Genomic DNA, 56,457 nt, shown 5'->3' on the forward strand with positions numbered 1-56,457 from the left:
GGGATATATCCCGCCTTTTTGTTGCCTGTCATGTGCCACGCCAAGAGGCAGGCGGCCCCCATCACCGCCTCACCGCGGGATCCCCAGTCCCCTTGCCGCCATCCCCCCACTGGCATTGATCGGTCCTCGCTGCCGCCCCTCCCCTCAGATCTTGGCCACTCGCCTGGCCTCCGGCTCACGGCAAGCCTGCCCCAAAAGAGGTGGCGTTGCCCACAAATGAGTCAAAGGAGAACACTCAGACGAAGAAGGGGGACGATGAAAATAATGGCGGGGGAAAACAACTGTATATTTATACAAGTTGGTCGCTGTTTGAAAATATTATTTTCAAGGCTCATTCGAAGGCGAAAGACTTTATCATCCTCCACTCGCGCAGACATTATCGGCCGCCCTCAGGGGCCGCCAGCAATAATGCCAGGGTGGATCTGAGCCTAATAAACAAGGCGAATGGTGATATGCGGGATTAAAACATCCCGCTCAAGGACGCAACAGTGCCAAACGACAGGTTGCGTCCGGCAATATCAGGAGGTCTGTGGGGGCGTTTGCGCCAGCTTGTGCTGCTCGAGCAAATTCTCCACCGGCGGGGGGACCTGCAGGTAGAAGCCTTGCAGCGTCAGCGCCTCCATCACCCGGCTCACGCTGGCCATGCCAAGGGGCTTGCCTGGGGCGAGCTTGGTCATCAGCACCAGTTGCGGCGTGCCGAAGGTCTGCATCAGGGGGGCCGGAACCCGGGAAAAATCATCCCTTTTTTCAACAAAGAGATAGGTGTCTGCTTTTTTGCGACTTTTATAGACTGCACACAACATGGAAATTGATATAATCCATTGAGTTTATTGCCTCGGAAGTGGGCAAACTATAACATCAGGCCATCAATAACAATAACGGATTACCGTCTCTGTCTCGGGGAAAGTCATGGTTGAGCGCGATAACGAATTGAAAGGGACTACCTTCACTATTTCTGTGTTGCATATCAACGATGCCGCGCCGGACAAGATACGCCAGTTATTGGCCACCAAGGTGGCATTGGCGCCCCAGTTTTTCAATTGCGCCCCCCTGGTGCTCAATGTGGAAAAACTCGAGCAACAACCGGATTTTGACGAACTCAAGGCGCTGGTCGAGTCGGAAGACTTTGTACTGGTTGGCATTACAGGGGCCAAGAGCGAGGCCATGAAGATAGCCGCCAAGGCCGCAGGCCTGGCCGTCATGGCCTCGGGCCGCAGCCGCAAGGGGGATCCCCTGCCTGAGGCTGTGACCAAGCCCACCGCCAACGACCTGCCCGTCGTCGATCTGCCACTGCCCAGCACTGTGCCCGCCCCCCTGCTTGCCAGCAAGGTTCATGTGGGCCCGGTTCGGTCCGGCCAGCAGATCTATGCGGCGGGAACCTCGCTGGTGGTGCTCGGTTCAGTGAGTCCAGGCGCCGAAGTCCTGGCCGATGACAGCATTCATATCTACGGGGCCCTGCGGGGCCGGGCAATAGCCGGGGCGCGCGGTAATACCGATGCCCGTATCTATTGCCAACAATTACAGGCCGAGCTCATCTCCATCGCGGGCACCTTCCAGCTCAGCGATGCGTTGCCAGCAGGCCAGACTGAGCAGCCGGTGCATATCCGGCTGGATCAAGAACAACTCCGAATAGACCGAATCAAATAGAGTTACAAGGAAGCGAGAATGGCGCGAATCATAGTCGTTACGTCCGGCAAGGGTGGCGTTGGCAAGACCACCACCAGCGCGGCATTGAGTACAGGGCTGGCCCAGCGTGGCCACAAAACGGTGGTCATCGATTTCGATATCGGCCTGCGTAATCTCGACCTCATCATGGGTTGTGAGCGCCGTGTGGTCTATGACTTCGTCAACGTCATCAATGGCGAGGCGAACCTCAATCAGGCCCTGATCAAAGACAAGCGCAGCGAGAATCTCTTTATCCTGCCCGCCTCCCAGACCAGAGACAAAGATGCCCTCACCAAGGAAGGCGTGGAGAAGATACTGGATCAGCTGGGCGAGATGGGTTTTGAGTACATCGTCTGCGACTCCCCCGCCGGGATAGAGTCAGGTGCTCTGATGGCACTCTATTTTGCCGATGAAGCCATCGTCACCACCAACCCGGAAGTCTCCTCGGTACGCGACTCGGACCGGATCCTCGGGATCCTGGCCTCCAAGTCTCGCCGGGCCGAGCGCGGTGAAGATCCCATCAAGGAGCATCTGCTGCTCACCCGCTACTGCCCGACCCGGGTCAGCCGTGGTGACATGCTGAGTGTGCAAGATGTGCAGGAGATCCTTGCCATCCCGCTGCTCGGGGTCATCCCGGAATCCCAGGCGGTGCTGCGCGCCTCCAACTCGGGAGAACCCGTCATCCTGGACAAAGAGTCCGATGCGGGCAAGGCCTATGAAGATGCCGTTTCCCGTCTGATGGGAGACGCCACCGAATTCCGTTTCCTGCAAGAAGAAAAGAAGGGCTTCTTTAGCCGTCTGTTCGGGAGTTAAGCATGTCTATTTTTGATTATTTTCGTTCTACCAAGAAGCAGGCGACGGCCCAGACGGCCAAGGAGCGCCTGCAGATCATCGTTGCCCACGAGCGCTCTTCCAGAGGGGGGCCGGATTACCTGCCCCAGCTCAAGCAAGATATCCTCGACGTGATCCGCAAGTACGTGCAGATAGATCCTGAGAAGATCACGGTACAGCTGGATAAGAAGAGTGATGAGCTGTCGGTACTCGAGCTCAATATCACCTTCGCCGATGACAAGAAGGGATAAGCCAGGCGCCCTATGCGTGACCCCTTCCCTCAATGAGACCGGATCCCGACCCAGGATCCGGTTCTTTTTTATCGCTTAATCACCCTTTGCCGCTCGGCGAACCCCTGAGGAGTGTCCTGCACACGCAGGGGGCTCAGACCAGCTCGTGTGCCTGCTTGCCCTGCAGCATCAGAGGATCCAGCGTCACCTCCGCCTTGCCATTGCTCACCCACAGCTGACCATCTGAGATGGTGCAGGTGAGCTGCATGGTGCGCTCTATCATGGCCGCAAGGGGCAGGGTCTGACTGTCGCTGAGCTCTATGATGCTGAGGTTGTCATGCTGACTGAGTTTGCCCTGATTCTGCTTCCACCAGACGCTGGTACCCCGGCCGCCGTAGAGATAGAGCACCACTTGGCGCGAGCGGTTACAGGCCTTCTTGAGACGGCGCTCATCGGGCTGGCCAAGCTCAATCCAGAGTTCAATCTCATCGGAGTAACTCTTGCGCCACAGTTCGGGCTCATCGTCCGCCGACAGCCCCTTGGTGAATTCGAGCCGCTCGGCCGCATGCCAGGCAAAGGCCGCGAGACGGATCATCATGCGCTCGTCGGTTTCGGAAGGGTGACGAGCCAGGGTGAGGGAGAAATCCTGATAGAGCCCCCTGTCCATGTCAGAGAGGGAGAGCTGGGCCTTGAATACGGTTGCCTTGAGAGCCATGAGGGACCTTATGGGATGCAAAATACGAGACGCTATTACACTGGCCGCCAGTGTAATCAAATTTTCTCCCGGGTTCGACCTCCATGCTCATCGCCCCAGCCTCCAGCGCGCATCTCGAGCCCTGCATCCGGCCCCAGAGACAACAATGCCAGTCAGAAGACTGGCATTGTTAACGCGCTATGGCGTGGGGAGGCATGGTAGCCATGCGCTTCACTTCTCGGCGGACTGCACCCCGAATGCGTTGAGCAGCACGCAACAGGTCACAGCCACCGCCACGAAGCCACTCAGGAAGATGAAGGGCATGACGCCATAGCCCAATATTGTCCAGATGGTTTGTTCAAGAAAGCTCATGATGTGTCCTTTGTCCTGTGACGCCCATCTCTGGCGCGAATGTCCATGGCGGCGCTGGCCGCACTCTGACTACTTTCGTTCCTATTTGAGCCTAATACGCCGCCCTCGCCTATGCCACCAAAGGAATATATAGGGGGTAAGATTGCGCTAGATCAATCTTTGGGGGCAAAAAGTGCAGGGATCTGCCGCTCCACCCCCGGATCAGCGGCCAGGTGATCGACTCCCCTCCCCTTGCTCCCCTCCGGAACGGCATCAAACCGGCAACGCCTAGTCAACACGCCCATAAAAAGAGGCGACCCAGGGTCGCCTCTTTGTTCATCATGGGGTCACTGACCCCTGAGCCGGTGGATAGCTCCCGTTGATCTGGGGTTCCTCAATAGAAACGCTGCCCCTCGGCCGCCATCGCCTTGAGTCGGCTGCAGGGTGCGAAACGCTCCCCATGGCGCTGTTGGTAGTGTTCGAGGCGAGCGACCAGCTCGGCAATCCCCAGGCTATCCATGTAGCGGAAAGGGCCACCGAGGAAGGGAGGGAAGCCGATGCCAAAGATGGCGCCAATGTCACCATCCCGCGCCGAGGCTATCACGCCGCTATCCAGGGCCATGGCCGCCTCGTTGAGCATCAGCAGCACGCAGCGCTCCACCAGTTCTGTCTTGGCAAGCTTGGCCTGAGGTTTGACCCCGAGCAGCTCGTAGACGCTCTCATCGACCTGCTTCTTGCTCCCTTTGCCCGTGAGTCGACTCAGCAAGTCCGGTTTGCCATAGCGGTAGAAACCCTTGCCATTCTTGCGACCCTTGCGGTCATCCTTGAGCAGCTTGTCAAAGGCCGCTGGCGCCTGGAAGCGCTCGCCCCCCAGTTCCCGTTCGAGGATGGGGGAGATCTTGGCCCCCACATCGATGCCCACCTCGTCGAGCAGATTGATGGGGCCGACCGGGAAACCGAAGTCGAGCAGGGCGCCATCGAGCACCTCGACCGGTTCCCCTTCCAGTACCAGGCGCGCCGCCTCGTTCATGTAGGGGGCCAGGATCCGGTTCACATAAAAACCGGCCTCATCCTTGACCACGATGGGAGTCTTGCCCTGGGCCCGGGCAAAGGCGATGGTGGTGGCCACCGTCTCGGCGCTGGTGCCTGCATGGGGGATGATCTCGGCGAGCGGCATCTTGTCGACCGGGCTGAAGTAGTGCAGGCCCACTATCTGGCCCGGCCGCGCAGCCCCTTCGGCAATCTGGTGGATGGGCAGGGAGGAGGTGTTGGAGGCGAAGATGGTCTGCTCGCCGCATTCGCGTTCCACCTCCTGCACCATCTGGTGTTTGAGGGCCAAGTCCTCGAACACGGCCTCCACCACCATGTCGACCCGCGAGAAGCCGGAGAAATCCAGGGAGCCGGACAGCAGGCTCATCTGCTTCTCCAGTTCGCTGCGCAATATATGGCGGCGCTTGAGCTTCTTGTTAAGCAGGTCATAGCTGTAGCGCATGGCGTTGCTGATCCCCGCCTGCGCCACATCCTTGATCCGCACCGGCACCCCGGCCTTGGTGGCGGTGACGTAGGCAATGCCGCCCCCCATCAGCCCACCGCCCAGCACGGCGGCATGGCCTATCTTGCGTGGCGCGGCTCCCTGATAGTTCACCTCCTTCTTCATCTGGGTCGTGGCGAAGAAGAGCGAGCGCAGGGCGGCGGATTCCGGGGTCATCACCAGTTCACCGAAGCAGCGCGACTCGGCAGCCAGGCCAGCCTGGATCCCCTCCTCCATGCCGATGCGCACCACTTCCAGGATGCGTTCCGGGGCCGGGTAGTTGCCACGGGTCTTGGCCCTGATCCCTTTGTGAGCCTGGCTGAACAGCACATTGCGGCCCAGCTTGTTGGTCTCGAGCAGTTTGCCTTGCACGTCTCGCTGCAACACATGGCGCGGCTTGCCCTTGCGCGCCAAGGCAATGGCCGCCTCCATCAATATGGAGAGCGATACCACCTCATCCACCAGCCCCATCTTGCCCGCCTGCTTGGCACGCACCTGCTTGCCAGTCAGCATCAGGTCGAGGGCCTTGGCCACGCCGATGAGGCGAGGCAGACGCTGGGTACCGCCGGATCCCGGCAGCAGGCCGAGTTGCACCTCGGGCACCCCGAGCACCGTCTTGCCATGGTCGCTCGCGACCCGGCCGTGACAGGCCAGTGCCAGCTCCAGCCCGCCTCCCAGGCAGGGGCCATGGATGGCGGCGATCACCGGGATGTCGAGATTCTCGATCTCCGCGAAGATGATCTGCCCTTCTCGGGACAGGGTCTGGGCATCTGCGGCGCTGGTACAGGCATCCAGCATGCTGATGTCGGCCCCGGCGATGAAGGAGTCCTTCTTGCCGGAGGCGATCACCAGACCGATCAGATCCTTGTTGGCTCGCACCCCCTCCAGCACGGCGCGGATCTCCTCGACGAAGGCGGCCTTGAGGGTGTTCATGCTCTCCCCCGGCACGTCCATGGTGAGGATGCCGATGCCGTCTTTACGAATATTCAGGGAAAAAGTTTGCTCGCTCATCATTCCACCTCCAACACCATGGCCACACCCAGTCCACCCGCCGCGCAGGCGGTGTTGAGTCCCAATCCACCGCCGCGGCGGCGCAGCTCATGGAGCGTCTGGGTGATCATGCGTGCGCCGGTCGCGGCGAAGGGATGGCCATAGGCCAATGAGCCCCCCAGCACGTTGAACTTGTCCATGTCGATCTCGCCAATGGCGCTGTCACGGCCCAGCTTGTCCCGGGCAAAATCACGGCTGGCAAACATCTTGACGTTGGCCAGGGTCTGGGCGGCAAATGCCTCGTGCATGTCGATCAGAGTGAGATCGCTGAGGGTGATGCCCGCCCTGTCCAGGGCGATGGGGGTCGCGTAGGAGGGCCCCATCAACATGTCCTGCCAGACATCGATGGCGGAGAAGGCGAAGCTGCGAATAAAGCCAAGGGGTTCCAGGCCAAGCTCCTTGGCACGTCCTTCACGCATCAGCAGCACGGCGGCGGCGCCATCGGTGAGCGGGGTGGCATTGGCGGCGGTGACGGAGCCATGCACCCGGTCAAACACCGGCTTGAGCTTGGCGTAGCTTGCCAGGTCAGAGCTTTCGCGAATGTTGTTGTCGCGCTCGAGGGCCGCCTTGTAAGGCGCCACATGGGCGGCAAACACCTCCTGGGCCAGCTTGCCCTCGGCCCAGGCCTGGGCGGCCAGGCTGTGGGAGCGGTGCGCCAGGGCGTCTTGCGCCTCACGGCTGATGCCATGACTCTTGGCCATCTGCTCGGCGGTCTGGCCCATGGAGAGGCCGGTCGAGTATTCGGCCACCGCCGGGGGCACCGGCAGCAAGTCTTTCGGCCCGAGTCGGCGCAGGATGGCAAATTTTTGCGCGAAGGTGCGCGCCTTGTTGAGATCGACCAGGGCGCGAGCCAGCCGCTTGCTGACCCCGATGGGCAACACAGAAGAGGAGTCGGCGCCGCCGGCGATGGCGATGTCGACCGTGCCGGCCATGATGGATTCGGTGACATTGGCCACCGCCTGGAAGCTGGTGGCGCAGGCGCGCGACACGCTATAGGCGTCAGTGCTGACGCTCATGCCGGTGCCCAGCACTATCTCGCGGGCTATGTTGGGCGCTTCGGGCATCTGTACCACCTGGCCGAACACCAGTTGATCGATGAGGGCGGGGTCTAGATTGGTGCGGGCGAGCAGCTCGCTCACCACCAGTTTGCCCAGATCCACCGCCGGCACCCCATGAAAGGCGGTGGCCTGCTTGGCGAAGGGAGTACGCAGACCCGCCACGACGGCAATCCGTTCGCCCTGGCGAGTGGTCAGTTGTAAAGGCTGTTTCATCCTGGCTCCTTGGGTTAATCAGGTAGAGGTCAGACCTCATTGCGCCACATCTTAACAATCCGCTCACAAGTTTCATACGGCTGATTGAAACTAAATCTGCACCGGGAGGGACTCGGTTCTCGCACCCTGAGGGTATCTGGAGTATAAAAAGATCAACTTCTATTAAAACAATAGGTTTATCTCATGGCTCTGGCCGAATTTCGACAAGTACGCGACCATATTGCCAGCCAGATCCTGGGGCAGGGCGAACTCATCGACGGCCTGCTCATCGCCCTGTTATGTGAAGGCCATGTGTTGATAGAGGGGGCGCCGGGTCTGGCCAAGACCCGGGCGGTCAAGGTATTGGCGACCGCCATCGAGGGACGTTTCGCCCGCATTCAGTTCACCCCGGATCTGCTGCCAGCCGATCTCACCGGCAGCGAGGTGTTTCACCCTCAGGATGCCAGTTTCCAGTTCCAACCCGGCCCCCTGTTCAATCATCTGGTGTTGGCGGACGAGATCAACCGGGCGCCGGCCAAGGTGCAATCCGCCCTGCTCGAAGCCATGGCCGAGCACCAGATCACCGTCGGCAAGAAGAGCTGGCGCCTGCCTGGCCTGTTCATGGTGGCGGCGACCCAGAACCCCATCGAGCAGGAGGGGACCTACCCCCTGCCCGAGGCCCAGCTCGATCGCTTCTTGCTCAAGCTCAATGTCGATTACCCCAGCCCGGCGCTGGAGCTCGCCATACTGCAGCTCAATGAGCGGGGCGAGACCTTGCCCCCCTCCCCCTGCCTCATCGGCCCCGATACCTTGCAACGTGCGCGCGATGCCGTGCTGGATGTCATGATGCAGCCCAGGCTCGCCAACTACCTGGTGCAGCTGGTGTGCGCGACCCGCCCCGGCAGTGGCATAGCCCCCGAGCTGAGCAATCTGATTGATTTTGGCGCCAGCCCCAGAGCCAGCCTGGGCCTGGCCCGCGCCGCCCGCGCCCGCGCCTGGCTGGCCGGGCGGGACTATGTGGTGCCAGAAGATATCCAGCAGTTGGCCCCGGCGGTGCTGCGCCATCGCCTGTTGCCAAGCTACCAGGCTCAGGCCGAAGGAATCGATGCCGAAGAGATAGTCCGCCGCCTGCTGGATTGGGTGCCATGTCCCTGAGCCACGGCGCCTCCCCCCTGGCAGATCCGCCCCTCGGCAGCTGGCCGCCCGAGTTGCAACTGCCCCTCGCAAGCCTGCTCGCCACCCGGTTGCTGGCCCAGACACCGCAGCCAATGAGGCGAAAGGGCCCTGCCCAACGCGGCGCCCAGCGTCGTCAACCCGGCCTGAACTTTCGTGAGCTGCGTCCCTACCAGGCCGGGGATGAGGTGCGCCACATCGACTGGCGGGTCACCGCCAGGCTAGGTCGCCCCGTCACCCGCCTCTATGAAGAGGAGCAGGAACAACACCATTGGTTGTTGCTCAACCTCTCCCCTGCCCTCTATTTCGGTTCGAGAGAGCGGCTCAAGGCCCAGCTGGCCTGCGAGCTTGCTGCAGCTCTACTCTGGCGAGGGGAACCTCATCCCCAGACATTGCATATCCACGGCGCAACTCCCCAGACCCTCGCCTGCAAGGGCTCCCCTCTGCCGCTGTTGCCAGCCATCTGCCTGCACTATCAGGCAGGGCTTGGGCGCCGCCCCTTGCCAACCACCCTGGCGCAGGCGCTGGAGCGGCTACGCCCCCGTCTGCCCCATGGGGCGCGTCTGACCATCATCAGCGACCACCTTCCCCCGCCCCCTGGGCAAGAACTGCAACTCCGACTCATCGCCCGGCGCCACGATATCCATTACTGGCAGATCCGCGATCCTCTGGAAGCCGAGCTGGGTGGCACTGAACGACTGCCGGTGATGAGCCCCCTCGGCCCAGGCTGGCTCGATGGCAGCAATCCTCAGTTCGTGCGCCGCTATCGGCACCAGGCGCAGCAACAGCTGGCCCTGAGTCAGGCCCGGCTGCTGCCCCTGGTACAGCGGCTGACCCTGCTCGACAGCGGCCTGAGCCTGCAAGCCCAGTGGCCATCCCTATGACCATGGATGCCGCGCCCCCCTTCACAGCATCGATCACGCAACAGATAGCCCAGCAGATCAGGGACATTCATCCAGGCCCTCCCCTGGAGGCAGGCTGGCTGGACCCGCGCCTCGGCGCTCTGCTCCTGCTGACCCTGACCCTGTTGCTGATCGCCGCCCTCGCCTGGCTTGGACGCAGGCTCTGGCGGTACTGGGACTGGCGCCAGGCCCTCGCAGCGCCGCCAGCCAGCGATCGGCGTCTCTGGCTCGGCCAGTTGCACGACAGGTTGCGCCAGGAGGGGCTGCGCCGCTGGCCAGCAAGTCGCAGCTTGCAAGGGGCAGAGTGGCTCGCCTGGCTCGACAGCCAGGGATCGACCGATTTTCAACGCTGGCAGCACCATTGGGATGAGTGGCTCTATGGCCACCGCCAGCCGAGTCACGCCCAGTGTCAGGCGCTCCATGCCGACTATCTGCGTCTGGGTCGCCAGCTGCTGCTCGGCCGACTCGTGCACCCGAGGGGGACCCCATGATCCTAGCCTGGCCCTGGTTTGCCCTCGCCCTGGCGCTGCCCCTGCTGGTTCGCTCCCTGCCCCCCTTGCATCGATCCCGGTTGCACCATGACGGCTTTGCGCTGCAAGGGCCCCAGGGCGGCTTGCCACGCTGGTATGGCGCCCTGCTGTGGGGGGCGCTGGTATTGGCCCTGTGCCGACCTCAGCTGATGGGGGAGCCCATCGTCCAGTATCAGGGCAGTCGGGATCTGCTGCTGGCGGTGGATCTCTCCGACAGCATGCGCACCCCGGACATGTTTGATGGCAGTCAGCAGCAAGACAGGCTGAGCGCGGTGCGCAAGCTGATAAGGCAGCTGATCCTGACCAGGCAGGGTGACAGGATCGCCCTCATCGTCTTTGCCGACCACGCCTACCTGCTCAGCCCCCTGACAGAGGAGACCCAAGCGCTGCTGACTCTGGCCAATGAGCTGGATTTTGATCTGGTCGGACGCACCACGGCGCTCGGCGAGGCCATCGCCCTCGCCAACGCGCACAAGGAGCCTGATCGCGATGCGACGCTGTTGTTGATCACCGATGGCCGCAACACCGCGGGCAGTGCCGATCCCCTGGCCCAGGCGCGCCAGGCCGTCGCTGCCGGACTCAAGATCTATACGCTGGGGGTGGGGGCGGATCCCGACAGTCAGGCGCTGGCCCCGGCTCAGCCCGATCCCAGTACAGAGCTTGACGAGCCCCTGCTCACCGAGTTGGCCACCCTGGGGCAGGGTCGCTACTTCCGCGCGCGCACCCAGGACGATCTCATCGCCATGGATCTGAGCCTCGAACAGCTGGAACCCGCTGCCAGGGCAAGTCACAGCTATCGCCCGCTGACCGAGCTCTATCCATGGCCACTGGCCCTGTTCACGCTGCTGCTTCTGCTGCCGATGTTGTGGTCAGGCGTGCAGGGGAGGTCAAGATGAAGGACAAGACGGTGCTCCGCAGATCAGCCCCTCCGAGTGGGGGCCCTCATCCATGGAACTAGTCCTGCTGCGCCCTTGGTGGTTGCTGGCCTTGATACCCTGGCTCTGGCTTGGCTGGCGCCTGCGCCGTCACTCTCCGCAGCTCAGCCCCCTGATGCGGCGCTATCTGTTGCCAGACTCCAAACCTGCCGTGCCCTGGCGCTGGTGGGCGATGCTGCCCGCCATCCTGGCCCTGAGCGGCCCGGCGCTGGAGCGGGGCCGGGCCGCCCAGGCCGCCCCCCCTCTGGACATCTGGCTGCTGAGCCTGTCGCGCTCCATGGAGGCCCAGGATCTGGCACCGGATCGCGCCACTCGGGTGCGCCTGCTGCTGCAAGATATGCTGGCCCAGCGCCAGGGGCAGCGTATCGCCCTGATCCTGTTTGCCGCCGATGCCTATCTCGCCATGCCGGCCACCCGGGATCACGAGGCCATCGCTCGCCTGTTGCCGGACTTGCGCCCCAGTATCATGCCGCTGCAAGGGGCCAATCCAGAGCGAGCCCTGGCCCTGGGGTTGGCGCAGATCCCCCCTGGTCAGAGCGCCCGCCTGCTGCTGGTAACCGATGCCCTGACCCAGGCCCAGGCCCGGCGGATTGCCGACCACTGGCCCTGCCAGAGTCGCTGGCAGTGCCTGCGTCAGGCGGGCGCCCCCCGGCTCGACATACTGCTCGCGGCGACGGCGCAGCCCGTCACACTCTCCCCCGAGCTGGCTCAAGCATTGGGCAAGGGCAGCCTGCCCGCCCCTGACAGCACACTGATGGCTGATCTAGCCAGTCGCCTCGGCGGTCAGCTGTACCCCCTGGGCAGTCGCCCGCCTCAGTTCGCTCCCCTGCCCACCAGCCTGGCCCCAGATCCCGCACATCGGCAGGATCTGGGGCCCTGGCTGCTGTTGCCCCTGTTGCTGCTCGCGCTGCTGGCCAGACGCGGCGCCCTCTGGCTGGCGCTGCTGCTCTGTTTGCCGCTCCAGCCACCCGTGCAGGCGGCCGACCCTCAACCTGATCAGGCCGAGGCACAGGCCGCATATCAGGCGGGGGATTACCGCACAGCTGCCATGGCGCTGCGCGACCCCATCTGGCGTGGCAATGCCTGGTATCGCCTTGGTGATTTCGAGCAGGCCCTGGCGGCCTATGGCACACAACAGAGCCCGACCGCCCACTACAATCGCGGCAATGCCCTGGTGCAACTGGGTCGCTTGGAAGAGGCCAAACTCGCCTACCAGGCCTGCCTCTCCCTCGACTCGGGCCATCACGATGCCCGCTACAACCTGGCGCTGCTCGAGCGCAGTGTCCCACCGCCCCAAGCCAGTCCGAACAGGGCCCCTGACGAGTCAAAGAGCCAGCCGGACGCCCCCGCCGAACCGGCCCCCCCCGTGATCCTGCTCAAGGAGCGACTGCGCAAAGAGGCCCTGCGCCGAGGCCTGCAGACGTTGCCGGTGTCACAGTGGTGAACCCGTTGCGCAGGCTAATTGCGTCCAAGAGCAGGCTCTGTCGTGCCCTGCTCTCTCTTCCCTTCGTTCTGGCACCGGTGCAAGGGACAACCGAGGCGGACGTGCAGTCGGCGCCGCCCGCGGCCTCATCGACTGTGCCAGACACACAGGGAGACAAGCTCGGCCCCTCTGCCGCGCCCAGAGTCGAACTGCTGCCTCAGGAGGGCGCCGAGGATTGGTTGTTGCTGATAGATGCGCCTGGGCACTGGCCCCTCGATGCCCTGAACATCCAGCCCTTGCTGCGCCAGCTCGCCGTGGGCCGGATCTCCCGGCAAGAGAGCATGAGCGAGTCCGGGCCGCAGACCCGCTGGCAGATCCCCTTGCACGGGCGCGCCGATAGCCTGCCCGCCCTCAAGCTGGGCCCCTGGCACATTGCCCCCCTTGCCTTTCCGGGCAAGTCCCTCAACCAGACCAGTGCGGCTGACCCTGAGCCCAGGGTGGTACTGCGTGCCAACATTGATCATCAGGGTCCCCTCTACCCGGGGCAGCCCTTCATCTATGAGCTCAGACTCTGGTTGCCGGATCAGATAGTGGATCCCAGCCTCAACGAACCCGAGCACCCGGATCTCACCATTCGACGTCTGGGGGATGATGAGTGGCACCCCTCTGCCCGGCCCGGCGAGAGCGGCGTGCTGACCCGCCGCTGGCTATTGCAGGCCAGGAGCCCGGGCCAGTTCACCCTGATGGCGCCCAGGCTTCAGGCGAGTTACCAGCTTGATGACCATGCAGAGCCCGTCTCCGGTCGCGCTGCCCCCGCCATCATACAAGTAGACAAGGCCCCCCTGCCGCTGGTGGCCAGGCGCCTCACCCTCAGCCAGCAATTTACACCGGCGCAGAGCGTCGCCCTCGGCGAGCCCATCATCCGTACCCTGCGTTTGCGCCTCGAAGATGGAGATGGCAACCGCGTGGCGATCCCCGCACCGCAGGTGGCGGGGCTCAAGGTACTGGGGGATGGGGGAGATCGCCATGAACGCTTTCTTGCCAACGGTCGCTTGCTCTTTGAGCAGGAGTGGCGCCAGGCGCTGCGCGCCCAGACGCCCGGCGTCTACCTGCTGCCCGAGATCCAGCTGCCCTGGTTCAACACCCAGACCGGGCGGGAGGAGCGGCTGACGTTGGCGGCCACCCCCTTGAGTTTTACGCCATCCCCTGCCGACCAGCCGGATACTCTGCCACCCAGGCCCACCCGCCTTGGCCCCTTCTCTCTGCTCGGCTGGACGCTGCTCGCCTTGCTGCTGACTGGCAGTCTGCGCCGTCAGACTCGATGGCGCGCGTTTTATGCCCTGCAGATCGCCTTTTGCCAAGCAGACCCTGACGCGAGTCGCCATGCTCTGTTGCATTGGGCGAGACTGCGCTGGCCCCTTCCCAGGCACCCTGCTATCACCTGGTTACGGGATATTCCGCTGGATCCTGCGCTGGCAGCACGGCTCTATACCCTGGAGGCTGCCTGTTTTGGTACACTCACTCACTTTGATGGCGCAGCGCTCGCCCTTGGCCTTTGTGCCTATGAGACGCCAGGGGTCGCCACTTTACTCAGGCGAGTCGCTTGGCTGAACGACACACATCACCACAAGGAGGCGCACTGATGGCGATATCGCTATTTCGCAAGAAAGTGGGAAAGGAACCGACGCCATCCCCGGTCAATGAGGGTATGGCGGATAAACAGACAAAATACGAAGCCCTGGTCAATGCCCTGCATGGGGATATCTACCGCTATGCCTATTGGCTGTGTCGGGACCCTCATGTCGCGGAAGATCTGGTGCAGGAGACCTATCTGCGCGCCTGGCGGGCAATCGACAGCCTGGTCGATGACAAGGCCGCCAAGGCGTGGCTCATCACCATCTTGAGGCGGGAGAATGCACGCCGCTTTGAGCGCAAACAGTTCGATCTCATCGATCTGGATGAGTTCCCCCAAAGCGATAATGGGGCACTGCACAGCGAACAGGAAATGGAGCACGAATGGCTCCACCGCCACATTGCCCGCTTGCCTGAGGAGTATCAGGAGCCCTTGTTGCTGCAAGTGGTAGGCGGTTTTAGCGGCGAAGAGATTGCCCAACAGCTGGGCCTGAACAAGAACACCGTCATGACCCGACTGTTTCGAGCACGCAATCAGATCCGAGAGGCCATGGAGTCATCCGCACAATCAAGAGGGCACAGCAATGGATGAGCTTGAGTTTCGTCGTCAGGCTGTCGTCGATCCTCACGACACCCGGGAAGAGTTTGCCGACATGGCCAATGCTTCTCCCGCCAATCGCAAATGGCTCGAGGAGATGAAGCAGTTCGACCGTCAACTCGGCAAGGCGATGGAGGTGGAGGTCCCCGCCGGTTTGGCAGAACGCCTGCTGCTCAGGCAAGCCATGCTGGCCGACCCCATCCCCGACGCGCCCGTTGTGACACTGCCACGGCGCAAGACGTCGGGCTGGAAACCGCTGGCCATCGCCGCCTCCGTTGCCTTCCTGGTCGGGGTCAGTACCCGCTGGTTGCCTTGGCCCCTCACTCAGACGAGCGAGGCATCCCTGGCCCAGGTGGCCCTGGCCCACGTTTATGGTGAGGAACCCTTTATCCAGGGGGTCGATGAACAGGTGTCGCTGCAAACCATCAACGCCAAGATGGAGAAGTATGGGGCGACCCTGATGAACATGCAGGGCATGGCAAGGATCACCTATGTCAACCACTGCGCCTTCTATCAGGGCCCTGCCCTGCACATGGTGCTACAAGGCAAGATGGGACCTGTCACCCTCTTCCTGGTGCCCAAGCATGTGCCACTGCAGCTCGAGCACAACTTCGATGATGGCCAGCTCAAGGGCGAAATCATCAAACTCAAGGGCGCCAACCTGGTATTGATTGGCGAGATGGGCGAGTCGCTGGAACCCATATCCCAGCAGATTGAGTCCCGCCTGCACTGGTCCATTTAGAGGCTGGGTTACCACCATTAACACACGCAGAGTACGATGTACTCTGCGTGTTTTTTTCCATTTTCCCCCCTTGTTCCTCCCCTGTTCGGCACCATTGACCACCAAGATGCCAAAATATTTATCTGGCACCCCCAAGCTTAATCGCCGTTTAAAACAACAATAAGGCCTTTATTTGCTCATTTTGGCGCCAACAACAAACAAATCGTTAACACAATAGATACTTTTATGTATTCTGCTCTCACTGGTCTGATTTCTTACCTCCTACCAGATCCATAGAATCACACCAGCAACTATTGGGAAGATGCGAACATAACAACAGATCTTGTCAGCTTTTGCGGCGATTGCGCCGGGATTGCATGGCAAAAAATCTGCCAAAAAATAGAGAGAACTCCATGACTACTGCCTTTTTCAAGAAAAGCCTGATTGCCGCCGCCCTCACACTGGCCAGCACCCAAACCTTTGCAGCTGCCTTCCAGCTCAATGAACACTCAGCCTCCGGCCTGGGTCGTGCTTTTGCCGGTGAAGCCGCCATTGCCGACAACGCCGCCGTACTGGCCCGCAACCCGGCTGCGATGACCCGCTTTGACAAGATGGCGGTCTCTGTCGCTGGCACCTATATCCACCCGGATGTGGATGTCGACGGCAATATCTATGTCGGTCCAGTAAAGGGATCCAACTCCAGCGAGAGCAATATCGCCCCGGATGCGTTCGTGCCGGCCGCCTATTTCATCCAGCCCATCAATGAACAGTGGGCCTGGGGTCTGGCGATGTTCTCCAACTACGGCCTCTCTACCGAGTACTCGGATGACTTCTCCGGTGGCGCAGTGGCGGGTAACACCGAGTTGATGACCATCAACATCAACCCCAACATCGCCTACCGCATCGACTCCAACTGGAGCGTTGGTGCCGGTTTGAATCTGGTCTATGCCGAAGCTGAATTGAACCGCCGTGCCGGTGCCCTGGCCCCCGTCGTCAGTCAACAGCTCGGCGGCGCTCCTGTCAGTCCCAGTACCAAACTCGCCCACATGAAGGGTGATGACTGGGGTTGGGGCTGGAACGTCGGCACCATGTATGAGTACAACGAGAACAACCGCTTCGCTCTGACCTACCGCTCCCAGGTCGACATCACCTTCGAAGGTGATTACGAAGGCACCTCCTCCGGTTTCCAGACCGTTGATGGAAAACTGGGGCTGGACATGCCTGCGCAGGCAGAATTTGCCGGTTACCACCGTCTGAACCAGCAATTTGCCGTGCACTACTCGGTCAACTGGACCGACTGGAGCTCCTTCGAAGAGCTGAACGCCACCAGCGACAGCTGTGTCAGCACCGACGGTGCCGGGGTCTGCCTCTACAAGCCAGAGAAGTTCAAGGACTCGGTACGTTATGCACTCGGCGGCACCTGGTATGTCAACCCGGCTTGGGAAGCGCGCATCGGTTTCGCCTACGACAACACCCCCATCGAGGCCGAATACCGCAGCCTGAGTATTCCTGACTCGGATCGTATCTGGTACAGCGCTGGCGCTACTTACCACATCGATACTGACATGAGCATCGACTTCGGCATGGCCTATATCGATGGCAAGTCCGTCGATGTCAACGAAGGTCTGACCGGCCATGACAGCCCCCTGCGCTGGCAGGGCACCTCCCACGGCAACGCCTTCCTGGCCTCTGCCCAGTTCAACATGATGTTCTGATAACCGAGCATCGAAAAGAGCGCCCTGGGGCGCTCTTTTTTTTGCCACTCTGCCAGTTCGGCGTACATCTGTAGCAAACAGCTGTACGCTTTTCCTTTTTTATCAGCCTGTTATCCGTTCGTTCTCAGGATTTCCTCCTCTTTTTAGCGCGGCACCATACGCCGGATTGCAATGGTGGTCGTACCATATAAAATCCCGTCTCCATTTTATATACAATAAAAAATGCTGATATGAGCGTAAGAAGCACTGTAGTTCGTCCGTCCACTCCCAGTCTGCTCGCCCTGCTGCTTTGCCCCACCCTGGTGCAAGCCGCCGGTTTCCAGCTCGCCGAGCAATCTGCCACCGGCATGGGGCGCGCCTTCGCCGGTGAGGCCGCCATTGCAGACAATGCCAGCGTGCTGTCGCGCAATGCCGCGGCCATGACCCGCTTCGAGCAGATGGCCTTCTCGGGCGGCGTCGTCTATGTCCGTCCCGATGTGAACATAGAAGGAGAGACCCGGGTACCGACCGCCCACGGCCCGGTCACCCTGGATGCCAGCGCCCATGACATCGCCGATGCCGCCTGGGTGCCCAATCTGTCGCTCATCATTCCCCTCAATGAAGAGTGGCGGCTGGGTCTGTCTGCCAACGCCTACTTCGGCTTGGGGGTCGAGATGCCCACACCCTACAACGCCGGACACTTCGGCAATGTCTCCGACATTCGCACTGTGGATCTGGGGTTGGCCCTGGCTTATCGCCTCAATCAGCATTGGTCCCTTGGTGCTGGCCTCAATGCCATTCAGGGCGAAGGCGAAGTGGGGGGCACCTTCCCCGCCAATGAGATGATCGCCAAGCACCTCAAGGGGGATGGTTGGGCCCTGGGCTGGAACCTGGGCGCACTCTATGAGTATTCGCCACAGACCCGGGTCGGCCTCTCCTATCGCCATGATGTGACCCTCACCCTCGAGGGCGATGCCATGGGCATCGATGAACAGGGGCGGCCCTTCGAGGACAAGGGCAAGCTGGATCTCGCCTTGCCAGCCAGTGCCGAGCTGGCGCTGTTCCATCAGCTCACCCCGGCGCTGGCCGTCCATTCAAGCATCAACTGGACCAACTGGAGCCGCTTTACCCAGCTCGAGGCCGAGCTGGATCATCACGGCACCATGCACATCAAGGATGAGCAGTGGCAGGATAGCTGGCGCTATGCCCTGGGCCTGACCTATCAGCTGACCCCGGACTGGCAGCTGAGATCCGGTCTCGCCTATGACAAGAGCCCGGTGCCCGCCGAACGTCGCACCATCTCAATCCCGGACTCGGATCGTGTCTGGTATAGCCTGGGCACAGGCTATCGCTTCAGCCCGGCGCTGAGCCTGGATCTGGGACTGACCTTTATCGATGGCAAGCAGGCGGCAGTCAGTGAGTCCATGGAGCTCAAACCGGGCATAGCCGCCACCACCTCCACCTTCGAGGGCAGCTCCGAAGGGGACGCCTGGCTGGCCGGCCTGCAGCTCAACTATCTGTTCTGATCGCCACGGCCGACGAGTGAATGATCATGACTCATGGCTCCCGGAAGGGAGCCTCTTTCTCCTTGGGCGACAGGAGAGACGTGACGCAGCCACGCAGGATTTACGCCGCCCCCTCCCCCCTCAAGAGATCGAGCCGAGCACGCCCTTGCCGGGCAATCGCCAGATACTGACCTGTCGCCGCGAGCCCCAGGCGTTATTACCCTTGCTTGTCCCCGGCAAGCTGGCATAGTCCGCCGCTTCGCCATACTATCAAGCCAACATTCATCACGGAGAGTTCCATGTATTCCTACGTGGCCAGGCAGCCGATCCTCGACAGCAAACTGCGGACCCATGCCTATGAGCTGCTGTTTCGCGATAGCCTGGACAACGTCTTCCCGCTCATCTCCTCCCAGCAAGCCACCTCGCGCCTGGTGGTCGAGCAATTTTTGCAGCAGAACATTGACCAGCTGCTCGGCGGGCGGCCCTGTTTTATCAATTTCTCCCACGACTCCCTGCTGGACGGATTGGCGGAGTGTCTGCCCCCCGAACAGGTGGTGATCGAGATCCTCGAAGATGCGATGCCCGATGATGCCCTGCTGGCCAAGGTCAAACAGCTCAACCAGCTCGGCTACCGGCTGGCCCTTGACGATTTCAGCATGTCCTCGGATTGGGAGCGTTTCCTGCCCTGGATCCAGATCATCAAGTTTGACCTGCGTCTGAGCAGCCTGTCCCAGATAGACGACTTTATCCGCCGCCATCAGCACCTGGCCCTCACCTACCTGGCCGAGAAGGTAGAGAGCAAGCAGGAGTTCGAACAGACCCAGGCGCTGGGCATCAGTCTGTTTCAGGGTTTCTTCTTCAGTCGCCCCGAAATGGTCAAGCGCGCCACCATGCAGCCGACCCAGATGGTGGTGATCCAGCTGCTCAACGAGGTCAATCAACCCGAGCCCAATCTCGACAAGATAGAGCAACTGCTTGGCCAGGATGTCTCCCTCTCCCTCAAGCTGCTGCGTTACGTCAACAACCTCAAGGGGCGCAGCAAGCCCATCGCCTCCTTCCGCCAGGCAGCCATCTATCTGGGTCATGCCCAGCTCAAGCGCTTCGTGACCCTGATAGCGGCCAGCAGTGCCGGTCAGGGCAAGAGTGCCGAGCTCTATCAGATGTCGCTCATCCGGGCCCGCTTCTGCGAGCTGCTGGCCCTGGCCCATGCCCCGGCCACCCAGAGTCAGCAAGCCTTTATGGCGGGGCTATTCTCCTTGCTGGATGTGTTGATGGAGCAATCCATGGGGACCCTGCTCGGCAGCGTGCCCATCACCGACGAGATCCGCCAGGCCCTGCTGGCCCGCGAGGGCCAGCTCGGCTTCTATCTGGCGTTTTGTGAAGATTATGAGAATGCAAACTGGCCCAGGGTGCAGATGCGCACCGCACGCCTGGGCCTCAATGAAGAGAAGGTCAGCCAGCTCTATCTGAGCGCCACTGCCTGGGTAAACGAACAGCTGAGCGCCATGAACAAGGACTAGACAAGCTCCAGTGCCAGGGCAGTGGCTTCGCCGCCGCCAATGCACAGGGATGCCATGCCCCGCTTCAGTCCCCGTGCTCGCAAGGCATGGAGCAGGGTCACCAGCACCCGGGCGCCACTCGCCCCCAGGGGGTGACCCAGGGCGCAGGCGCCGCCATTGACGTTGAGTCGCTCGGCCCCGATGCCGCATCCTTGCATCGCCAGCATGCTCACCATGGCAAAGGCCTCGTTCACCTCATAGAGATCCACCTCATCACTGCGCCAGCCAAGCTGAGCCAGCAGACGATTGATGGCGCTCACCGGCGCCGAAACGAACTCGGCAGGTAGACCCGCATGACTCAAATAACCCCGGATCCGGGCCAGCGGCACCAAGCCTTGGGCCAGTGCCGTCTCTTCACGCATCAGCAGCAGCGCCGCGGCCCCATCCGAGATGGAGCTGCTGTTGGCCGCCGTGATGGTGCCATCTGGCTTGAACGCAGGCCTAAGGCTGGGGATCTTGTCCGGACGCGCCTTGCCGGGTTGCTCATCCTCGGCCAGCAGCAGTTTGCCTGCCTGATAGACCTCGGCCAGCTCGGCGGCAAAATCTCCCTCCCGCTGGGCGCGCAAGGCCCGTTCCAGGGAGCCCATGGCAAAGGCATCCATATCGGCGCGGCTCATGGCGGCCCGATCTGCACTCGCCTGGGCATGGACCCCCATCAACTGGCCGTCATAGGCATCCTGCAAACCGTCGAGGAAGAGGCTGTCCTGCACTTGTTGATGGCCCATTCGAAAACCGCTGCGCGCCTTGTCGAGCAGGTAAGGGGCACGGCTCATGCTCTCCATCCCCCCCGCCAATATCATCTCCCCCTGCCCCAGGCGCAGGCTGTCGGCAGCCAGCATCACCGCCTTCATGCCCGAGCCACACACCTTGTTGACCGTGGTGCAAGGCACACTCACCGGCAGACCCGCACCAAGGGCTGCCTGACGTGCCGGAGCCTGCCCCATGCCCGCCGCCAGCACATTGCCCATCAACACCTCGTCTATCCTACTTGCGTTGACACCCGCCGCCTTCAGGGTGGCCGCCAGGGCGCAGGCACCGAGCTCGGCGGCACTCAAGGTGGAAAGGGCTCCCTGGAAGGCCCCCATGGGGGTGCGTTTGGCGGCAACTATGACGATATCCATCTCAATGACTCTCCCGATGACTTTTTCACCAACGTGAAGCGCGGCCCCTTGCAAGACACACACTCCATCTCGATGACTCTCCCGATGACATTTCACCAACTTGATGTTGAAGCGCGGCCCCTTGAAAGACACACACTCCATCTCGCTGACTCTGCTCATTACATATCGGTAACATAAGGGGATGTCCCTTGGAGGACAAGCACTTGCGAGCAAGCAGCGCTTTGGGTAAGGTGCCAACCAAGATTGACAGCCAGGACGATACCAGGATGCCCCCCAAGGATGAGGCCCGCAGCTACAGCATCAGCGAGCTGGCCAAAGAGTTTGATGTCACCACCCGCAGCATCCGCTTTTATGAGGATCAGGGCCTGTTGACTCCGACCCGTCAGGGTCAGACCCGCATTTACAGCCGTCAGGACAAGGTGCGCCTCAAGCTGACCCTGCGTGGCAAACGCCTGGGTTTCAGCCTGGCCGACATTCGCGAGCTGTTCGATCTCTATGACGCCGACAAGAGCAGCCGCACCCAGCTGCGCAGCATGCTCTCCCTGATCGAGGAGAAGCGCCAGACCCTGGGCCAGCAGCTGGAGGACATCAAGATGGTGCTGCTGGAACTGGACGCCGCCAAGCAACGCTGCCAGCACGCCTTGCAGCAGCTTGGCTGCGAAGAGCGTGAAGGGGCCAACGGATAAGAAGGCAAAGAGTCGTGGCTCAGGGCGCGTCACAGCTGGCACCACCCCGCGCGCCATTGGCTCGGACGGTATCGCCAGCCTCAGGACAGCAGAGATAAAAAAGAGGGGCCACAATGGCCCCTCTTGCTGTCAATGGCTCCCAAACAGGGGATCCGTCAGGTCAATCGCCCTGATCCTATTTCTGCCAGCGGGCAGCATCATAATCCGGACTGAATCTGTCCACTATGATGGCGCAAGCCGCATCGCCGGTGATGTTGAGGGCGGTACGGATCATGTCAAACAGACGATCCAGCGCAAACAACAGCGGCAGACCCTCGATGGGGATGCCCGCGGCAAGCAGCACGGCCACCACCAGGAAGCTCGGACCCGGCACCCCTGCCTGACCGATGGCCCCCAGGGTGGAGGTCAGTATGATGGCAACCCAGGCTCCCAGAGAGAGATCGATGTTGAACACCTGAGCGAAGAAGATGGCGACCAGACCGTAATAGATGGCGTTGCCGCTCATGTTGATGGTCGCGCCCAGGGGCAGCACGAAGGCGGCCGTGCTGTTGCTCACCTTGAGCTCTTTCTCGCACACTTCCATGGTGACTGGCAGCGTCGCCATGGAGGATGCGGTAGAGAAGGCAACCACCTGGGCCTTCTTCATGGCCGACAGGTACTTGAGCACAGGGGTGTTGGAGAAGACGGCGATCAGCAGCGGGTAGATGATGAAACCGAACACCAGGATGGCGGCCACGTACACCACAAACAGGTTGAATACCAGTGAGAGGACGTCAAAGCCATAGGTGCCGATGGCATCGGCCATCAGACCGAATACCCCCAGTGGTGCTATCAGCATCACCTTGTTGATCATCCATACGAAGGCATCGACCAGGGTATTGAGGCCATCGATCAGCGGCTTGACCCGCGCCTGCGGCTGCTTGGCCAGCGCAATGCCGAGGAACATGCAGAATACCAGGATCTGCAGAATGTTCGCCTCGTTGAGGGACTGGAAGACGTTGGTCGGTATCATGCCAAGCAAGGTGGCAACCGCATCCGGCAGCTCACCCTTGTCGGCATAGTCGCCGGAGAAGAGTGATTTCATCGAGCTGAGATCGACCCCGGTCCCCGGTTGGAACACTTGTCCCATCATCAGCGCCAGGAAAACGGCCAGGGCAGAGGTACCGAGGAAGAATACCAGGGTCGTGCCCCCGATCTTGCCCGCCGCCGGGCTGGCGCCCAGATTGGCGGCCCCCGAGATGATGGCCACGGCCACCAGAGGGATCACCAGCATCTTGATGAGCTGGATAAAGAGGCTGCCAAGGGGGGCAAAGACGGAGGCTTGCTCGCCCATGAGCAATCCGACCAGCGTGCCCAGCAGCATGGCAACCACAACCTGGAAGCCAATGTTCTTAATGAGTCCTTTAGTTAACACAAAATGTTCCTTAAACGAATAAATGTCACACTTTCCTAGTGCAATTCACCAAACAGGGGAATGAACTGCTGCTCATTCCCCTGCCGGGCGGTTTTATCTCATATTTATCTGCTGTTTTAAATCGCTAATTTATGACGAAGATTTATTGATAAGTTTGCAACAAAGTTAAGATTCAAAAGGAACAAGTTAAAAAATCACGATTTTACTATGCCCACAGACTATTATCTGTGCTAGCTTGACTCGGTAACCGCATATACAGGGATAGAAAGATGCTGAAAGTAAACGAGTATTTTGACGGAAATGTAAAATCCATCGGCTTCGAGCAAAACGGTGAGCAATCCACAGTTGGTGTCATGGCAGCCGGCGATTACCTGTTCAATACCGCCGCCCCCGAGCGCATGACGGTGATCAAGGGGAGTCTGACCATACAGTTGGCCGGTGCCAGCGACTGGCAGACCTATGGCCAGGGGGAAGCTTTCGAGGTACCAGGCCACTCCTCCTTCTCCCTCAAGGTGAGCACACCGAGCGCTTATCTGTGTGAATTTTTAAGTTAAATCAATATATTGAAGATTAAGGGGCTGAGGCCCCTTTTTTCATGACGACATCGCAGCCAGAGGGGCCCTTCTCTTTGTCCCCTCCCTTGGTTAAGCTGTGAGGCCGTTATCAGGATTCAATCGACCGTCATGAGCATCCAGATCCGCCCCATCACACCCGAAGATTGGCCCCAGATCATGGCCATCCAGGCCGAGTGTTACCGCCAACTGGCTCCGGAGCCTCTTAGCGTCATGCGCAACAAGGCCGAACTCGCCCCCCAATGTTGCTGGGTTGGCGAAATAAAGGGGGCCGTGCTCGGCTATCTGCTCTGCCACCCCTGGCACGCACATCAGCCGCCCCCTCTCTCGGTCCCCATGGCGGCACTGACTGGCGATGAAGAGTTCTACCTGCACGATCTCGCCGTCTCAACCAGAGCGCGCGGTCTGGGGCTGGGCCAGGCCTTGCTGGATCAGGCGTTGCACCATGCCAGCCACTCGGGTTACGCCAGGCTCGGACTGGTGGCGGTGCAGGATGCCCCCGCTTTCTGGCTGCGCCAGGGCTTTGCCCCGGCTCAGTCTCGCAAGTCCCTGGCTGAATACGGTGATGGTGCTCTCTATATGGAGCGGCTGCTGGACCAGGCCTGCCAACCCACCCTGGCCTGATGCGACCATAAAGCCGGATAAGCAAAAACAAGAAGGGCGCCCTGAGGCGCCCTTCTGTTATTTATCCCGACGGGATTCAGCCCTTGAACTTGCTGAATACCAGGGAAGCGTTGGTACCGCCAAAGCCGAAGCTGTTGGACATGACGGTATTGAGATCCGCCGTTTCGTACTCACGCACTATGGGCAGGCCCACGGCCTTCTCGTCCAGGGTCTCGATGTTGATGCTGGGGGCGATGAAGCCATGCTGCATCATCAACAGGGAGTAGACGGCCTCGTGCACACCGGCGGCGCCCAGGGCATGGCCCGTCATGGCCTTGGTGGCGGAGAGCTTGGGCGCTGTGCTGCCAAACAGGGTCTGGATGGCTTCCAGCTCCTTGGTATCACCGACCGGGGTGGAAGTACCGTGGGTGTTGATGTAGTCCACGGTGCCGACCTCCTGCATCGCCATCTTCATGCAACGCACCGCGCCTTCACCGCTCGGGGCGACCATGTCGTAGCCGTCGGAGGTGGCGCCGTAACCGGTGATCTCGGCGTAGATGTGGGCACCACGGGCCAGAGCGTGTTCCAGCTCCTCGACCACCAGGATGCCGCCACCACCGGAGATGACGAAACCATCGCGGTCCGCATCATAGGTACGGGATGCCTTTTCCGGGTTGTCATTGTACTTGGTGGAGAGGGCGCCCATGGCATCAAACTGGATGGTGGAGGACCAGTCCAGCTCCTCGCCGCCGCCGGCGAAGATGATGTCCTGCTTGCCAAGCTGGATCAGTTCCAGCGCGTGGCCGATGCAGTGAGCAGAGGTGGCACAGGCGGAGCTGATGGTGTAGTTGACACCCTTGATCTTGAAGGGGGTCGCCAGGCAGGCAGAGGTGGTGGAGGACATGGTGCGCGGCACCATGTAGGGACCCACGCGCTTGACCCCTTTCTCCCGGGCAATGTCAGCAGACTCGGAGGTGTTCTTGCCGGAGGCGCCGCCGGAGCCGACCACGATACCGGTACGCTCGTTGGAGACCTGATCGTCCGGCAGACCGGCATCCGCGATGGCCTGCTGCATGGAGAGATAAGCATAGGCTGCGGCGTCACCCATGAAGCGCATGACCTTGCGGTCGATCAGCTCAGAGGGATCGAGTTTGATGTTACCCCAGACACGGCTGCGCAGGTTGTATTGTTCAAACTGCTCGGAATAGGTGATGCCAGATTTACCTGCTTTCAGGGAGGCCAGCACTTCTTCCTTGTTGTTGCCGATACTGGAGATGACGCCGATACCGGTGATCACTGCTCTTCTCATTAATTCATCTCGTCTGGAAAAACTGGCGCCAAGTCTACCCGCTTTCGGCTGCCAAACTGGTCTGCTTTCACGTAGAATGCCCGCGATCAAGTGACGCGAGCAGAGGAAAACGTGAGTCAAACATCCTTACATCATGCCCAATTAGACTGGAATGAAGCGGGAACTCCGATTTCCAGTGACTTCGGCGATGTCTACTTTTCCAATGATAACGGTCTAAGTGAAAGCCGCTACGTCTTTTTACTGCAAAATGGCCTGCCGGCACGATTCTGCCATCACGACAGTGACAGTTTTGTGGTGGGTGAAACAGGTTTTGGCACCGGCCTTAACTTCCTCGCCACAATGGCCGCCTTTCTGGAACATGGCCCCCAAGCCGGCAACGGCTCGCGTCTGCACTTTATCAGCGTCGAAAAATTCCCTTTGACCAGGGACGATCTGGCCCAGGCCCTCGCCGTCTGGCCCGAGCTGGCCACCTTCAGCGCCGACTTGGTCGCCCAGTGGCCGCTGGCGGTCGAGGGGTGCCATCGCCTGCTGTTTGCAGGGGGACGGGTGCGCCTCGATCTCTGGCTCGGCGACATCAAAGACGCCCTGCCCCAGTGGCCCTGCCCCGCCGATGGCCTCATCGATGCCTGGTATCTGGATGGCTTCTCGCCGGCCAAGAATCCCGAGATGTGGACCCAGGCGCTGTTTGACGATCTGGCCCGCCTCGCCCGACCCAGTGCCAGCGTCGCCACCTTTACCTGCGCCGGCTTCGTGCGCCGCGGTCTGATTGACGCCGGTTTTCACATCAACAAGGTCAGGGGCCATGGCAACAAGCGCACCATGCTGGCCGGTTATCGCCAGGACAAACAAGATGCCCCGAGCCTGGCCCCGTGCTACGCCCGTCCCGCGGGGCGCCCCGGCGAGGTGCTCATCATCGGAGGGGGCATCGCCTCGGCCATGACGGCACTGTCGCTCGTGGAGCGGGGCCGACGCGTCACCTTGTTGTGTGAAGATGACAAGCCTGCGACCGGCGCCTCCGGCAACCGGCAGGGGGCCCTGTATCCGCTGCTGGGCGGCGAACACGATGCCCTGTCACGCTTCTATGCCCTCGCCTTCGGCTTTGCCCGCCAGCGACTGTTGCAGCTGGCCAAACGGCACCCCATCGCCTTCGAGCTGTGCGGCGTGGTGCAGCTGGGCTTTGATGAGAAGTCGGCGCAAAAACTGGACAAGATGGCGCAAGGTCCCTTCCCCACCGAGCTGATGCGCCCCTTGACCGACGCCGAGGTGGCGCAAGCCTGCGGCCTGCCCATGGGCCTTGGTGGCGTCAGCTATCCGTTGGGGGGCTGGCTCTGTCCGGCTGATTTGACCCGTGCCGCCCTCGATGAGGCGCAGGCCAGCGGCCTGCTCCAGCTGGCATATGGCACCCCCATCACCACTGTCGACGAGCACAGCGATGGCTGGCACGTGACCGCGGCCGATGGCCGCCAGTGGCAGGCCCCCAATCTGGTGGTGGCAGCCGGTCATCAACTGCCCGCCCTGCTCCCCTTTGCGGAACTTCCCCTCTACCCGGTGCGCGGTCAGGTGAGCCATGTGCCGACCAACCCGGTGTTGCAGCAGCTCAAGACGGTACTCTGCTATGACGGCTATCTCACCCCTGGCCATGCTGGTTATCACTGCATCGGTGCCAGCTATGGCCGTAACCAGAGCGGCCTGGCCTTCAGCGCCGCCGAGCAGGTTCACAACAAGGCCCGGCTGCACGCCTGCCTGCCGAGTCAGCAGTGGCCAGACGAGGTGGATGTCAGCGGCAATGAGGCCCGGGTCGGGGTGCGCAGCGCCAGCCGGGATCACTTGCCGGTGGTGGGCGCCGTTGCCCGGGTCCAGGCCCTGAGCGAGCTGGAGTCGCTGGCGCTCAAGGCGCGCCCCGAACACCCGCTACCGACCTACCCGGGCCTGTTTGTGCTGGGGGCGCTGGGGTCGCGCGGGCTCTGTTCGGCGCCGCTGTGCGGTGAACTGCTCGCCAGCGAGATCTGCGGCGATCCCCTGCCCTTGGCCACGGATCTGCTGGCCGCCCTGCATCCCGCACGCTACTGGGTGCGCAAATGGCTCAAGGGCAAGCCCGTGCGCTAAGCCCGGTCACAGGCTAAAAGAGAGATAAAGCAAGACGCCGCCAGGGGATCACTCCACTGGCGGCGTCTGCTATCTGGCCTGGTCATCCTCTCATGAGGAAGCGGGGCTATCGTCACGCGCTCAGGGATTGAAGGGCCAGCTCAGCCCCAGTTTGCGACCATGATCGGTCTGCTCGGCGAGCCGGGCGAAGCGGGACTTGGCCTCGGCCAGCAGCGCCTGCCCCTGCAGATCCCCCTGATGGCGCAAGGCTGCGCAATCGTTGCTGCGCGGCAACTGCGACAATTTGAAACCGATGGCACTGGCGGTTTCTTGCACTATGTCCTTGTGACGACTCTCGTAGTCGAGCATGGCGCCGACCATGATGTTCCAGTTTTGCTGCTCGCGCACACTGGCCCGGGACTTGTTGACCCACTCGGGCACCATCACCTTGATGCGCGTCCTCACCGTGACGCCGTTGAGGTTGCAGCGCCCGGCCAGGGGATAGGCCAGCATGGACCAGTCGAGCTGATAGCTGGCCATGCCGAGCCCTTGCTGGCCCACGCTACCCTTGGGGCCGATGCTGGACGCCTGCGCCAGGGCAGCCTGCATGGTGGCGCCCTTGACCTTGTAAAACTGGAAGTCGACCCGGATGTCCGGCTCTATCTTGACCCCGGTATAATGGGCCTGGGTGGCCCCCACCGCGGCGCTCCACAGCAGACTCAGTCCCCAAACCAGGTTGCACAACTTGCCCATGGTGATCTACGCCGCCTCATCGTTGCCATCTGGTGTATGAATATGATGAATAATCAATATATTAATTAACTGGCGCCCTGCGCAAGTCTCATCATGATAGCTGTCGTTCATCTTCGCAACTTGCCGCCCTCTCGATCTCCACATTGCATCATAAAAAATATGTGCGGCATGACCCGCTTTCATCATGTCACGGGTAAAGAGCCGGTCTAGCACCATGATTTGCTGACCTTAATCAACATCACAGACAAGTTTGCTGGTTACATTAGCCTCCACCGAACGAATCCCCACCACAGTGCCGTGCCGCAGGCGTTCAGGGCCGCACTTAGCCTCCATTGACCAACAGGAACCTGGATATGGTTGAACTTATTATTGGCACCCTGGTGACCCTCCTCGTGGGTCGCTGCATCTTCAAGGGCTACTCGGCCACCGGCATACTGCTCAGTGGCGGCTTGCTGCTGCTGGCCATCACGGCCCTGCTCGGCAAACCTGTGCTGCCTGCCAGCGTGCCCAGCACAGGCAACGTGATCACCGACATCTTCGAATATGTCCGTTTCCTGCTCAATAGCCGGGGCGGTGGTCTGGGCATGCTGATCATGGTGCTGTGCGGCTTCGCCGGTTACATGAGCCACATAGGTGCCAACACCATGCTGGTCAAGATCGCGAGCAGACCTCTGGGGGTCATCAAATCCCCTTATGTGCTGCTGGTCGCGGCTTATCTGGTCGCCTGCGCCATGTCCCTGGCGGTGAGTTCGGCCACGGGCCTCGGCGTATTGCTGATGGCGACCCTGTTCCCGCTCATGGTCAACATGGGCATCTCCCGGGGCGCTGCCGCCGCCGTGTGCGCCTCCCCCGCCGCCATCATTCTCTCCCCCACCTCGGGAGATGTAGTGATCGCCGCCCAGGCCGCCAACATGGAGCTGCTCGACTTTGCCTTCAAGCTGACCCTGCCCATTTCGCTGATCGCCATCGCCTGCATGGCGGTCGCCCACTTCTTCTGGCAGCGTTACCTGGATAAGCGATCCGGTGAGGTGAACGAGAAAGTGGCGGCCAGCGATCTCATCACCGACGCCCCCGCCTTCTACGCCATACTGCCGTTTGCCCCCATCATAGGGGTGCTGATCTTCGATGGTAAGCTGGGCCCTCAACTCGACATCGTCACCATCATCGTCATGTGCCTGACCCTGGCCGCGCTGCTGGAGTTGGCTCGCCATCGGGATGGCAAGGGGCTGCTCGATGGCCTGCAGATCTGCTGGCGCCACATGGCCGATGCCTTTGCCGGCGTGGTCATGCTGCTGGTCGGCGCCGGGGTCTTTGCCCAGGGGCTGATGACCATCGGCTTCATCGATACTCTGCTGGCTCATGCCCAGGATCTCGGCACCGGCGGCACTGTCATGATGCTCTCCCTGGTGGTGATCACCACCCTGGCGGCCTTCACCACAGGCTCGGGCAACGCCCCCTTCTACGCCTTCGTGGAGCTGATCCCCAATCTGGCCACCAGTCTTGGCATCAACCCCGCCTATCTGGTCATCCCCATGCTGCAAGCCTCCAACCTGGGTCGCACCATATCCCCGGTGTCGGGGGTAGTGGTTGCCTGTGCGGGCATGGGCAATCTCTCGCCATTCGAGGTGGTCAAGCGCACCTCGGTGCCGGTCGCCGTCGGCCTGGCCGTGGTGCTGATTGCCACTCAGATCATGGTACCCGCCTAAGCTTTCCGCCCGGCCCATTCGAGGGCCGGGCTGGCATCCCCTCCCGCACCTAAGGTAGACTCTCCCCCTTCTTTTTCCCCAAAGGAGGACCGATATGAGTACGACGGTTCAACTTGCCCATTTCAGTGACTGTCACTCCCACTTCGATGGTGCCCAAGTACGTTTCAGCCCACCGGGGCAGGCCCAGTGGCTATGCCAGAGCGGCGGCTATGCCCGTTTGCTGACCCGAGTCAACCAGCTGCGCCGCGAGGCGGCAGCCGCAGGCACTCCCTGTCTGTTGCTCCATGGCGGTGATACCTTCCAGGGCTCACTCTATTTCAACCGCTTCAAGGGTCGCGCCAATGCTGACTTGCTGAGCCTGCTCGCCCCCGATGCCATGGTGCTTGGCAATCATGAGTTCGATCTCGGCAACGGCCCTCTGGTGGAGTTTCTCCGTCAGCTTGATTTCCCCGTGCTCGCCGCCAACCTCGATAGCAGTCAGGAGCCTGCCGACTGCCCGCTCCCGCTGCGGGGCCTGCCGCATCTCCATGATGCCAGCCAGCCCTGGCTGGTACGCGAGCTGGCCGGCGTCCCCTTCGCCCTGCTCGGCATCACGCTTCCCCAGATGGCGGCCATCGCCAACCCGGACGAACATACCCGCTTTCATGGGGTGACTGAGACCTTGACCCGGCACCTTGGCGCGATCCGTGGTCAGGGCATACGCCACATCATCTTGCTCAGTCACCTGGGTCTGGAGCAGGACAAGCTGCTGGCGGCACGCTTCCCCGAGATAAGCCTCATCATTGGCGGTCACACCCACAGCTTGCTTGGGGATCTCGCGGCGCTGGGACTGCCGAGCGAGGGGGATTATCCGCTGATGGTCAATGGCGTGGCCCTGCTCCACGCAGGTCACAGTGCCCAGAGCCTGGGAGTCTGTGAACTCAGCTTCGACGGCCAGGGCCGGGTCATCGCCAGCAAGGGGCAGATAGAGTGGCTGCCCTGGCAACCCTGGCCTTATAGCAGCCCGGTGCCTGCCAATCTGCGCTTCTGCGCGCCAGACGCCCTCATCGAGGATCACATGGTGCGCCGCTACCGCCCCGCCCTCGAAGAGATGGCGGCCAAGGTGGTGACCCAGCTCAGCCAGCCGCTGCTCCATCAACGGATCCCCGATGCCAGACTGCCCCATGGCAGCCAGGTCGCACCGCTGGTTGCCGCCGCCATGCTGGCCGGGGCGCGCGAGCAGGTGGGTCAGGTCGATTTTGCGCTCCACAACGGGGGCGGCGTGCGCTGCTCCCTCGAGCAGGGCCCGCTCACCGAGGCCGACATCGCCGGTCAACTGTTACCCTTCGCCATCCCGCTCACCCTCTATCGGGTGCATGGTCATGAATTGGCAGAAGCGCTGGAGGGCGCCATCGACAATGCCACCGATAATGGCGTGGTCGGCAATGGCAGCGGCAGCTTCCCCTACACCGCCGGGATCCGCTTCCACTATCTGGCTGCCCTGCCCAAGGGCGAGCGTATCCGCCAGCTGGAGTGGGAGGCCGCACCCGGCCACTGGCAACCGGTGGAGGCCAACCATGTCTATCGTGGCGTTTCAAGCGCCTACACGGCGTCCGGCAAGGAGGGCTATACGGCGCTCGCCCGCACCCTGACCCAGCACAACCAGGAGCTGGGCATCACCCTGGCCGATGCGTTTATTCGCTGGGCACGCCAGCACCCCGAGCTGCCCGCCCCGGCGCCGCTGATCCACTACCGGGCTGGCGCTGGGCCAGATTAAGCTGACCCACTCGCTCCTAGCCCAGAGAAACGGATGATTGGCGCAGAGCCAAACGCACACTAACCTGTGATAAGTGGCTGTTTTTAGTTCGAGAATCCCCAAGAGTCGCTCGGCAAGCGGGATTATTTTCTCCCCGACCCGCGCCCCCATTGCATCGGGGGCCCGGGCTCGGCAAGATAGGCCCGCTTTCGCATGCTCAGGCAAAGGATCAAGGCTTCATGAACCACACCATTCGTTTCTCTTCTTCTCGTAATAATCCGCCGCTGCGGCCCCTTGCCGTCTTGCTGACCGGGCTCATCGCCTGTCTGTTTTGCCTGCGCAATCCCCTCTTCTATGACATGGCCCCGGGGTTTGATGCCTCGCTCTTTGCCGTCATGGGCAAGATGTGGAGCGAAGGCGGGGTGCTCTATCGCGACATGATCGACATCAAGGGCCCCATGATCTTTGCCCTGGATGCCCTGGGTTACCGACTGGATGGCTTTCGCGGCATCTGGTTGCTGGAGCTGGCCCTGTGCTGGCTCGGCCTGCTGGCAAGCTGGCAAGCCTTCAATCAGCTTGGACTGTCATTTCAGGCCAGGCTCGGCGCCATGCTGGCGGTGTTGGCACTTTATGGCACCCGTTATTACTACGGCAACATGACCGAGGACTGGACATTCCACCTGGCGCTGATCGCCCAGTGGGCCTTCCTCACCCTGCTGCTGGACAAGGAGTTTCGCTGGTGGCCAGCCCTGGTGGCCGGGCTCACCTTCGCCATCGTCGCCTGGATGCGCGCCAACAACGGCGCCCTCTGGGGAGCCTGGTATCTGACCCTGTTCCTCTGCTGGTGCCTGCGTGAGCAGTGGCGTGATGCCCTGCTGTTGCTGATCTCCAGCCTGTTTGGACTGGCGCTGGTAGGAGGGCCCCTCTATGGCTACTTCCAGCACCATCAACTGCTGGCCGAATTCAGATACTACGCCTTCGATATCTTCTTCGAGGGAAGCTATGGCAACGGCTTCTCCGTCTATGTGGGGGCGGTCGGTCTGCTGCGTACCGGCCTCATCATGCTGCTGCCCGCCTTCGTGCTGCTGATGCTGAGCCGACGTCAGGAGTGGCATCTGCCCGCCCTGTTCGCCACCCTGTTTGGCGTGCTGTTCACCCTGATAGCCAACTCCGTCTCCGGCCATGTGTTTGATCACTATGATGTGCTCTACCTGCAGCTGGGACTGCTGCCACTGGCCTGCCTGCTCGACCGCAGTGAGCGACAGAGCGATCTGATGGGTCTGTTCTGCATCTCGCTGGTGGTGCTCACCGCCAGCTGGCTGCTGGCCCAGCAACTGGTGTTTGGCTGGAGCAACAAGGAGTGGAGCCTGGACAGGGTCAGCGAAGTGCTCGGCACCAGCCTGCTGTGGGCCCTGCCTGTGTTGATCCTGCTCCCCCTGTGGCGGGCCTGGGATGTGCGATCCGCCACTCCCTGGCTCGCCAGCCTGGCCATGCTGGCCCTGATGATCAACAACGCCTGGGAGGGCAGCCAGAAGGGACGCCCCTTCAATGTCGCCGCGCAAGTGCGTGTCGATCGCATCCTGGCCGAGACCACCCCACGGGACAAGATCTGGGTCGATGCCATTCAGCCCCAGTATTACCTCTGGACGGATCGCCAGCCCGCCTCCGCCTATCTCTTCTTCAGCAACGTCAACCCGCCCTATGATGTGCGTGAGCGTGTGCTCCAGGATCTGCAGCGCCAGCAACCCAAGTTCATCATTGCCAAGCCGGAAAAGCTGGCCGAGGGGCTCAAGCCTGCGTCCCCTCCCTCCACCCAGGCCTTCTATCGCTATCTGCAAGACAACTACAGCGAGGTGGATCCCGGCCTCTATCGCCGCCACTGAGCCGATGACAAGGCCCGCCATCCCCCGGTGAGGAGAGCCGCAAGGGGCTGGTCAAGGTACTCCGGGTTGCGGCGCCGGTTGAGATTGGCCCAGGCCCGGATATAAAAAAGGACGCTCATTGGCTACAATGAGCGTCCTTTTTATCTGTCTCATTCACCCGACAGGAGTTTCATGACGGCACTGACCTATCTCGGCGGTTATCCAGAGCCCCTCAAGGCTCAGGTGTTGCAGTTGATCGAGGGCGGCAAGCTCGGCGCATTTCTCGCCAAGCGCTACCCGGACAGCCACAGCATCCAGAATGACAAGGCCCTGCTCGCCTATACCATGGATCTCAAGCACCGCTATCTCAGAAGTTCGGCGCCCCTGGCCAAGGTGATCTTCGATGGCAAGATCAACGTGATCAAGGATGCCCTGGGTCTGCACACCTATGTCAGCCGGGTGCAGGGCAACAAGCTCAAGGCCAAGAACGAAATCCGCATCGCCGCCCTGTTCAAGGCCGCCCCCCCTGCCTTTCTCAAGATGATCGTGGTGCATGAGCTGGCACACATTAAGGAGAAGGATCACAACAAGGCCTTCTACCAGCTCTGCCAGCACATGGAGCCCGACTATCACCAGCTGGAATTCGATCTGCGGCTCTGGCTCACCTGGCGAGACCTGGAGAAGGGCGCCCAGTGAAATATCTGGGTGGCCTGCTGCTATTGCTTGCGCTGCACAGCGCCCAGGCCCTGGAGCGCTGGCAACAGGATGCCTATCTGGTGGCGAGCTTTCATCAGGTGGCACTCAAGCGGGAGTATCAGGACAGGGGGCAGGATCACTTCAACCGCTGGCACGAGCCGGTGCGGATCCGGCTTGTCAATGAAGTTGGCGACAAACCGCTGCAAGCCGAGGTGGTGAACATCCAGGCGGCGCACCTGAGCCATATCACGGGTCACAGCGTGGCGCTGGTGCAGGATCCGGCCAAGGCCAATCTCACCCTGGTGATGACCCGTCGCTCGCAAGTGACCCGCTGGGCCAGGCAGTTGATGGGCCAAAACCCTGCGGTCCAGGCTGCCCTCGCCGATGGCCTGTGCCTCGCCAACTATGCCACCGACCGGGAAGGCGCCATCAGCCGGGCCAGTATCATCATCCCGGTCGATGCCAGTCGCGACAAGGGACGCTTTCTCGATTGCGTGGTGGAAGAGCTCACCCAGGTCATGGGACTGCCCAATGACTCGGACGCCGTCTTCCCCTCCGTGTTCAATGACCGCAGCACCGACAGCTTCCTGACCGGGCTCGACTATCTCCTGCTCAAGATGGCCTACCACCCGGCCTTGAGCCCCGGCATGACTCAAGCCGAGGTAGATGCCGCTCTGCCTGCCGTGCTCAAGAGCCTCAAAACCCAAGGGGACATACAGCAGGCGAACCGCCGGGTACAGGAGCAGAGCCTCAAGCGGTGGGCCGGGCTCTAGGCTCTCCCTCCCCCAACGCCCCCATCGACCAGATCCGGGGACACAGCGTCCAGGCATCCTCATGCTGTCATCTGAGGCGTATCAGGCAGCGCTCGACTCCGGCAACCAGCTCTCGGCGTTTTCCCACACTTCCTGCACCAACTCCTCCACCAGCTCTTTATCTTCCTTGCTGGCCCGGGTGATGTTGAGCGCCATGTTGCTGCCCCCCGCCACCCGCACCTGGATATCGGGGAAGCGGCGGCCCAGCTGTTTGAGCAACTCTTGCTCCAGGGCGGCCATGGTATCGGGGGAGACCTGTTTTTTCCTGTCGATGATGATTTCCAGACGCATAAGCACCTCTCATGTTGATACTGTAATTTTATACAGTGTTTTTGGTGTCTGTAAAGCGCACTCGACGAAAAATGTCAGGGATGAGGATGACGGCCCTGCAGCCACCCATAGACCTCGCGCACCCCGGGCCGCTGGCTGTCGGGGCGAGCCAGCAAGGCATATTCATGATCCGTGCTGAGTATGGGGGCAAAGGGGGCCACCAGCGCCCCTGTCTCCAACTCCTCTGCCACTATGGTGGGATCCCCAAGAGAGAGACCAAAGCCCTGCAGTGCAGCGTTCATCGCCAGATCCAGGGTATCAAACAGCTGCCCTCCCTGAGGCAACCAGGGCGTGTCGACAAAGGCGGCGAACCAGTTCCGCCAATCCCGTCTGTCCGCACTGGCATGCAGTAACGGCAGGGCAAGCAGATCGGTGATGGGGCGTTCAAACAGCCGGTATTTGGCCGCAAAGGCAGGGGCACAGATAGGGGTCAACCGCTCTCGAAACAGCGGCTGGCTGTGAAGCAGCCGGGCCTGAGTGGGTTGATAGACGATGGCGAGATCGAACGGCTCGCGGGCAAAGTCGATGCCGTGACTGTGGCTGCCGCGTACCTCGACCGCCTCCCCCTCGAAATCTTGCAAGCGGCGCAGCAACCAGCGGCTGGCACAGGAGGGCACCTTGATACTGATCGCCTGTTGCCGTGGCAAGGTTTGCAGAGCGCCCAGCCCCTCCCCCATGCGGGCCAGCCCCTCGCTGACGAAGGGCAGCAGCCGTTCGGCGGCCGGCGTGAGACTCAGGCAGCGGGTACCACGCAGGAAGAGGAGATGACCAAGGCGCGCCTCCAGCTGGGCTATCTGCTTGCTCACGGCACCTTGACTCACGCACAGCTCATCGGCCGCCAGGGTGAAACTCAGGTGACGGGCTGCGCACTCGAATACTTGCAAACCATACAGGGGCAACTGACTACGGGGCAGAGTCGTTAACATACAAGCCTCCATGCTTGAGAAAAACTCATGCGTACCATGCCGAATAATCCTTTGCCGGACAAGGGCCCAGAGGGCTAAAAGAGAGACATCTTTCACACATTCAGGTGACGGCACCATGTCTTCTCCCCGCATCATCAGCAAATTGCCCCAGGTGGGTACCACCATCTTCAGCGTGATTGGGGATCTGGCCGCCCGCCATCCCAGCATCAATCTCTCTCAGGGGGCGCCGAGCTTCCCCTGTGACCCCGACTTGATCCGGGTCACCCACGAGGCGATGCTGGCCGGTGAAAACCAATATGCGCCCATGACGGGACTGCCCGAGTTGCGCGAACAACTGGCGGCCAAGATAGCGACCAGCTATGGCCACACCTATGATGTCGGCGAGGAGATCACCATCACCGCCAGCGCCAGCGAGGCCCTGTTCTGCGCCATCACGGCCCTGGTCCACCCCGGTGATGAAGTGATCATGTTCGAGCCGGCGTTTGACAGCTATCGCCCCATGATCCAGTTGCAGGGCGCCACCCCCGTGGTCATCGCCCTCAAGGCACCGGACTTCACTATTCCCTGGGATGAGGTGGCGGCCCGCATCAGCCCCCGCACCCGCATGATAGTGCTCAACACCCCCCATAACCCGACCGGCACCATCTGGCAGGCGGCGGATCAAGAGCGGCTCGCCCGCCTGGTGCGCGGCACCGACATCATCATTCTCTCCGACGAGGTCTATGAGCATGTGGTATTCGATGGCGCCCTGCACCAGAGCGTGATCCGTTACCCCGAGCTGATTGAGCGCTCCGTCGCCGTCTTCTCCTTTGGCAAGACCTTCCATGTCACCGGCTGGCGAGTGGGTTACTGCGTGGCGCCCCGTCCGCTGATGGAGGAGATCCGCAAGGTGCACCAGTTTGCCATGTTCGCAGCAGACACCCCCATGCAGTACGGCTTCGCCCATCTGTTGCAGCAACCGGCTCACTATCAAGGGCTGGCGGCCTTCTACCAGCAAAAACGGGATCTGCTGGTCTCGGCCCTGGCCGAGTCACGCTTTACCCTCTTGCCCTCGGCGGGCAGCTTCTTCATGCTGGCCAGCTACGAGCGGATAAGCGACGAAGCAGACAGCCTGTTCGTACAGCGGCTGATCCGCGATCACGGGGTCGCCACCATTCCGGTCTCGGCCTTCTATCACGACGGCACGGATCAGCGGGTCATTCGCCTCTCCTTCTCCAAGGATGACGACACCCTGCTGGCGGGCGCCGAGCGCCTGTGCGGCGTCTAGGAGGCACCATGGATTCAGTGCGCGTCGCCGTGTTGCAAATGGTGTCCGGGGATTGCCTCGCCACCAACCTGACCCAGGCAGAGGCCCTGTTGCGCCAGGCTGCGGCCGAGGGGGCCGAGTTTGCCCAGTTGCCGGAATATTTCTATCTGATGCCCGGCGATGAGCAGGCCAGGGTTGCCCTTGCCGCCCCCGAGGAGCGCCACCCTCTGCTGGCCTGGGTGAAAGATCTGGCCCGGGAACTTCACATCTGGATCCTGGCAGGCACCCTGCCGCTGGCAAGCCAGGAACCTGGCAAGATGCACAACAGCAGCCTGCTCATCGACCCGCAAGGGGCGCTCGCCACTCGCTATGACAAGCTGCACCTGTTTGGGTTTTCCACCGAGCAGGAACACTATGACGAAGCCACGACCATGAGCCCGGGCCAGACGGTGGTGAGCCACGCGCTGCCTTGGGGTCAGCTTCGCCTTGGGATCTGTTACGATTTGCGCTTCCCCGAGCTATTCCGGCTCGGGCCTGCGCCCGATTTCATCGCCCTGCCCGCCGCCTTCACCCACACCACGGGACAGGCGCACTGGGAGCTGTTGCTGCGGGCTCGGGCGGTGGAAAACCTGGCCTTCGTGCTGGCATCGGCTCAGGGTGGAGATCACCCGGGCGGACGCCGCACCTTCGGCCACAGCATGATCATCGATCCCTGGGGCCGGATCCTGGCCCGGATCGAAGAGGGTCAGGGCATGGCCATCGCCACCCTGGATCTGGCCGCCCAGCGCACACTGCGTCGCCAGTTACCGGCCCTCCATCATCGCAAGATAAGCGTCGGCCCATAGAAGCCGACCCCTGTTCACTACTCACGACTATGCGCATGACGCCACACTCAAGGGATTGACCATGAAACTCAACGCAATAATGATGCTGATCGCGCTGGCCGCCACAGGCCAGGCCGCCGCCAAACCCCTGGTGATCGCCACCGATGCCACCTATCCCCCTTTCGAAATGGTCGACAGCAGCGGCAAGGTTGGCGGCTTCGAAGTCGAATTGGCCCACGCCCTGTGCGCGGCCATGAAGGCCGAGTGCGAGGTGATTAACCAACCCTGGGATGCCCTGCTGCCGGGCCTGCAGGTACGTAAATACGACGCCATCATGTCCTCCATGAACATCACCGATGAGCGCCGTCAGAAGGTCGACTTCAGCAAGGTCTACTACATGATGCAAAACCGCTTCGTGGGGCGCAGCGACAAAGCTGCCGACTTCAGCGAGGATCCGGCCCACTTCAAGGGCAAGGTGATCGCCGTACAGGAAGGCACCCCGCAGGATAACTTCATCACCGCCCGCTACGGCGACGTGGCCAGCATCAAACGCTACGTCAATGCCCAGTCTCCCATGCTGGATCTGCAATCTGGCCGCGCCGACTACACCTTCGGCAACATGGTGCAACTCAAGGTCGGCTTCCTCGACAAGGAGATGGGCAAGCAGTTTGAATTCGTGGGTCCCCAGTTCAATGGCACTCAGGACAAGATCCTGGGTGAAGGGGTGGCGGTGGCGCTGCGCAAAAACAACGACAAGCTCAAGGGGGAATTTGATGCCGCCATCGATAGCGTCAAGGCCGATGGCACCTTCGACAAGCTGCTCCAGAAGTATCAGCTCGAAAATCTGCTCTGATGGCAGACTGCGGCTGCCCACGAAGAGATAAAAAGGGCGACCCTGGGTCGCCCTTCAGATTGAAGGCAGGCCAGCGGCCTCCCTTCATCCCTGCCGCGCCTTGAAGCGCGGATTGCTCTTGCAGAGCACGAACAACTTGCCACGGCGGCGCACAACCTGACAGTCCGGGTGACGCGTCTTGGCCGATTTGAGGGATGCGAGAACCTTCATGCCGCCCCCTGCTTGCCGAGGAAAGCACCAAAACGCTGACCGAAGCGAGCAACTTGCCCCTCGGTGCCCACCTGCTTCTGCTTGCCGGTGTAGAACGGATGGGACGCGCTGGACACATCCAGCGTCAGATAAGGGTACGCCTGACCATCCTGCTCCCAGACCTGGGTGCGATCCGTCTTCAGGGTGGAGCCCACCAGGAAATAGGTGTTGGCCGTCACGTCGTGAAATAGCACCTTGCGGTACTCGGGATGCATATTGGGTTTCATAATCGCCTCAACTGTTATGTTATAACGAAACATAAACTACCCCAATCAAGAACAGTTATCAATAGCCATCAAGCATTTTGCACCAGCAAACCATCGGGGAGCCGTCAAGCCGGACCGCCCCGAGCTATTTCGACAGATCATGCAGAATCCAGAAAAGAGAAAAGAGAAAAGAGAAAAGAGAAAAGAGAAAAGAGAAAAGAGAAAAGAGAAAAGAATAACGAACGCAGCATGCCCATCGGCCACGAGAACTGGCAAACCGCAGCGAAGAGGATGAAGGGATAGATTCCCGTGATGACAACGGGAGCGATGGCGAGTCGGTCTGGAGCCGACACTGCCATCCTCGCCTATCAGCTGGCCACGCGCTGGCAGCCGAATGCAAAAAGGCCCGTCAGTGACGGGCCTTTTTGTCTTGGACAGGGAAACGAAAGCCCTGACCCAATCGATTCTTCGATCAATGATGGTGCGGAAGGAGAGACTCGAACTCTCACGCCTAGGGCGCCAGAACCTAAATCTGGTGCGTCTACCAATTTCGCCACTTCCGCAAAGCTGACTTTGTACTGCTCGCACCCTGCTAAACGCGGAAGATACCAACAGACAACAATAATGGGGTGGCTGATGGGGCTCGAACCCACGACAACCGGAATCACAATCCGGGACTCTACCAACTGAGCTACAGCCACCACTGAAAACATCTGACCATGCTTGCCGCAGCAAGATGGTGCGCCCTGCAGGATTCGAACCTGCGACCCACGGCTTAGAAGGCCGTTGCTCTATCCGACTGAGCTAAGGGCGCATTTTGCTCAACTACCCTCTATGTGTCAGCACCATGGATTGGGCATACATAAAGCATTGTCGATAAAAATGGTCGGTGATAAAGGATTCGAACCTTTGACCCTCTGGTCCCAAACCAGATGCGCTACCGGGCTGCGCTAATCACCGAGATACTTCACTTAACTTGCAGCCAACAGCTTATCTGCGATAAGGCTGATGGGCAACGGGCGGGCATCATACCCAAGCGCTCGAGCCAGCGTCAACGAATTTTTCCATCAATAAATTCAAGTGTCTACTTCTTGCCCGCCCGCATCGCGCCGCTAACATCCCGGATAAAAAAATGCGACAATGCGCACAGTTGAACCCATGGTGAGTGAAGAACGATGTCTGCCAAAATCATTGACGGAAAACAGGTTGCGCAAACGATTCGCAATCAGGTAGCAACCGAAGTCCAGCAGCGGCTCGCCGCCGGACAGCGTGCCCCCGGGCTCGCTGTGATACTGATAGGGGCCGATCCCGCCTCCCAGGTCTATGTCGGCAGCAAGCGCCGCGCCTGTGAGGAAGTAGGATTCATTTCCCGCTCCTACGATCTCAGTGCCGAGGCGAGTCAGGACGAGCTGCTAACCCTGATTGACCAGTTGAACCAGGACCCCGAGGTCGATGGCATCCTGGTACAGCTGCCGCTGCCCGCCCACTTCGACACCACCCAGGTGCTGGAGCGGATCCGTCCCGACAAAGACGTCGATGGTTTCCACCCCTATAACGTCGGCCGACTGGCACAGCGCATTCCCGCCCTGCGCCCCTGCACACCCAAGGGCATCATGACGCTGATCGAAGCCACCGGCGTCAAGACCCATGGTCTGCACGCCGTGGTGGTGGGGGCATCCAATATCGTCGGTCGCCCCATGACCCTCGAGCTGCTGCTGGCCGGTTGCACCACCACGACCTGCCACCGTTTCACCCAGGATCTTGAGACCCAGGTTCGCCGCGCCGATCTGCTGGTCGTCGCCGTCGGCAAACCGAACTTCATCCCGGGCGAGTGGGTGAAGCCTGGCGCCCTGGTGATCGATGTGGGCATCAATCGCCTCGCCGACGGCAGCCTGGTGGGTGACGTCGAGTTCGCCACCGCCCGCAGCCATGCCGCCTTTATCACCCCGGTTCCGGGCGGCGTCGGTCCCATGACGGTGGCCAGTCTGATGGAGAACACCCTGATAGCCTGCCGTGACTACCACAGCTAAGCACCCAGGCTCTGAATAACAGAAGGCAGGCCCAGGCCTGCCTTCTCTCTTTGCACATCTTGCACATCCCTCGCCCGCCAACCGCTCAGCCTCACTGCGTCACTTTCTTCGATGCACCTCGGCGCTGCGTCCGAAATGATCCTGTAACGCCGCCAGCACCCGCCGCACCTTGTGAGACACCTCTCGTTCAGGCGTGATGGCATGCAACGCCATGGTCGCCATCCGGTGATCGGGAAGCACCTCCTGCAGGCGTCCTTGCGCCAGATCGTCAACCACCTCGGTCTCGGGCAACAGGGCAATGCCCTGCCCCGCCAGGGCGAACTGGCGCAGGGGCAGCACGTTGTTGCACTGCACCCTGGGAGCGAACCGCAGCGGCTGCGGCACCCCCTGTTCATCCGGCAGGGTCAAACCAGCCCCGGGCAGATCGGTCAATAGCCAGTCATGACTCGTCAACTCCGCGAGGCGAGTCGGCACCCCACGCCGGGCCAGGTAGGCCGGTGATGCACACAGCAGCATGCGCGTCTCGCCGAGGCGACGGGCCACCAGACTCGAATCGGCCAGGGTACCGACTCGCAGTGCCACATCGATGCGCTCTTTGAGCAGATCACGCTTCTCGTCATCGGCGATGATGATGAGGCGCAAACCGGGATGCGCCTGCAACAGGGGGGAGAGCGCCTGGGCCAGGGGCAGACCCGCCATGCCCACGGGGGCCGTTATCCTCACCTCCCCCATCAGGCTGTCGCGCACCTCCCCAAGCCGCAGTTCGGTCTGAGCCAGGGTCTGGCGCAGGGACTGACAACCCTGCCACACCACCTCTCCCGCCTCGGTCAGATCGAGACGGCGCGTGGATCTGTGCAACAGGGTGAGGCCAAGCAGGGTCTCGAGCTGGCTGATATGCTGGCTGACCGCCGAGGGCGTCATGCCCAGGGCCTTGGCTGCCTCCGTCATGGTCCCCGCCTCCACCACGGCGGCGAAGATGGCATAGCGTTTAAGCTGCTCCATTGTTAAGCCCTGCTTATGAGTGAGTGAATATTTTACCAGATTATTAAATCACACCGGGAGGCGTAGGCTAGCCCTATCTTAATAGCGCAGGAGAGTTTCCCATGAAGATTGCCCTGATAGGCGCCACTGGTTTTGTCGGCCGTGCCATCCTCGAGCAAGCCATTGCCCGTGGTCACAGCGTCACAGCCATCGTCCGTGACACCAGCAAGATTGCTCCCCATCCGCAGATCCAGGTGATGGGGGTGGATGCGCAGGATCCCCAGGCATTGGCGTTGGCGATCGCAGGCCACGATCGGGTGATCAGCGCCTATAACCCGGGCTGGGCCACCCCGGACATCTATGAACAATACCTCACAGGGGCCGCCGCCATCGTGCAGGCGACCAAGGCGGTAACAGGCTGGCTGCTGGTGGTCGGCGGTGCCGGCAGTCTGGAAGTGGCCCCCGGGGTACCGCTGGTCGATACCCCCGAGTTTCCGGCCGAATGGCGCCAGGGGGCCCTGGCGGCTCGCGATGGGCTCGTCGCACTGCGCAGCGAGTCTGAGCTCGACTGGCGCTTCGTCTCCCCGGCCGTCATGCTGGTGCCGGGGGAGCGCACTGGTCAATATCGGTTGGGGAGCGATCAGGTGTTGTTCCTGGAGGATAAACCGGCCGAGATCTCTGTCGGCGATCTGGCCGATGCCATCCTCAATGAGGCCGAGCACCCAGTCCACCTGCGCCAGCGCTTCACCCTGGGCTACTGAACCCGCCCATGGAGCGCGATATGCGCTCAATAAAAGAGTAGGGAGGCCATGGCCTCCCTACTCTTTTTCCATCAGACAAGCTGGCTCATGTCGCCCGACACCAGCGGTTGCGTCCCGTCTGTTTGGCCCGATAGAGCGCCAGATCGGCGTCGGCCAGCAGCTCACTCAGGCTCTCCCCTGGAGAGGCCTGCCGCAAGCCGCCGCTGATGGTGACCCGCATTGCCTGCACCAGGGGACGATCTGCGACCCCCTGGATCAGGCGATCGGCCTGCTCCGCCAGCTCGCTCTCCCCTCCCGGCGGGAGCAAGACGGCAAACTCCTCGCCGCCCATGCGCCCGAGCAGGGCCCGGGGTGGCAGTAATCCCTCGAGTCGTTGGCAAAGCTGCACCAACACGGTATCCCCCGTGGGATGACCGTGTTCATCATTGATCTTCTTGAAGAAATCAACATCGAGCAGCAACAGGGCTCCACCTTCACGCTCCAGACGTTGCTCGGTCGCCTCGCTGAAGGCGCCGCGATTGAGCACCCCGGTCAGATGATCATGACTCGCCACTTGCTGCAGGCGGGCGAACAGCTGATCCCGCTCGGCCACGGCGCAGGCCGTGGTGATGGCACTCAGGGCCAGTATGGAGATACCGGTACGAAAGGAGTAAACGGTGGCCGCGTCCTTGCTCCACTGATGCAGCAGCTGGTCATCGAGCACGGTGAACATATAGAGGGAGGCGGCGCAGGTGGCCAGACAGGTAAAGAAGCGGTTGCCAGAGAGGGCCAGCCAGATGAGGGCGGGCACCGGCAACACCAGCAGACCGGGGCCCCCCAGATGCTTGTCGAGCAGCAGGATCAACAGCAAGAAGAGCAATGCCGGAACAAGATAGCGGCGGTCGCGCCACATCTCCTGGCGACATTGCCGCCAGGAGCCTGGCAACGTCAACAGGCTGGGTAATAACACCGAGAAGTTAATCAGCTCGGCCAAATACCACATGATGGTGCTCTTCCAGCCGGTCGAACTGCCCAGCCAGACCACGGCGGCGCCGCCACACAGAGCCCCGGCCAGGATGGCGGGTTGGCAATGGAGCATCAGTCTGGGGATCGCCGTGGCGCTGATCAGGCCTTCGGGACCCCACCCCTGACGACGCAGGCTGAGCCAGGCGATGGCGACGGTGAGAATATTGGCGCCGTTGAGCAGCAGACTCTTGCGCCAGGGGGTGCCATAACAGGCATCGACCAGCAGGAAGCCAAGCAGCGCCACCAGCAGATGCACCAGCCCAGCCCTGGGATAGTAACGCAGCAAGATGCCAACCAGGGCGGCATTGGCGGGCCAGAGCAGGGAGAAGCTGCTGCCACCGCGCGCGGCCACCCCGATCCAGGTGAGCAGGGCACTGATCAGCAGCAGGCACATCAGGGCAGCAAACTCGCGGCCTAGACGTGATCCAGTCTGGAGTGAGGGGCTGGCCGGCCCGGGATCAATAGACAAGAGGATCTCCCTGCGTGGCAAATGAGCCTCGATACTAAGGGAGTGAGCGCCCGACGCCAAGCCAAGAGTGGTTTGGTGTTGCAATAGAACAGTATTAATACCGCAAAACCGAACTCTATTTCGATTTTTGTCTATAACTAAGAATTATTTGTTGTTTTGCCATCTAAATCCGAAGGGATAGCATCCTTCCAACCCAAATGGCGCCGCGCTCTGCGACGCTGTCATCCCAGGATCCCAGTTGGAGGTGCTCATGGTATTGCTTTCCCCCCTGTGTGACTCACGTCATGCTTCCAACGCAGTGCTCTCCCCTGCGCCCCGGCCAGTCAATGACTCATCCGCGCCCATTGCGCCAACCAGCAGTCTGCCCACCCTGGATTACGGCCAGTTGTTGCCGGGATCCCCGCACCGGGACCAGGCCCTCATGGCGCTGCGCCGGGCGGCGCGCGACCCCGGCTTCTTCTATCTGGAGAACACCGGGCTGGATCTGGGCCAGCAGACCGAGCTACTGGCCCTGGCAGCCCGGCTCTTTGCCCTGAGCGATGCCCAGAAGCAAGAGGTGCAGATGGTGCACTCCCCCCACTTTCGCGGCTACAACCGGGTGGGGGTCGAGCTGACCCGGGCCCGCCCGGACTGGCGTGAGCAGTTCGACATCATGGCCGAAGAGCCCTGCCTGCCCGATGCCCTGTTGCACCACCCCTGGCAAGGATTACAGGGCCCCAACCTGTGGCCCTCCGCTCTGCCCGAACTCAGGGGGGCCCTGCTGGGCTGGCAGGCGCAGTTGACCCTGATTGGATTGACCCTGATCCGCGCCTTCGCAGAAGCCCTGGCGCAACCGGCCGATGCCTTCGATGAGAGCTTGAGCCCGCTCCCCTATCGCCATACCAAGCTCATCCACTACCCGGGACGGGACGAGGATGACGGTCAGGGGGTGGGTGCCCACAAGGATCCCGGCTACCTCACGCTCCTGCTGCAAGATAGTCACGGCGGACTCGAGGTCCTGACCGAACAGGGGTGGACACCGGCGCCCCCCCGAGCGGGAGCCTTGCTGGTCAATATCGGTGAACTGCTGGAACTCGCCTCGAACGGTTACCTTAAGGCCACCCTGCATCGGGTGGTCAGCCCGCCCCCGGGGGTGTCGCGCCTCTCCTGTGCCTTCTTCATGGCGGCCCGGCTCGATGCCGCTGTGCCCTTGCTGACGCTGCCCCCTCCCTCGCGGCCGAGGCGACAGGGCTCCAGAGCGATCCGGACAACCCGCTCTTTTATCAGGTGGGGGAGAACGTGCTCAAGGGACGACTGCGCTCCCACCCGGATGTGGCGGCCCGCCACTATGCCACCCCACCGGCCCGGGAGCCCCAGCGGCGAACGCCCGCATAACCGGCCCCCTTATCCCCTTATGGCGATCGGTCGCCACAAGGACACCCCATTCACCCTGCGCAGCCGCGCCCAGGGCTATAAGAGGCCAGCCCACTGGCCATGACGGAGAGATGATGAAATTCAAGACCATGAGCGTACACAGCGGCCAACGGCTCGATCCCCAGACCGGCGCCCTGACGACCCCGCTCTATCAGAGCAGCACCTTCAGCTATTTCACGGCCCAGGCTGGCAAGGAGCGGTTCGCCGGGCAAGCGCCAGGCTACATCTACAGCCGCTTCGCCAACCCCACCACCGCCGAGCTGGAGGTGAAACTCGCCGCCCTTGAGGGTGCTGACGAGGCATTGGTGGTCGCGAGCGGCATGGCGGCGGTGAGCGCCATTCTCTATGCCCTGGCCGACAGCGGGGACGAGGTGGCCTATGTCGGTCCCCTCTATGGTGGCACCGAGGCCTTCCTCAAGCAGACCTTCAGCCGCGCGGGTATCCGCATCACCGGCTATGACAGCGACCGGGATCTGCTGGCCAATATCCACCCGGGCACCAAGTTGGTACTGTTCGAAACCCTGACCAATCCCACCCTCAAGCTGGTGGATCCCCGCATTGTGGTCGACGCCGCGCGCAGGGTCGGTGCCCTCACCGTCTGCGACAACACCTTCCTCACCCCCTATCTGCTGCGCCCCCTTGAACTGGGTATCGACATCGTCATGCACAGCGGCACCAAGTATCTCGGCGGCCACGGCGACATCATCGCCGGGGTGGTGGCCGCCCGCCACGAACTGATGGCACGCATCCGCACCGTGGCACTCAAGCACCTGGGCTCCCCCATCGGCCCCCAGGAGGCTTACTTGCTGCAACGGGGGGTCAAGACCCTGCCCCTGCGCCTGGATGCGCACCTGCACAACGCCCAGCGGGTGGCCCAGTTCCTGGCCGCGCACCCTGGCGTCAAGAAGGTGATCTATCCGGGCCTCGCCGATCATCCCGGCCATGGGGTGCTGGGAGAGATCGCCACAGGTTACGGCGCCATGATCAGCATAGAGCTGGAGGGGGGCTTCCCCCGCTGTGCCCGCCTGCTCGATCAGTTGCAGCTCTTCGTGCAGGCGGTGAGTCTGGGGGATCTGGAGAGCCTGGCCTGTCACCCGGCCAGCACGACTCATGCCGCCATGGATGAGACCAGCCGAGTGGCCGCCGGGGTCAACGATGACCTGATCCGGCTGAGCATAGGGGTCGAGGATGCCGATGACTTGATTGCCGACCTGGCCGCGGCCCTGGCCCACACGTGAACTTGAACTTGAACTTGGCGTCATGATGGCCAGCCACAGATAGCAGAAGGGAAGGCAGCTGCCTTCCCTTCTTGTTTCGAGCACGCTAGCTCAACGGCTCTCGCGTTTCATCCAGAGAGCCGGTGGCTGCCATCCCTTAGCCACGGGCCAGCAGGATGCGTAGCATGCGGCGCAGCGGCTCGGCGGCGCCCCACAGCAGCTGATCACCGACCGTGAAGGCGGCCAGGTATTCCGGGCCCATGTTGAGCTTGCGCAGGCGGCCAACCGGTATGTTGAGGGTGCCGGTCACCGCGGCCGGGGTCAGCTCGCGGGCGCTGATGTCGCGCTCGTTGGGGATCACCTTGACCCAGTCATTGTGGCTGGCCAACAGGGCTTCAATCTCGGCCAGCGGCACATCTTTCTTGAGCTTGATGGTGAAGGCCTGGCTGTGGCAGCGCAGGGCGCCAATGCGCACGCACAGACCGTCGACGGGCACCGGGGCCGCCTCGATGCCGAGGATCTTGTTGGTCTCGGCCTGACCCTTCCACTCTTCCCGGCTCTGGCCGTTGTCGAGTCTGGTGTCTATCCAGGGGATCAGGCTGCCAGCCAGGGGCACACCGAAGTTGTCCACCGGCAAGTCGCCGGAGCGGGTCTTCTCGGTGACCTTGCGCTCGATATCCAGAATGGCGGAAGCGGGATCCGCCAGCTCGACCGCCACTTCATCACGCAACATCCCCATCTGGGTGATCAGCTCGCGCATGTGACGGGCACCGCCACCCGAGGCTGCCTGGTAGGTCGCCACGCTCACCCACTCCACCAGATCGGCCTTGAACAGACCGCCCAGGGCCAGCAACATCAGGCTGACGGTGCAGTTGCCGCCGACGAAGGTCTTGGTGCCGGCCTCCAGCGCCTGGGCTATCACATCGCCATTGACCGGATCCAGGATGATGACGGCCTCTTCTTCCATGCGCAGGGAGGAGGCGGCATCAATCCAGTACCCCTGCCAACCGGCGGCTTTCAGGCGCGGATAGACATCCTTGGTGTAGTCGCCGCCCTGGGCCGTGATGATGATCTCCTGCTCGGCCAGCGCCGCTATGTTGAAGGCATCCTGGAGCAGACCGGCATCGACGCCGAAGTTGGGGGCGGCCTCACCGGCCTGGGAGGTGGTGAAGAAGGTGGGTTGAATGTGCGCAAAATCCTGCTCTTCCTGCATTCGACTCATCAGGACAGAGCCCACCATGCCACGCCAACCGACCAAACCTACTTTTTTCATAATGTCCTACCCTGGATAACGACTTGATAGTGCGGAGCCTCTATCGTTCCGACCCGGGAGGCGTTCGCCTCCTGACGCCACGGTGGCGCCATATAGATCCTGAACAGATAAAATTCTGCTGCGAAAAATGTGTCTATCCACATTACGGATTGTGGCGAGGGACGCAAGTCGATTTGCGCAATATTCCCTGCCGTTTGCTGCAATATCAAGCGATGAGGCCCGGGGAGGCGCCTCTCCTTGGCAAGCGCGATCCGGCTCTGGCAATATGAGTCCCAACGGCCATCGCGCCCGGCGGGGACGACCCCGCTGCCTGACCGCTGGCAGGGACGACCCTGCCCCCTGATGGATACCCCTTTTATGCCCTGGATATTGCTGCTCATCGCCGGTCTGTTCGAGGTCGCCTGGGCCATTGGCCTCAAATACACCGACGGCTTCAGCCGCCCCCTTCCTACCTTGCTGACCCTCGCCGCCATGGGGGTGAGCGTCTTGTTGCTGGCCCTGGCGGTCAGGCACCTGCCCCTTGGCACCGCCTACGCCGTCTGGACCGGCATAGGCGCAGTCGGCACAGTGCTGATGGGGATCTGGCTGTTTGGCGAGCCCGCCACGGCGGCGCGACTGTTCTGCCTGGCGCTCATCATCGGCGGCATACTGGGTCTCAAGGCCATCGGCTAACTGGCCCTCCTCTGGGTCCCGGATTGGCAGCCAATCAGCGCTTTCTCTATCCGGGCCCCTGGCATCATCTCCAGCAAGCCGGCGATCAGCCGATCGCCGGCCTCCTGCAAGGCAGCCAGCGGCATCTCCGGCAGACTCTCCAGAATGAACCACATCTGCTCAGACTCCACACTGAGTCGGGTTCTGACACCCTGCCGCCAATTCCAGCGGCGACAGGTCACCCCCTTGTCGTCCCGCCAGACGACCTCCCCCGGCTCGGGTGTTTCCTGCGCAGGCAACCCCCCTTTCATGGTGTCAAACCGTTCGCTGCCATCGGCAATCACCAGACGGGGCACCCCCTCATAGGCCACCAGATTTTCCCCTCCGACCGGAATGGCATACTCGATGCTAATGGCGTTGTAGAGATCGACGATAGGATCGATGCTAGGCAGTGTCCCCTCCCGCAGCACTCTCTTTCGCAGGGCTTCTGCCGAGCAAGGGGTGCGTTGTGGTTTGGCACCGAACCGCCTGAACACCTCGGCCCACGCCGACAGATGAGCGTGCGCCCAGGGCGCACCTCCCGCCGCGACGGACTGGCAGGCCCGCTTTAATGCCTGGGCACCCACGCTCATATCGGTGATGGCGGCCGCATCGACCTGGATGCTGAGGGCTCTGAAGCCGGGCGCCAGCGTGGTGATGTCAGACCCCACTCGCGGTGTCATGGATGGCATAGGGACTCCCAATTCGTGATCAACGGCCGAGCCGATAGAGGAATAGTGAAGGCGAACAACTTGTCGCAGCAGCAATGGGCGCTATCACGCCCTGTTCACCCGGCAAAACGTGGCAGCATGATGCGCAACGGCCAGACATAATGAAATCTACTTTTTCTTAATATCATTAAGAATTTCTAATGATGGTCAGGCAGGCTCGCACTTGTCGCTCGCCACAACAGGCGCAACACCCTTGTCCACTCCCCTTTCAGGCACTGAAAAGAGCGCGGACAGCGCCATTGTCTAGGCCGCATCTCTTGCGACTCATGCTATTATCTGCGACCAAACATGAGCCAATAAAAATCAGGATATCGTGATGACAGACCACACTTTTATTCCCGGCAAGGACGCGGCGCTGGAAGACTCCATCGAGCGCTTCCAGACCAAATTGCAGGCCCTGGGGTTTGATATTGAAGAGGCCTCCTGGCTCAACCCCGTGCCCAATGTCTGGTCCGTGCACATCCGGGACAAGGAGTGCGCTCTTTGCTTTACCAACGGTAAAGGGGCCAGCAAGAAGGCGGCCCTGGCCTCGGCGCTTGGCGAGTACTTCGAGCGTCTCTCCACCAACTACTTCTTCGCCGACTTCTATCTGGGCCAGCAAATCGCCGATGGCGACTTCGTGCACTACCCCAACGAGAAGTGGTTCCCCATCGAGGGCGATCACTTCCCGGCGGGTCTGCTCGACGACTTCACCCGTCACTTCTACAACCCGGAAGGGGAAGTGACCGCCGACATGCTGGTGGACCTGCAATCCAACAACGAGGAGCGCGGCATCGTCGCCCTGCCGTTCGAGCGCCAGTCCGATCATCAGACCGTTTATATTCCGATGAACATCATCGGCAACCTCTATGTCTCCAACGGCATGAGCGCCGGCAACACCAAGACCGAGGCCCGCACCCAGGGGCTGTCCGAGGTGTTCGAGCGTCACGTGAAAAACAAAATTATCGCCGAGGCCATCAGTCTGCCGGAGATCCCGGCGGAGGTGATCGCCCGTTACCCCGGCATTGCGGCCTCCATCGCCGCCCTTGAGGCCGAAGGCTACCCCATCTACAGCTTCGATGCCTCCCTGGGCGGTCGCTATCCGGTCATCTGCGTGGTGCTGCTCAACCCGCGTAACGGCACCAGCTTCGCCTCCTTCGGTGCCCACCCGCGCTTCGAAGTCGCGTTCGAGCGTACCGTCACCGAGCTGCTGCAAGGCCGTGGCCTGAAGGATCTGGATGTCTTCGTCGCTCCCTCCTTTGATAACGAGCAGGTGGCGGATCACCACAATCTGGAGACCCACTTCATCGACTCTTCCGGTCTCATCAACTGGGATCTGTTCAAAGAGGAGTCAGACTTCGAGTTCGCCGACTGGGATTTCCGGGGCACCTCCCAGCAGGAGTTCGATCACCTGATCGGCATCTTCCACGAGCTGGAGCAGCCGGTCTACATCGCCGACTACGAGCACCTGGACGTCTACGCCTGCCGCATCCTGGTACCCGGCATGTCCGACATCTACCCGGCCGAAGACTTGCTGCTGGCCAACAACAACATGGGCGCCAACCTGCGGGAAGTGATCCTGGCCCTGCCGTCCCTGACGTGGGACGCCGAGCAGTACATGGCTTTCTACGATCAGCTGGAAGAGGAAGGTCACGACGAGCGTACCCGGGTGCGCGAGCTGCTTGGCATCGCTGCCGCCAAGGGCACCGCCCTGCACACCCTGCGCATCGGTGAACTCAAGGCCATGCTGGCCCTGGCCGCAGGCGAATTGGAGACGGCGCTGGATCTCATCAACTGGACCATGGAGTACAACCAGTCGGTGTTCAGCCCTGAACGTGCCAACTACTACCGCGCCCTCAAGAGCTGCGTCGAGCTGTTCCTGGACCAGGAACGCGAGCCCGAGCAGTACAGAGCCGTGTTCACCCGCATGTATGGCGAACAGGCATTGGCACAGGCGTGGGCCCATGCCAGCGGCGAGGCTCGCTTCCACGGGTTGGAGCCAGCCGATGAGTCCCTCAGCCAGTTCCCGCTGCACCAGAAACTGCTGGCAGCCTATGAGAAGCTGCAAAAAGCCAAGCGCAACGCCAACTGGCAGTGAGTGCTGCGCCGCAGTCATCAAAAACCGGGCCCACGTGGCCCGGTTTTTTTATGTCATGAAGGGTCAAGTCACCCAGGCCGCAGCGGCCCTATCCTCACCCCTTGCTGACTGCACCGCTCACCCCTTGCCCAGCCTGGCGCGCAGGGCGGCGATCACCATGGGCAGCAGGGAGATGCCAATGATGACGAAGATGAGCAGGGTGAAGTTCTCCTTGACCAGGGGCAGGTTGCCGAAGAAGTGGCCCACATAGACGAAAGAGAGCACCCAGCACAGGCCACCCACGGCGTTAAAGGCCATGAAACGTGGATAACTCATCTTGCCCATGCCTGCCACGAAGGGGGCGAAGGTACGCACTATGGGGGCAAAGCGGGCGATGATGATGGCCTTGCCACCATGGCGGTCGAAGAAGGCGTGGGTCTGGTGCAAATAATCCTGACGGAACAGTCGTGAGTCGGGGCGGCTGAACAGCCGCTCCCCAAACAGCCGACCCAGGGTGTAGTTGGTGAGATCGCCGAGTATGGCGGCCAGCACCAGCAGGGCACTGAGCAGATGCACATCCAGAGCACTGTCTACCGTGAGGGCGCCTGCGGCGAACAGCAGGGAGTCACCGGGCAGGAAGGGCATCACCACCAGCCCCGTCTCGCAGAAGATGATGAGAAACAAAATGGCATAGATCCAGACGCCGTAATCGGCAAACAGTGCCTTGAGGTGGGTGTCTATGTGCAAGATGAAGTCGACGAGGAACAAGATAAGATCCATGGATCGGGCTCGGTATTAAGGGATGGATGATGGCAGAGGGGCCGAGTCTACCCCTTCCCCTCCCTTACCACAATTTCGCCGCAAACCATGGCCAACATCTGGGGCAGCGCAGGCTGGCGCCTGGCTACTCATCCCCCTCCTGTTTCCCCTTTTTCTCCCCCGCTTTTTCGGCAATGGCCTGACGCACCTCGGCGGGCAAGCAGGACTCCCAGCCCCAGATCAGCCAGATGAAGAGCGTGAGATCATCCACCCAACCGAGCACGGGAATGACATCCGGCACCAGATCGAGAGGGCTGAGGCCATAGACGAACACCAGCAGTGCCAACCCCTTGGCCCAGAGCGGGGTGGCCGGGTGGCGAAAGCCCAGATAGAGGCGACGTAACTTGGGCCCAATCCCGAGCAGGGCGCGCAGCGGCCTCAACTTTCAATCAACTCGTGGCGCAGTCGCTGGATGCTGTCGCGCAGGGCGGCGGCCTGCTCGAACTCCAGATCCCGGGCATGCTGGAACATCTGCTCTTCCATGCGTTTGATCTCCTTGGTGATCTCGCTGGTGGTGCGGGCATGGTACTCCCCTTGCGGCTCGGCGGCCTTGCGACTCCCTTTGCCAGCCTTGCCCGAGATGCGGCTGCCCCCCATGTCCATCATGTCCCCCACCGCCTTGTTGAGGCCCTTGGGGGTGATGCCGTGCTCGAGGTTATGGGCATGCTGCAGGGCGCGGCGCCGCTCCGTCTCCTCGATGGCTACTTTCATGGAGTTGGTGATGCGATCCCCATAGAGGATGACCCTGCCGTTGAGGTTGCGAGCGGCCCGGCCAATGGTCTGGATCAGTGAACGGGTGGAGCGCAGGAAGCCCTCTTTATCGGCATCCAGTATGGCCACCAGGGAGACCTCCGGCATGTCGAGCCCTTCGCGCAGCAAGTTGATGCCCACCAGCACATCGAACTTGCCGAGCCGCAGATCGCGGATGATCTCGACCCGCTCGACCGTCTCGATGTCCGAATGCAAATAGCGCACCCGCACGTCGTGATCCGCCAGGTATTCGGTGAGATCCTCCGCCATCCGCTTGGTCAGGGTGGTGACCAGCACTCGTTCGTCCACCGCCACCCGCAGCCGGATCTCGGAGAGCAGGTCGTCCACCTGGGTGCCGACCGGACGCACTTCAATCACGGGATCGAGCAGGCCGGTGGGGCGCACCACCTGTTGCACCACATCACCACCGGATTTTTCCAGCTCATAGGGGCTGGGGGTGGCCGAGACAAACACCGTCTGTGGCATCAGGGCCTCAAATTCGTCGAACTTGAGCGGCCTGTTGTCCAGGGCAGAGGGTAAGCGGAAGCCGTACTCCACCAGGGTCTCCTTGCGGGATCTGTCCCCCTTGAACATGGCGCCTATCTGCGGCACGGTCACATGGGACTCATCGATGATGAGCAGACCATCCCCCGGCAGGTAGTCGAACAGGGTGGGCGGCGGCTCCCCCGGCGCGCGCCCCGACAGGTAGCGGCTGTAGTTCTCGATGCCCGAGCAGTAGCCCAGCTCCTGCATCATCTCGATGTCGAACTGGGTGCGCTGGCTGATGCGCTGCTCCTCCACCAGTTTGTTGAGGGAGATCAGCTGTTCGCGCCGCCCCTTGAGCTCCTCCTTGATGTGATCGATGGCACCGAGGATGGTTTCGCGGGGGGTGGCGTAGTGGGTCTTGGGATAGATGGTATGACGCACCACCGTCTGCTCGATGGCGCCGGTCAGGGGGTCAAACAGGGAGAGTCGCTCTATCTCTTCGTCAAACAGCTCGACCCGCAGCGCCAGCTTGTCCGATTCCGCCGGATAGATGTCGATCACCTCCCCCCGCACCCGGAAGGTGCCGCGCTGGAAGGCCAGGTCGTTGCGGCTGTATTGCAGCTCGGCGAGGCGACGCAGTATGTCTCGCTGGTTGATGATGTCGCCGAGTTTGAGGTGCAGCATCATGCTCAGGTAGGCCTGGGGGTCCCCCAGGCCATAGATGGCTGACACCGAGGCGACAATGATCACGTCCCGCCGCTCCAGCAGTGCCTTGGTGGCCGACAGCCTCATCTGCTCGATGTGATCGTTGATGGAGGCATCCTTCTCGATGAAGGTGTCCGTGGTCGGCACATAGGCTTCCGGCTGGTAGTAATCGTAGTAGGAGACGAAGTACTCCACCGAGTTCTCGGGGAAGAACTCCTTCATCTCCCCATAGAGCTGGGCGGCCAGGGTCTTGTTGGGCGCCAGTATCATGGTGGGTCTGTTCAGGGTCGCTATCACGTTCGCCATGGTGAAGGTCTTGCCCGAGCCGGTCACCCCAAGCAGGGTCTGGTGGGCGAGTCCGGATTCTATCCCCTCAAGCAGTTGGCTGATGGCGGCCGGCTGATCCCCCGCAGGGGAGAACTGGCTGACGAGTTGAAACGACTTGCTCATGAAGACTCCGGACAAGAAACGGCAAAGGGCAAGTGTACCTCGACTTGTACCACTGCGGGTATAGCCTCCCCCCATGTACCCCGACCCATACCGCTGGGGTATCACCCTCCTCCCCATCATGTAGTACCTCGACTTGTACCACTGGGGGTATAACCTCCCCCCATGTACCCCGACCCATACCACTGAGGGGATCACCCTCCTCCCCCATCATGTCGTACCTCGACTTGTACCACACCGGGTATCGCCTCCCCCCATGTACCCCGACCCATACCACTGGGAGGATCACCCTCCTCCCCCATCATGTCGTACCTCGACTTGCACCACACCGGGTATCGCTCTCCTCCCCCAGTCGGCGGTTG

51 protein-coding genes, 4 tRNA genes and 1 pseudogene are annotated in these 56,457 nt (G+C 61.6%); 32 read left to right on the top strand and 24 right to left on the bottom strand.

What is annotated here, in order from left to right; translation table 11 throughout:
- Positions 1 to 518: 518 nt before the first annotated feature.
- A complete protein-coding gene (locus BN1130_RS14400) occupies positions 519 to 803 on the bottom strand; it encodes a YcgL domain-containing protein (RefSeq protein WP_042042821.1) in 285 nt (94 codons plus the stop codon).
- A gap of 106 nt (positions 804 to 909) precedes the next feature.
- Here BN1130_RS14400 and minC point away from each other — a divergent pair, with 106 nt between their 5' ends.
- The 3 genes from minC to minE are packed head-to-tail and all read left to right on the top strand — an operon-like array spanning position 910 to position 2,747.
- Positions 910 to 1,647, top strand: coding sequence for a septum site-determining protein MinC (gene minC, locus BN1130_RS14405; RefSeq protein WP_042042823.1), 738 nt, complete (start codon positions 910 to 912; stop codon positions 1,645 to 1,647).
- An 18-nt stretch (positions 1,648 to 1,665) separates the two neighbouring features.
- Entirely contained in the window at positions 1,666 to 2,478 is an 813-nt protein-coding gene (gene minD, locus BN1130_RS14410; RefSeq protein WP_005895973.1) for a septum site-determining protein MinD, read from the top strand.
- 2 nt (positions 2,479 to 2,480) lie between these two features.
- Positions 2,481 to 2,747, top strand: a complete 267-nt coding sequence (gene minE, locus BN1130_RS14415) for a cell division topological specificity factor MinE (RefSeq protein WP_005895976.1) — start codon at positions 2,481 to 2,483, stop codon at positions 2,745 to 2,747.
- Between the two features lie 133 nt (positions 2,748 to 2,880).
- Here the strand turns inward: minE and BN1130_RS14420 are convergent, their stop codons facing one another.
- From BN1130_RS14420 to fadI, 4 genes are all read right to left on the bottom strand, one after another.
- Positions 2,881 to 3,441, bottom strand: coding sequence for a YaeQ family protein (locus tag BN1130_RS14420; protein ID WP_042042825.1), 561 nt, complete (start codon positions 3,439 to 3,441; stop codon positions 2,881 to 2,883).
- 210 nt (positions 3,442 to 3,651) lie between these two features.
- Entirely contained in the window at positions 3,652 to 3,792 is a 141-nt protein-coding gene (locus BN1130_RS21755) for a TIGR02808 family protein (RefSeq protein WP_084218221.1), read from the bottom strand.
- Positions 3,793 to 4,165: 373 nt separating this feature from the next.
- On the bottom strand, positions 4,166 to 6,313 hold the full coding sequence (gene fadJ / locus BN1130_RS14425) for a fatty acid oxidation complex subunit alpha FadJ (RefSeq protein ID WP_042042924.1): 2,148 nt from the start codon (positions 6,311 to 6,313) through the stop codon (positions 4,166 to 4,168).
- Entirely contained in the window at positions 6,313 to 7,623 is a 1,311-nt protein-coding gene (gene fadI, locus BN1130_RS14430; protein ID WP_042042826.1) for an acetyl-CoA C-acyltransferase FadI, read from the bottom strand. The genes fadJ and fadI overlap by 1 nt, the downstream gene beginning before the upstream one ends.
- A gap of 183 nt (positions 7,624 to 7,806) precedes the next feature.
- On the opposite strand from fadI, the gene BN1130_RS14435 reads away from it, so the two are divergent.
- From BN1130_RS14435 to BN1130_RS14485, 11 genes are all read left to right on the top strand, one after another.
- Positions 7,807 to 8,757, top strand: a complete 951-nt coding sequence (locus BN1130_RS14435; protein WP_042042827.1) for an AAA family ATPase — start codon at positions 7,807 to 7,809, stop codon at positions 8,755 to 8,757.
- On the top strand, positions 8,748 to 9,659 hold the full coding sequence (locus BN1130_RS14440) for a DUF58 domain-containing protein (protein ID WP_042042829.1): 912 nt from the start codon (positions 8,748 to 8,750) through the stop codon (positions 9,657 to 9,659). The genes BN1130_RS14435 and BN1130_RS14440 overlap by 10 nt, the downstream gene beginning before the upstream one ends.
- A complete protein-coding gene (locus BN1130_RS14445; protein ID WP_042042830.1) occupies positions 9,656 to 10,168 on the top strand; it encodes a DUF4381 family protein in 513 nt (170 codons plus the stop codon). The genes BN1130_RS14440 and BN1130_RS14445 overlap by 4 nt, the downstream gene beginning before the upstream one ends.
- Complete coding sequence (locus tag BN1130_RS14450; protein WP_042042831.1) at positions 10,165 to 11,103, top strand: VWA domain-containing protein; 939 nt, start codon at positions 10,165 to 10,167, stop codon at positions 11,101 to 11,103. The genes BN1130_RS14445 and BN1130_RS14450 overlap by 4 nt, the downstream gene beginning before the upstream one ends.
- Positions 11,104 to 11,155: 52 nt before the next feature.
- Entirely contained in the window at positions 11,156 to 12,586 is a 1,431-nt protein-coding gene (locus BN1130_RS14455) for a vWA domain-containing protein (protein ID WP_042042832.1), read from the top strand.
- Positions 12,587 to 12,591: 5 nt separating this feature from the next.
- Positions 12,592 to 14,208 (top strand): BatD family protein, encoded by a 1,617-nt coding sequence (locus tag BN1130_RS14460; RefSeq protein ID WP_157014036.1) that lies wholly within the window; start codon positions 12,592 to 12,594, stop codon positions 14,206 to 14,208.
- Positions 14,208 to 14,789, top strand: a complete 582-nt coding sequence (locus BN1130_RS14465; protein WP_042042833.1) for a sigma-70 family RNA polymerase sigma factor — start codon at positions 14,208 to 14,210, stop codon at positions 14,787 to 14,789. The genes BN1130_RS14460 and BN1130_RS14465 overlap by 1 nt, the downstream gene beginning before the upstream one ends.
- Positions 14,782 to 15,537: a DUF3379 domain-containing protein gene (locus BN1130_RS14470; protein ID WP_042042834.1), complete on the top strand. Its 756-nt coding sequence runs from the start codon at positions 14,782 to 14,784 to the stop codon at positions 15,535 to 15,537. The genes BN1130_RS14465 and BN1130_RS14470 overlap by 8 nt, the downstream gene beginning before the upstream one ends.
- A gap of 392 nt (positions 15,538 to 15,929) precedes the next feature.
- Positions 15,930 to 17,231, top strand: a complete 1,302-nt coding sequence (locus tag BN1130_RS14475; RefSeq protein ID WP_042042835.1) for an outer membrane protein transport protein — start codon at positions 15,930 to 15,932, stop codon at positions 17,229 to 17,231.
- Between the two features lie 230 nt (positions 17,232 to 17,461).
- On the top strand, positions 17,462 to 18,736 hold the full coding sequence (locus BN1130_RS14480; RefSeq protein WP_042042836.1) for an outer membrane protein transport protein: 1,275 nt from the start codon (positions 17,462 to 17,464) through the stop codon (positions 18,734 to 18,736).
- 278 nt (positions 18,737 to 19,014) lie between these two features.
- Positions 19,015 to 20,235 (top strand): EAL and HDOD domain-containing protein, encoded by a 1,221-nt coding sequence (locus BN1130_RS14485; RefSeq protein WP_042042837.1) that lies wholly within the window; start codon positions 19,015 to 19,017, stop codon positions 20,233 to 20,235.
- Here the strand turns inward: BN1130_RS14485 and BN1130_RS14490 are convergent.
- Entirely contained in the window at positions 20,232 to 21,395 is a 1,164-nt protein-coding gene (locus BN1130_RS14490) for a thiolase family protein (protein ID WP_042042926.1), read from the bottom strand. The genes BN1130_RS14485 and BN1130_RS14490 overlap by 4 nt on opposite strands.
- 266 nt (positions 21,396 to 21,661) lie before the next feature.
- Here BN1130_RS14490 and BN1130_RS14495 point away from each other — a divergent pair, with 266 nt between their 5' ends.
- Entirely contained in the window at positions 21,662 to 22,081 is a 420-nt protein-coding gene (locus tag BN1130_RS14495; protein WP_042042927.1) for a MerR family transcriptional regulator, read from the top strand.
- A 175-nt stretch (positions 22,082 to 22,256) separates the two neighbouring features.
- Here BN1130_RS14495 and BN1130_RS14500 read toward each other — a convergent pair whose 3' ends face one another.
- Positions 22,257 to 23,495: a dicarboxylate/amino acid:cation symporter gene (locus tag BN1130_RS14500; RefSeq protein WP_042042838.1), complete on the bottom strand. Its 1,239-nt coding sequence runs from the start codon at positions 23,493 to 23,495 to the stop codon at positions 22,257 to 22,259.
- Between the two features lie 269 nt (positions 23,496 to 23,764).
- Between BN1130_RS14500 and ppnP the strand changes: the two genes are divergently transcribed.
- Together ppnP and BN1130_RS14510 are read left to right on the top strand one after the other, a co-directional pair.
- Positions 23,765 to 24,049, top strand: coding sequence for a pyrimidine/purine nucleoside phosphorylase (gene ppnP / locus BN1130_RS14505; RefSeq protein WP_042042839.1), 285 nt, complete (start codon positions 23,765 to 23,767; stop codon positions 24,047 to 24,049).
- Positions 24,050 to 24,178: 129 nt separating this feature from the next.
- On the top strand, positions 24,179 to 24,691 hold the full coding sequence (locus BN1130_RS14510) for a GNAT family N-acetyltransferase (protein ID WP_042042840.1): 513 nt from the start codon (positions 24,179 to 24,181) through the stop codon (positions 24,689 to 24,691).
- 76 nt (positions 24,692 to 24,767) lie between these two features.
- On the opposite strand, the gene fabB is transcribed toward BN1130_RS14510, so the two are convergent.
- Entirely contained in the window at positions 24,768 to 25,979 is a 1,212-nt protein-coding gene (fabB, locus tag BN1130_RS14515; protein ID WP_042042842.1) for a beta-ketoacyl-ACP synthase I, read from the bottom strand.
- A 90-nt stretch (positions 25,980 to 26,069) separates the two neighbouring features.
- Between fabB and mnmC the strand changes: the two genes are divergently transcribed.
- The gene (mnmC, locus tag BN1130_RS14520; RefSeq protein WP_198135288.1) at positions 26,070 to 28,085 is read left to right on the top strand and encodes a bifunctional tRNA (5-methylaminomethyl-2-thiouridine)(34)-methyltransferase MnmC2/FAD-dependent 5-carboxymethylaminomethyl-2-thiouridine(34) oxidoreductase MnmC1; all 2,016 of its coding nucleotides are present in this window, start codon (positions 26,070 to 26,072) and stop codon (positions 28,083 to 28,085) included.
- Between the two features lie 120 nt (positions 28,086 to 28,205).
- On the opposite strand, the gene BN1130_RS14525 is transcribed toward mnmC, so the two are convergent.
- The gene (locus BN1130_RS14525; RefSeq protein WP_042042845.1) at positions 28,206 to 28,817 is read right to left on the bottom strand and encodes a DUF922 domain-containing protein; all 612 of its coding nucleotides are present in this window, start codon (positions 28,815 to 28,817) and stop codon (positions 28,206 to 28,208) included.
- 353 nt (positions 28,818 to 29,170) lie between these two features.
- On the opposite strand from BN1130_RS14525, the gene dcuC reads away from it, so the two are divergent.
- The 5 genes from dcuC to BN1130_RS14550 all read left to right on the top strand — a co-directional run bounded on the left by dcuC (position 29,171) and on the right by BN1130_RS14550 (position 35,589).
- Positions 29,171 to 30,523: an anaerobic C4-dicarboxylate transporter DcuC gene (gene dcuC / locus BN1130_RS14530; RefSeq protein WP_042042846.1), complete on the top strand. Its 1,353-nt coding sequence runs from the start codon at positions 29,171 to 29,173 to the stop codon at positions 30,521 to 30,523.
- A gap of 94 nt (positions 30,524 to 30,617) precedes the next feature.
- Positions 30,618 to 32,279 (top strand): bifunctional metallophosphatase/5'-nucleotidase, encoded by a 1,662-nt coding sequence (locus tag BN1130_RS14535; RefSeq protein ID WP_042042847.1) that lies wholly within the window; start codon positions 30,618 to 30,620, stop codon positions 32,277 to 32,279.
- Between the two features lie 218 nt (positions 32,280 to 32,497).
- A complete protein-coding gene (locus BN1130_RS14540; RefSeq protein ID WP_042042848.1) occupies positions 32,498 to 34,141 on the top strand; it encodes a hypothetical protein in 1,644 nt (547 codons plus the stop codon).
- 171 nt (positions 34,142 to 34,312) lie between these two features.
- Positions 34,313 to 34,816: a M48 family metallopeptidase gene (locus BN1130_RS14545; protein WP_042042849.1), complete on the top strand. Its 504-nt coding sequence runs from the start codon at positions 34,313 to 34,315 to the stop codon at positions 34,814 to 34,816.
- The gene (locus BN1130_RS14550) at positions 34,813 to 35,589 is read left to right on the top strand and encodes a DUF2927 domain-containing protein (protein ID WP_084218222.1); all 777 of its coding nucleotides are present in this window, start codon (positions 34,813 to 34,815) and stop codon (positions 35,587 to 35,589) included. The genes BN1130_RS14545 and BN1130_RS14550 overlap by 4 nt, the downstream gene beginning before the upstream one ends.
- A gap of 81 nt (positions 35,590 to 35,670) precedes the next feature.
- On the opposite strand, the gene BN1130_RS14555 is transcribed toward BN1130_RS14550, so the two are convergent.
- The gene (locus tag BN1130_RS14555) at positions 35,671 to 35,919 is read right to left on the bottom strand and encodes a DinI family protein (protein ID WP_042042851.1); all 249 of its coding nucleotides are present in this window, start codon (positions 35,917 to 35,919) and stop codon (positions 35,671 to 35,673) included.
- A 74-nt stretch (positions 35,920 to 35,993) separates the two neighbouring features.
- Positions 35,994 to 36,884 carry a LysR substrate-binding domain-containing protein gene (locus BN1130_RS14560; RefSeq protein WP_042042852.1) on the bottom strand — a complete coding sequence of 297 codons (891 nt, stop codon included), beginning with the start codon at positions 36,882 to 36,884 and terminating at the stop codon, positions 35,994 to 35,996.
- A gap of 115 nt (positions 36,885 to 36,999) precedes the next feature.
- Here BN1130_RS14560 and BN1130_RS14565 point away from each other — a divergent pair, with 115 nt between their 5' ends.
- The 3 genes from BN1130_RS14565 (at position 37,000) to BN1130_RS14575 (ending at position 39,807) form a co-directional block, all read left to right on the top strand.
- Positions 37,000 to 38,151, top strand: coding sequence for a methionine aminotransferase (locus BN1130_RS14565; RefSeq protein WP_042042853.1), 1,152 nt, complete (start codon positions 37,000 to 37,002; stop codon positions 38,149 to 38,151).
- Positions 38,152 to 38,159: 8 nt separating this feature from the next.
- Complete coding sequence (locus BN1130_RS14570) at positions 38,160 to 38,975, top strand: carbon-nitrogen hydrolase family protein (protein WP_042042854.1); 816 nt, start codon at positions 38,160 to 38,162, stop codon at positions 38,973 to 38,975.
- A gap of 61 nt (positions 38,976 to 39,036) precedes the next feature.
- Complete coding sequence (locus tag BN1130_RS14575) at positions 39,037 to 39,807, top strand: transporter substrate-binding domain-containing protein (protein ID WP_042042855.1); 771 nt, start codon at positions 39,037 to 39,039, stop codon at positions 39,805 to 39,807.
- Between the two features lie 84 nt (positions 39,808 to 39,891).
- Here BN1130_RS14575 and ykgO read toward each other — a convergent pair whose 3' ends face one another.
- The 6 genes from ykgO to BN1130_RS14605 form a co-directional block, all read right to left on the bottom strand.
- Positions 39,892 to 40,017: a type B 50S ribosomal protein L36 gene (ykgO, locus tag BN1130_RS14580; RefSeq protein WP_042042856.1), complete on the bottom strand. Its 126-nt coding sequence runs from the start codon at positions 40,015 to 40,017 to the stop codon at positions 39,892 to 39,894.
- Positions 40,014 to 40,283: a type B 50S ribosomal protein L31 gene (locus tag BN1130_RS14585; RefSeq protein ID WP_042042857.1), complete on the bottom strand. Its 270-nt coding sequence runs from the start codon at positions 40,281 to 40,283 to the stop codon at positions 40,014 to 40,016. Before BN1130_RS14585 ends, ykgO begins: the two co-directional genes overlap by 4 nt.
- 458 nt (positions 40,284 to 40,741) lie before the next feature.
- Positions 40,742 to 40,825 (bottom strand) — tRNA-Leu (locus tag BN1130_RS14590).
- Between the two features lie 62 nt (positions 40,826 to 40,887).
- Positions 40,888 to 40,963: transfer RNA gene (locus BN1130_RS14595), tRNA-His, on the bottom strand.
- Between the two features lie 36 nt (positions 40,964 to 40,999).
- Positions 41,000 to 41,076: transfer RNA gene (locus BN1130_RS14600), tRNA-Arg, on the bottom strand.
- Between the two features lie 69 nt (positions 41,077 to 41,145).
- Positions 41,146 to 41,222: transfer RNA gene (locus tag BN1130_RS14605), tRNA-Pro, on the bottom strand.
- A 215-nt stretch (positions 41,223 to 41,437) separates the two neighbouring features.
- On the opposite strand from BN1130_RS14605, the gene folD reads away from it, so the two are divergent.
- Positions 41,438 to 42,292, top strand: a complete 855-nt coding sequence (gene folD, locus BN1130_RS14610) for a bifunctional methylenetetrahydrofolate dehydrogenase/methenyltetrahydrofolate cyclohydrolase FolD (protein WP_042042858.1) — start codon at positions 41,438 to 41,440, stop codon at positions 42,290 to 42,292.
- A 99-nt stretch (positions 42,293 to 42,391) separates the two neighbouring features.
- Here folD and BN1130_RS14615 read toward each other — a convergent pair whose 3' ends face one another.
- Positions 42,392 to 43,294, bottom strand: coding sequence for a LysR family transcriptional regulator (locus BN1130_RS14615; protein WP_042042859.1), 903 nt, complete (start codon positions 43,292 to 43,294; stop codon positions 42,392 to 42,394).
- Positions 43,295 to 43,395: 101 nt separating this feature from the next.
- On the opposite strand from BN1130_RS14615, the gene BN1130_RS14620 reads away from it, so the two are divergent.
- Positions 43,396 to 44,034 (top strand): NAD(P)-dependent oxidoreductase, encoded by a 639-nt coding sequence (locus BN1130_RS14620; protein WP_042042860.1) that lies wholly within the window; start codon positions 43,396 to 43,398, stop codon positions 44,032 to 44,034.
- Positions 44,035 to 44,119: 85 nt separating this feature from the next.
- On the opposite strand, the gene BN1130_RS14625 is transcribed toward BN1130_RS14620, so the two are convergent.
- Entirely contained in the window at positions 44,120 to 45,508 is a 1,389-nt protein-coding gene (locus BN1130_RS14625) for a GGDEF domain-containing protein (protein WP_157014038.1), read from the bottom strand.
- Positions 45,509 to 45,929: 421 nt separating this feature from the next.
- Between BN1130_RS14625 and BN1130_RS14630 the strand changes: the two are divergent.
- Positions 45,930 to 46,882 (top strand): annotated as a pseudogene (locus tag BN1130_RS14630) (isopenicillin N synthase family dioxygenase).
- A gap of 113 nt (positions 46,883 to 46,995) precedes the next feature.
- Entirely contained in the window at positions 46,996 to 48,159 is a 1,164-nt protein-coding gene (locus tag BN1130_RS14635) for a trans-sulfuration enzyme family protein (protein ID WP_042042862.1), read from the top strand.
- Between the two features lie 136 nt (positions 48,160 to 48,295).
- Here the strand turns inward: BN1130_RS14635 and asd are convergent, their stop codons facing one another.
- Positions 48,296 to 49,411, bottom strand: a complete 1,116-nt coding sequence (gene asd / locus BN1130_RS14640) for an aspartate-semialdehyde dehydrogenase (RefSeq protein ID WP_042042863.1) — start codon at positions 49,409 to 49,411, stop codon at positions 48,296 to 48,298.
- A 357-nt stretch (positions 49,412 to 49,768) separates the two neighbouring features.
- On the opposite strand from asd, the gene sugE reads away from it, so the two are divergent.
- Positions 49,769 to 50,083 (top strand): quaternary ammonium compound efflux SMR transporter SugE, encoded by a 315-nt coding sequence (gene sugE / locus BN1130_RS14650; RefSeq protein ID WP_042042865.1) that lies wholly within the window; start codon positions 49,769 to 49,771, stop codon positions 50,081 to 50,083.
- Here the strand turns inward: sugE and BN1130_RS14655 are convergent.
- Positions 50,080 to 50,793 (bottom strand): B3/B4 domain-containing protein, encoded by a 714-nt coding sequence (locus tag BN1130_RS14655; RefSeq protein WP_042042866.1) that lies wholly within the window; start codon positions 50,791 to 50,793, stop codon positions 50,080 to 50,082. The genes sugE and BN1130_RS14655 overlap by 4 nt on opposite strands.
- A 355-nt stretch (positions 50,794 to 51,148) precedes the next feature.
- Here BN1130_RS14655 and ycaO point away from each other — a divergent pair, with 355 nt between their 5' ends.
- A complete protein-coding gene (ycaO, locus tag BN1130_RS14660) occupies positions 51,149 to 52,909 on the top strand; it encodes a 30S ribosomal protein S12 methylthiotransferase accessory factor YcaO (protein ID WP_042042867.1) in 1,761 nt (586 codons plus the stop codon).
- A gap of 117 nt (positions 52,910 to 53,026) precedes the next feature.
- Here the strand turns inward: ycaO and BN1130_RS14665 are convergent, their stop codons facing one another.
- The 3 genes from BN1130_RS14665 to uvrB all read right to left on the bottom strand — a co-directional run bounded on the left by BN1130_RS14665 (position 53,027) and on the right by uvrB (position 56,098).
- Entirely contained in the window at positions 53,027 to 53,668 is a 642-nt protein-coding gene (locus tag BN1130_RS14665; RefSeq protein WP_042042868.1) for a DedA family protein, read from the bottom strand.
- Positions 53,669 to 53,792: 124 nt separating this feature from the next.
- A complete protein-coding gene (locus tag BN1130_RS14670) occupies positions 53,793 to 54,089 on the bottom strand; it encodes a YkvA family protein (protein WP_042042869.1) in 297 nt (98 codons plus the stop codon).
- Positions 54,086 to 56,098, bottom strand: coding sequence for an excinuclease ABC subunit UvrB (gene uvrB / locus BN1130_RS14675; protein WP_041994126.1), 2,013 nt, complete (start codon positions 56,096 to 56,098; stop codon positions 54,086 to 54,088). The genes BN1130_RS14670 and uvrB overlap by 4 nt, the downstream gene beginning before the upstream one ends.
- Positions 56,099 to 56,457 lie beyond the last annotated feature (359 nt).

The organism is Aeromonas rivuli, assembly GCF_000820045.1.
GTDB classification, from domain to species: domain Bacteria; phylum Pseudomonadota; class Gammaproteobacteria; order Enterobacterales; family Aeromonadaceae; genus Aeromonas; species Aeromonas rivuli.

Excerpts from the sequence above, each read along its gene's own strand:
- BN1130_RS14470 (WP_042042834.1), top strand. The coding sequence starts at position 14,782 with ATGGATGAGCTTGAGTTTCGTCGTCAGGCTGTCGTCGATCCTCACGAC.
- BN1130_RS14585 (WP_042042857.1), bottom strand. The coding sequence starts at position 40,283 with ATGAAACCCAATATGCATCCCGAGTACCGCAAGGTGCTATTTCACGAC.
- dcuC (WP_042042846.1), top strand. The coding sequence starts at position 29,171 with ATGGTTGAACTTATTATTGGCACCCTGGTGACCCTCCTCGTGGGTCGC.
- BN1130_RS14495 (WP_042042927.1), top strand. The coding sequence starts at position 21,662 with ATGCCCCCCAAGGATGAGGCCCGCAGCTACAGCATCAGCGAGCTGGCC.
- BN1130_RS14455 (WP_042042832.1), top strand. The coding sequence starts at position 11,156 with ATGGAACTAGTCCTGCTGCGCCCTTGGTGGTTGCTGGCCTTGATACCC.
- BN1130_RS14570 (WP_042042854.1), top strand. The coding sequence starts at position 38,160 with ATGGATTCAGTGCGCGTCGCCGTGTTGCAAATGGTGTCCGGGGATTGC.
- BN1130_RS14565 (WP_042042853.1), top strand. The coding sequence starts at position 37,000 with ATGTCTTCTCCCCGCATCATCAGCAAATTGCCCCAGGTGGGTACCACC.
- ycaO (WP_042042867.1), top strand. The coding sequence starts at position 51,149 with ATGACAGACCACACTTTTATTCCCGGCAAGGACGCGGCGCTGGAAGAC.
- BN1130_RS14615 (WP_042042859.1), bottom strand. The coding sequence starts at position 43,294 with ATGGAGCAGCTTAAACGCTATGCCATCTTCGCCGCCGTGGTGGAGGCG.
- BN1130_RS14655 (WP_042042866.1), bottom strand. The coding sequence starts at position 50,793 with ATGCCATCCATGACACCGCGAGTGGGGTCTGACATCACCACGCTGGCG.
- fadJ (WP_042042924.1), bottom strand. The coding sequence starts at position 6,313 with ATGAGCGAGCAAACTTTTTCCCTGAATATTCGTAAAGACGGCATCGGC.
- fadI (WP_042042826.1), bottom strand. The coding sequence starts at position 7,623 with ATGAAACAGCCTTTACAACTGACCACTCGCCAGGGCGAACGGATTGCC.
- BN1130_RS14525 (WP_042042845.1), bottom strand. The coding sequence starts at position 28,817 with ATGGGCAAGTTGTGCAACCTGGTTTGGGGACTGAGTCTGCTGTGGAGC.
- minE (WP_005895976.1), top strand. The coding sequence starts at position 2,481 with ATGTCTATTTTTGATTATTTTCGTTCTACCAAGAAGCAGGCGACGGCC.
- BN1130_RS14545 (WP_042042849.1), top strand. The coding sequence starts at position 34,313 with ATGACGGCACTGACCTATCTCGGCGGTTATCCAGAGCCCCTCAAGGCT.
- minC (WP_042042823.1), top strand. The coding sequence starts at position 910 with ATGGTTGAGCGCGATAACGAATTGAAAGGGACTACCTTCACTATTTCT.
- BN1130_RS14555 (WP_042042851.1), bottom strand. The coding sequence starts at position 35,919 with ATGCGTCTGGAAATCATCATCGACAGGAAAAAACAGGTCTCCCCCGAT.
- fabB (WP_042042842.1), bottom strand. The coding sequence starts at position 25,979 with ATGAGAAGAGCAGTGATCACCGGTATCGGCGTCATCTCCAGTATCGGC.
- folD (WP_042042858.1), top strand. The coding sequence starts at position 41,438 with ATGTCTGCCAAAATCATTGACGGAAAACAGGTTGCGCAAACGATTCGC.
- BN1130_RS14475 (WP_042042835.1), top strand. The coding sequence starts at position 15,930 with ATGACTACTGCCTTTTTCAAGAAAAGCCTGATTGCCGCCGCCCTCACA.
- BN1130_RS14490 (WP_042042926.1), bottom strand. The coding sequence starts at position 21,395 with ATGGATATCGTCATAGTTGCCGCCAAACGCACCCCCATGGGGGCCTTC.
- BN1130_RS14535 (WP_042042847.1), top strand. The coding sequence starts at position 30,618 with ATGAGTACGACGGTTCAACTTGCCCATTTCAGTGACTGTCACTCCCAC.
- BN1130_RS14620 (WP_042042860.1), top strand. The coding sequence starts at position 43,396 with ATGAAGATTGCCCTGATAGGCGCCACTGGTTTTGTCGGCCGTGCCATC.
- BN1130_RS14400 (WP_042042821.1), bottom strand. The coding sequence starts at position 803 with ATGTTGTGTGCAGTCTATAAAAGTCGCAAAAAAGCAGACACCTATCTC.
- BN1130_RS14540 (WP_042042848.1), top strand. The coding sequence starts at position 32,498 with ATGAACCACACCATTCGTTTCTCTTCTTCTCGTAATAATCCGCCGCTG.
- asd (WP_042042863.1), bottom strand. The coding sequence starts at position 49,411 with ATGAAAAAAGTAGGTTTGGTCGGTTGGCGTGGCATGGTGGGCTCTGTC.
- sugE (WP_042042865.1), top strand. The coding sequence starts at position 49,769 with ATGCCCTGGATATTGCTGCTCATCGCCGGTCTGTTCGAGGTCGCCTGG.
- BN1130_RS14420 (WP_042042825.1), bottom strand. The coding sequence starts at position 3,441 with ATGGCTCTCAAGGCAACCGTATTCAAGGCCCAGCTCTCCCTCTCTGAC.
- BN1130_RS14665 (WP_042042868.1), bottom strand. The coding sequence starts at position 53,668 with ATGGATCTTATCTTGTTCCTCGTCGACTTCATCTTGCACATAGACACC.
- uvrB (WP_041994126.1), bottom strand. The coding sequence starts at position 56,098 with ATGAGCAAGTCGTTTCAACTCGTCAGCCAGTTCTCCCCTGCGGGGGAT.
- BN1130_RS21755 (WP_084218221.1), bottom strand. The coding sequence starts at position 3,792 with ATGAGCTTTCTTGAACAAACCATCTGGACAATATTGGGCTATGGCGTC.
- BN1130_RS14450 (WP_042042831.1), top strand. The coding sequence starts at position 10,165 with ATGATCCTAGCCTGGCCCTGGTTTGCCCTCGCCCTGGCGCTGCCCCTG.
- ykgO (WP_042042856.1), bottom strand. The coding sequence starts at position 40,017 with ATGAAGGTTCTCGCATCCCTCAAATCGGCCAAGACGCGTCACCCGGAC.
- BN1130_RS14560 (WP_042042852.1), bottom strand. The coding sequence starts at position 36,884 with ATGTTAACGACTCTGCCCCGTAGTCAGTTGCCCCTGTATGGTTTGCAA.
- BN1130_RS14480 (WP_042042836.1), top strand. The coding sequence starts at position 17,462 with ATGAGCGTAAGAAGCACTGTAGTTCGTCCGTCCACTCCCAGTCTGCTC.
- BN1130_RS14435 (WP_042042827.1), top strand. The coding sequence starts at position 7,807 with ATGGCTCTGGCCGAATTTCGACAAGTACGCGACCATATTGCCAGCCAG.
- ppnP (WP_042042839.1), top strand. The coding sequence starts at position 23,765 with ATGCTGAAAGTAAACGAGTATTTTGACGGAAATGTAAAATCCATCGGC.
- BN1130_RS14575 (WP_042042855.1), top strand. The coding sequence starts at position 39,037 with ATGAAACTCAACGCAATAATGATGCTGATCGCGCTGGCCGCCACAGGC.
- BN1130_RS14440 (WP_042042829.1), top strand. The coding sequence starts at position 8,748 with ATGTCCCTGAGCCACGGCGCCTCCCCCCTGGCAGATCCGCCCCTCGGC.
- BN1130_RS14635 (WP_042042862.1), top strand. The coding sequence starts at position 46,996 with ATGAAATTCAAGACCATGAGCGTACACAGCGGCCAACGGCTCGATCCC.
- BN1130_RS14510 (WP_042042840.1), top strand. The coding sequence starts at position 24,179 with ATGAGCATCCAGATCCGCCCCATCACACCCGAAGATTGGCCCCAGATC.
- minD (WP_005895973.1), top strand. The coding sequence starts at position 1,666 with ATGGCGCGAATCATAGTCGTTACGTCCGGCAAGGGTGGCGTTGGCAAG.
- BN1130_RS14465 (WP_042042833.1), top strand. The coding sequence starts at position 14,208 with ATGGCGATATCGCTATTTCGCAAGAAAGTGGGAAAGGAACCGACGCCA.
- BN1130_RS14485 (WP_042042837.1), top strand. The coding sequence starts at position 19,015 with ATGTATTCCTACGTGGCCAGGCAGCCGATCCTCGACAGCAAACTGCGG.
- BN1130_RS14445 (WP_042042830.1), top strand. The coding sequence starts at position 9,656 with ATGACCATGGATGCCGCGCCCCCCTTCACAGCATCGATCACGCAACAG.